The sequence below is a fragment of the Nostoc sp. ChiVER01 genome, from assembly GCF_034531155.1.
Taxonomy (GTDB): Bacteria; Cyanobacteriota; Cyanobacteriia; order Cyanobacteriales; family Nostocaceae; genus Nostoc.
In genome coordinates this window covers 30802-88472 of record NZ_JAVRBS010000011.1, presented here as the reverse complement: position 1 = coordinate 88472, position 57671 = coordinate 30802, and the positions used below count along the sequence as shown (strand labels likewise).

Below are 57671 nucleotides of genomic sequence, written 5' to 3'. Positions count from 1 at the left end.
AGCAGAGGGAGAAAGGGGTTTTGATTTTAACAAGGGTAATAAGTGTTGCCAATCGAAGCAAGTATCTCCTAAATCGGCGAGACGATTAATTAAAGCGTTGAGTTCGGGAAGTTCTGCTGTGGGGACTAAACCCAAATGGCGATCGGGAATCGTGATGTTATCTTGACGGCGCAGTACGCCGAGAATCGGTAATTGTAAGGGTTCTAGAGAATCTTTGAGTAAAGAGAGATGGCGATCGCTCCCCACGCGGTTTAATACCACCCCAGCTATTTTCATTCGGGGATCAAAAGACCGATAGCCGTGAGCGATCGCAGCTACAGAACCAGATAAACGACTACAATCAATCACCAACAGTACAGGTAAATCTAAAAGCCGCGCGATGTGTGCCGTACTCGCAAAATCAGTAATTTGTCCTTTGTCATTAGTCATTAGTCCTTTGTTTTTGACAAATGACAAATGACTAGTGACTAATGACGAAATTCCATCAAATAACCCCATTACCCCTTCCACTAGGGCATATTCACTCATCTGACTATGATGGGCAAAACATTGTTGAACGTAGGCTTCGGAAGTCAATACTGGGTCTAAATTGCGGCAAGGACGACCAGTTACGTGTTGATGAAACATCGGATCGATATAGTCTGGGCCTACCTTGAAAGATTGCACCAGGCGATCGCGACGGCACAAAGATGCTAAAAGGGTGAGCGTAACTGTTGTCTTGCCCACCCCACTACGTTCTCCAGCAATGATTAAAGCCATAAATGAAACAAATGAGGTTTTTATACCAATTAAGAGAGTTAGGCTGAAAAAGATAGTCTAATAATATAGCTAGAGATTAGCCGACATCGGATAGTAATGAGCCATCAAAAGAGGAACGTTTTATGATCGTTGTTCATCATCTTAACAACTCGCGATCGCAGCGTGTGCTGTGGTTACTTGAGGAATTAGGTATCGAATACGAGATCAAATTCTATGAACGCGATGCAAAGACGATGCTAGCACCGGAGTCACTGCGCCAAGTCCATCCGCTTGGCAAGTCACCAGTAATCACAGATGCAGACCTCACCATCGCTGAGTCAGGGGCTATCATCGAATACCTCGTTAATTGCTACGGCAATGGTCGGTTAGTCCCAGCATCCGATACATCAGAGCATCTACGCTATACATATTGGCTGCATTACGCCGAAGGCTCTGCAATGCCACCTCTGGTAATGCGAGTAGTATTGAATAATTTCGGGGAAGGAGACAGTAGTGTTGTTAGTGGATTCGTCGCGCCTCAGATCAAACTTCACTTTGACTACATAGAAAGTGAACTTGGTAAAAGTACATGGTTTGTAGGGGAGGAATTTACCGCCGCCGATATCCAAATGAGCTTTCCTCTCGAAGTAGTCGCTATGCTCCCCGAAGAGGTGGAGAGCCGACCAAAGATCAAAGAATTTGTCGATCGCATTCATGCGCGACCTGCTTATAAACGTGCGCTTGAGCGTGGAGGCAGATATGACTATATCACCAAAACGCCATAAATCGCCGTCTGTATAATAATTTCTTTGTAGAGGCGGCGATTTATGGCGTCTCTTGCTCTTGCCTTAACTTCTAACAAAAACAAGAGTGAGCAACTATTTGCTCACTCTTGTTTTTGTTATTGTGTAAATATGATGTGTTTAATATAAGTAAAATACCAAATTATTTCTAAATAATTTATACTGCAAAGTTTTAAAATAATTAATTTTAGCCAGAACAGCAAGCGATATCTGTAGTGGGCTGCGCCAGCACTATGACTCTTGTTACATCATTAAGGTGTTTAATTTTTACAAGTCGATGTATCTAATACTAATTTGAAAAAAGAATATGACAAATAGACCACTTGTAGAGACGTGATGAATCGCCTCTTGACCCAAGCATAGGTTGCAATCATTAATTGAAATGGTAAGAGGCGCAGGGCAATACATCAAAGATGCAGCCTGGGTAGGGGGCAATAACTCTAAGGCAAAAGACGCGATAAATCAGGTCTTTGGTATCTAGTCCAAAAAACCAAGTAAAAGAGAAAAACCCTCCAGATTATTGAAATATCCAAAAATCTGAAGAGTTTGCCTTTGATTTTCGCAATTTTGGTAACTATTGTTTCCAGGTGAAACTAACTATTTTTTGCGAACTTGAAAATATTCGCTGTCACTCCTAGACTTTCTTCAAAAAGTGACTCACGACCCCAGCGTTGCACCTGCTGACTCAGCAAAGCTTCCGCCTTTTGTTCTGAAAGTGAAGTCACCTGTTGAAACAGACCGGCAGATTGAGCGCCACCGTGGGTTTCCATCCGCATACAACCACCAGTTTCTGAGCAGATAACTGTACCACAGTCTGCCTGGGGATTTGTCGAACTGAGGCGCAAGGCAATCAAATCGCCGATAATATCACCTACATCAGCAACCGGAACTCCTGCTAACTCGGCTTCCACTTGTCGCTGTTCTTGAGCAATAAAACGGATGCGAGTGATGTCATAATCACCGCTTTCCTTTTCATAAGAAACTGGCTGCCATTGCAATCGGCTTGCTAGCCAACCCAAAAACAGCAAAGCTTGGGCGGGGTTGCCTTTTTCGTAATCAATCGTAACGCGGTCAATTTCTTTGAGAGCGGCGCGACGGTTAGGTGAGTCGTAAGCCTCAGCTGTCAATTCCTGCCATGATGCGAGGCGACGCCAGTTCAAGTCAGCTAAAGGTACACCCGTTTCTACCAACTCTTCTAAGCTGAGTAAATCACTTTCTGGATTGTTAAAGTTGCAAGAATCTACAATTACATTATTGCAGACTGCTGCTAGGCGCTTGAATAAACCATTGTTAGGGTCTGGTGTTGCCTTCCACCAGAGAAACTTTGGCAAGCCGCCAATCAACAAGGCTGGAATCATACCACCGATGCGTTCTAAAGCAGCAGCAGTTCCACTGAGAGTAATGTATTCGCAACAGATAAGTGTGCTTGAGGATTGCTTTTGGATGGGGCAATAGGCAGAAACTTGAGCCTTAACCCCTTCATCTTCGCCAGCAATGGGAAATAGCGCAATAATGCGGCAGGGGTTGCGGAGAGCGATTTCATCGGCAATTCTGGGGCTGCCGCTACTTAACCCAGTAGCAGAATGTTCACCTCCAGTCCCACCTCGCTGACCTTTAGCGAATTCTTCTCGTAATACAGTTAGAGTTTCTGGTGTTGCTGTTCCACTTTCTGGTAGATTATGTTTCTTTTGGACTTCCCGCAATGCTGCTGTCATTTGTGGCCCTAAAATTCCATCAATTGGGCCGTTGTAAAATCCCAAAGCAGCCAACAAATACTGAGTTTCTTCTGGTTCGTAGACCACTAAAGTAAATGTAGTTGCCCTAGTAGCACTGGGAAGTCCACCGTCCTCGCCAGTAATACCGTAACTTTGCCAAATTTGATTGAGTTCGGCATCTATTTCGTTAAGCGAAATATCTTTCGGTGCCTGGAGTGAGAAAATTGTAGAAGTTTGGGTAGGCATAGGAGATTTTGGATTTTGGATTTTGTCATTTGTCATTTGTCATTTGTCGTTTGTTTTTACTAGTGACTAATGACTAATGACTAATATTTACAGTCTGCGCCAGCGACGGCCATCCTGGTTAATTAAGAGTTCTGCTTGTTCTGGTTCCCAAGTACCGGCTTCGTACTGGGGAATATTATTAGGATCGGCGGGTGCATCCCAAACGGAAAGGGCTGGTGTTACTAATTGCCAAGCTGCTTCTACTTCATCCGCCCGTGTGAACAATGTTTGATCGCCCATCATACAATCAAGGAATAAGCGATCGTAGGCATCGGATGTTGCTTGGATGCCAAAGGAACCATAACTAAAGTCCATGTCAACGGAACGGGTGCGGAATTCTGCCCCAGGCATTTTGACATCAAAGCGCAGGGAAATACCTTCATTTGGCTGAATCCGCATCGTCAAAATGTTGGCATTTGTCTGTTGGGCAGCAGATTGGAACATCCGAGATGGAACTTCGCGGAAGTGAATGGAAATCTCACTGACTTTTTTCGGCATCCGCTTTCCAGTCCGCAAGTAGAAAGGAACACCTTTCCAGCGCCAGTTATCCACCACAAACTTCATTGCGACATAAGTGGGTGTGGTGGAGTTGGGGTTAACGCCTGGTTCTGTCCGATACCCTGGCACTGCTTGACCCTTCATCCAGCCAGCACTGTATTGCCCACGGACTGCTGACCGCGACAGATTGTGAACATCAGCTAAACGAGTAGCTTGGAGTACCTTCACTTTTTCTGTACGAATACTATCGGCATCCATTGCGTTAGGTGCTTCCATCGCGGTTAGGCAGTAAAGTTGCATGAGGTGATTTTGCAACATATCCCGCAGTGCGCCGACGGTTTCATAGTAGCCAGCCCGGTCTTCCACTCCCACGGTTTCTGCGACGGTAATTTGTACGTGGTCAACAAATTGGCGATTCCACAAGGGTTCAAAAATCGCATTGGCAAAGCGAAACACCAGCAAATTCTGGACTGTTTCTTTACCTAAGTAGTGGTCAATGCGGTATACTTGGTTTTCTTTGCAATACTTCTGTACCACTTGGTTAAGACTTTGGGCAGAAGCCAAGTCTCGACCAAAGGGTTTCTCGATTACTAGACGATGTTTGTAGGGATCTTCTAGCATCCCACCGCTTCCTAGCTGCTTAATGGCTTCGGGAAAGAATGAGGGGGCAACGGAGAGGTAGAACATGCGATTACCTCGTGTGCCCCGTTTTTCGTCTAACTCACTCAATAAGGTTTTTAATTTCTTGTAGCTTTCAGGGTTGTCTATATCCCCAGGACTGTAGAACAGACCTTGAGAGAAGTCTTGCCAAAGTTCCCCTAAATCGACATCAGGATGTGCCTCTTCCATGCCCTTCTGCATTTGTTCACGGAAGTATTCATGGCTCCACTCTCGACGCGCTACGCCGACAATAGTAGTTTCTGGCGGTATCCGCCGTTCTCGCCGCAATTTGTAAAGTGCTGGCACTAGTTTGCGCCAGGTGAGATCACCAGAAGCGCCAAAGATAACTATAATCTGGGGTTCGGGCATCCCTTGTTGTTGCAGACCAACGCGTAAGGGATTTTCTAGCAGACTAACCATAGAAGTTTTGGATTTTAGATTGGGTACTAGGATTGGGGAAAGGGAAAGGGGGAAAGGGGAAGGGGGAAAGGGGAAGAACTATACCTTTACCCTTTACCCTTTAACCTTTTCCCCTCTTCTGTTCCCTACACTGGTGACAATACCTTGATCTTGTCTTCTAAAGAGTTCATCAAGGACTGGAAGGGCTGAATGAACTTGTCAATACCGTCAACTAACAGTTCATCCATGACGGCATCAAGATCGATGTTGATGTCGGGATCTTTAAGGTTTTTGATCAGGGTGTAGGCATTATCTACATCTGTTTCTAAGCGATCGCCTACGTTACAATGATCGGCACAAGCTTTAATCGTTGCTGGTGGTACGGTGTTAACGGTATCTCGCCCAATCAACTCTTCGATATACATCACGTCGTTGTAGTGGGGGTCTTTGGTGCTAGTACTAGCCCAAAGTAGCCGTTGTACTGTGGCTCCTTTTGCTGCTAAGGCTTTCCAACGATCGCCCTCGATAATTTTCTTGTATTCTTGGTAAGCAATCTTAGCGTTAGCGATCGCTACTTTTCCTTTAACATCTCGTAGCTTCGCTTCCACAGAAATATCATCAACGCCTTTTTTCAACTTAGCATCAATCTTGGCGTCAATGTTGCTATCAATCCGGCTGAGGAAGAAGCTAGCAACTGAAGCAATTCTACTAATGTCCTTGCCCTCAGCCAACCGTTTTTCTAAGCCACGAATATAAGCCCAAGCTGTGTTTACGTAGCTTTCTACAGAAAACAGCAACGTGATATTAACATTCATTCCTTCGGCTATTACCTGCTCTACTGCTGGCAAACCAGGTTCTGTTCCGGGAATTTTAATCATCAGATTTTCCCGACCAATTTCTTGGAAATAGCGTCGGGCTTCGGTTATTGTTGCTTCAGTATCATGGGCGATGTTTGGCGGTACTTCAATACTTACATAACCATCTAGTCTATTCGAGGCTTCATAAACAGGGCGTAAAATATCACAAGCATTACGGATATCTGCAAAAACTAGGGATTCGTAAATTTTATCTATGGGTAAATTAGCACGAACTCCGGCTTCTATATCGACATCATAAATGACGTTACCTGCGATCGCTTTCTCAAAAATAGCTGGGTTAGAGGTAATCCCAGAGATACCTTGATTTTCAACCAGGTCTTTGAGTTCGCCTGATTGAATAATGTCACGGCTCAAATTATCCATCCAGATACTTTGACCGTATTGCTTAATTTCTAGTAAATGATTGGTAGACATAGCTCTAATTCGTTTCACTCCTGTATAGTGATCTTTCTAATTAAGTTGGCAAAACCCATCAAAATTTGATGTTTACTCTTGAATTGTGGCGTTGCCAATCACTTATTCGCATCGGCCAGCTGAGATAATCTTTAATACATCTTTAAAGAAGTGCTATTCTGCATCGCCAATCTTAAATCACCATGATTAACTTTTAATTAATGCCAGATGCTAGACGTATCCTTGATCCTTTTATTACCGTCTTCTAGTGCAGCATGGCAAAAATAACTATCCAGTTGAAAAGATTTAAAAAGCTTTCTTTACAAGCTTTATTTGCTCCTCAATTGTGCTTTTTTACACTGGTTAAGGTTGGCAGAAATAAACTTACCATTTGAGTACAACTAGAAAGCCCAAAATTAAACCCTTTTAACTTTTAACTTTTGATTTTTGACTTTTGACTTCCGCCTTGCGGCACTAGTGTCCGTTTTGAATAAAAGACTCCACCTTTGCTACATCCTCTTTGCTACCAATAATTAAAGGTGTGCGTTGATGCAATTTTTTCGGTACTACATCTAAGATATCCATCAGTCCAGTAGTGGCGCGACCACCTGCTTGTTCAATCAAAAAGGCTAGAGGAGCGGTTTCATAAAGCAAGCGTAATTTACCTTCTGGGTTTTGAATTGTGCCTGGGTACAGAAACACTCCACCTTGAACTAAAATTCTATGGATGTCGCTCACCATTGCGCCGCTATAACGAGCGCTGTAGCCTTCTGTGCGATGAACGTAGCGGATGTATTCTCGAATTGATTCTTCCCACTGCCAGAAATTACCCTCATTCACGCTGTAAACAGAACCGTGGTTAGGAATCCGAATGTTCTCTTCTGTGAGAATAAATTCTCCTAAACTGGGATCAAGGACAAAAGAATGAACGCCCTTACCTATAGTATAAACCAGCATTGTACTGGGGCCATATAGGATGTATCCGGCAGCGAGTTGCTTGCGTCCGTTGGTGAGGAGGTCAGTTGCCTTTTGATCGCTATCAGTTCCTTCTTGTTGGCGAATGGCAAAAATGGAACCTAAGCTGAGATTATTATCAGTATTGGATGAGCCATCAATTGGGTCATACAGCAAGGTATAGCGACCAATCGGGCAATTTTCTGGGATATAGTAGGGTTTTTCCATTTCCTCAGAAGCTAGGCGACAGACTAAGCCGCTTTGCTTAAAAACTGAGATAAATACATCATTGGCATAAACATCCATCTTTTTAACGGATTCTCCTTGGACATTAACTTCCCCAGTAAATCCCAGGACGCCTTCCATTAAACCAGCGCGACTCATACGGCGAGCAACCAGTTTGCCGGCCAAAGCGATGCGATTCATCAACGCACTTAAATCCTGTGCATCTGGCGAAAAACTCTGAAGTTGCTGTAAGACGTGACGCGATAAGGTTGTACAATCACGATCTAAGGATTTGTCTGTAATTTCATTGATAGACGATTCTATTGAATCTGGCGCTTTAGCCATTTTTATGTTCTCCGCAGCCCTAGCTGTTAATTGGGTTTTAATCGTGTATGGCAACTTATAGTTGCTGCTTCTATCTTAGAAAGGTAATTTGATAACTTAGATGCGACTTTAGATAAACTAAAGAAATGAATTTTCAGTGACTCTTGCACTTAGAGCCTATATACGTACTAAGTCGTCTAAGACATCACTAATATTGAATTAGGAATTTACTTAAATTAGTTAAGTAGAGAAAATAATAAAAGTAACAAACAGCTAAGTATTATATGCAGCCTGAACTACCATGAAGTTATGGGAGTATCACGGTTAATATTTCAAGCAAATAAATTCGCCGTAGGCACTTCCTCTACAGCAATCAAGCTAAGTGGTTTCCGTGTCTACGGCGCTCTTTTTGTGATTGGCATCAGTTTACTGCCAAGTCCGCAATATCCTCTGAAAACAAACAATAAGTGTATTAATGGTACTTCAAAGTTTATTGTGGCGATACTCCTAAGGAGTCGTTTTGCGATCGCCAAAACACATTTGAGTATTTTTATGTAAAACTATGGTTACAACGGATACTGCTAACAAGAAACCTTAAAAGTAACTTAAAGACGGCAAAATCAAGGCAGTACCTTGCCTATGTTATTAATTATATTTAGTAGGATGCTGTAACTAATTTAGCTGATACGCGCTGTACTAATTCAGGCGATCGCACCTGAAGCGATGATTGGACTAATTTGTTAAAAGCTGTTGGTTTAAAAGAATTCGCCTCTGCGCCAATTGTTGCGCGTTATAGCTCAGAAAAACTGTGGTTTAAAGAATCAAAGTGAACTGTAAATCTAGCTTGGAAAGCAAGGGAACATGAAGAGGGATAAGCAGAGGCTCTGCCGGAGAGGGCATTGCGAAAGACATAACATCTTCAGAGCCAAGCCGAGAGACTAGTTTAGACCCACTTACACTTAGCGTTGCTCCTAAACTTATTTCAGAGGATACTTGAGATGCACTTACACTTAGTGTTCCTCCGACAATTTTTTCAGCCTCCACATCTCTGATGTCCTGCTCAACAATTGATTCAATATGGTCTAAATCCAGGATTTTTATTTTCAAGGAATGATGCATTGTAATCACCTAATTGATTATTTTGCTTTAGAAGCAAAATATAGCGTTTCCCAAGCAACTGAGGTACACCTAATTTTTTCTAACCTTTATCCAAAATGCCAGCAGATTTAAAACTGTACCTCACTAGACCGGGAAACGCTATAATCTAATTCTTTAATTTTCACAATAATTTGTAACTGTAAATCTACCTTGTTTACCAAGGGAGGATGAGGAGGGATAGGCAGAGGTACTGGAGGATGAGGAGGGATATGCAGAGGTACTGCCCAAGACCCAACTTCAGAGCCAAGCCGAGAGACTAGTGACGCACTTACACTTAGTGTTCCTCCGACAATTTTTTCAGCCTCCACATCTCTGATGTCCTGCTCAACAATTGATTCAATATGGTCTAAATCCAGGATTTTTATTTTCAAGGAATGATGCATTGTAATCACCTAATTGATTATTTTTCTTTAGAGGTCAAATCACCTCTATTTAATAACCCAAGTTGCAGCATAAATTTTTCTGCCAATTGTGCCAATTCTTCACAAAAGTTTATAATCTCTGCTGTCCAAACAGCACAAAAATCCCTGATTATTTCTATTGTTAAGGGAAATTCATCAAATGACTGAAAATTTACGCGATTCGTGCTGGCTTTTAAGGCTAATGATTTCTTTAGCTATTAGTGGCGCATACGTCAATGCTGGGGATTGTACCTTGGCTCAAATTACGCCTGATAACACTTTACCGACTAATTCCACTGTCAAATTAGAGGGTAATACCACAATTATTGAAGGAGGAACTCGAGCTGGAAGTAATCTTTTCCACAGTTTTGAGCAGTTTTCTGTACTCACTGGCACTCAGGCTAACTTCAAGTTCGACAACGCAATAGAAATTCAAAATATCATCAGCCGCGTCACGGGTGGTTCTGTTTCCCTAATTGACGGTCTGATTAAAGCCAATGGCTCTGCTAACTTGTTTTTTATCAATCCCAATGGAATTATTTTTGGGCCTAATGCCCAATTGGACATTAAAGGTTCTTTCATCGCAACTACAGCAAACCGCCTCAAATTTGCAGATGGCGCTCTGTTTAGCGCGTTTCCTCTCCAAAACACACCTCTGCTAACAGTAAGTGTTCCCATTGGTTTGCAATTTGAGGGAACAGCAGGAGGTATTCGTGTAGAAGGATCTGATCTCAAGGTAGAACCTGGCAAAACTTTAGCACTCGTGGGTGGTGATGTGACGTTGCAGGGAGGTGAACGAGCAGCTTTAAAACAACCAAATTTAGCGGTTTTAGGAGGACGGATTGAGTTAGGTAGTGTGGCTGGTGTTGGAGAAGTCAGCTTGAACCAGAAAGATAACGATTGGGTATTAGGGTACGCCTCTGTAAATAATTTTGGCGATATTCGATTACAAGACGGAGCGTATGTTGATGTTAGCGGTGTGGGCGGTGGCGATGTTCAGATTCAAAGCAATAATTTGGCTTTAACTCAAGGCTCAGTGATTTTTGCCGATACACAGGGTACAGAGGCTGGTGGAGAGGTGCTTGTTCAGACAACAACGACGGTGACTCTAACTGAGGGTTCGCGGATTACAGCCGATGTTTTAAAAGACGCGACTGGTGCTGGAGGAAACGTGACGATTGAAACTAAACAGTTGAGTATTCAGGGCGATGGCTCAATAATAAGAGCTGGCACCGATCCGTTGAGCAAGGGAGGGGGGGGAATGCTTACGGTTCGCGCTTCGGAGTTTGTAGAACTAACAGGAACAATAACAAGCGGCTTGTTTACTGAAACTCAAGGTGCTGGAAATGCTGGAAAGTTGACAATCAACACTCGACGGTTAAGTTCTCAAAATGGAGCGCGAGTATCAACTTCTACTCTAGGTGAGGGACAGGGGGGAAATTTGACTGTAACCGCCACCGATTCCGTGGAAGTTATTAATGGTAGTAGCTTGTTTACTGAAACTCAAGGTGCTAAAGATGCTGGAAGCTTGACAATTGATACCGGACGCTTGATTATTCAAGATGGAGCGCAAGTATCAACTTCTACCCGTGGTGCCGGACAAGGGGGAAATTTATTTGTAGCTGCTAGCGATTTGGTGAAATTACAAGGAACAGAAATATCAATAGATGGGCAACAATTCCCTAGCTTTTTAGCTACTCAGGCTGAAAATATTGGAGATGCTGGTAATTTGACGATTAACACTAGGCAATTAATTGTGGAAAATGGCGCCCAAATATCTACTGCTTCTATTGATCAAGGAAAAGGTGGAGATATAAGGGTTAATGCTACTGATCGGATAATTATATCTGGCAGTTCTCCCTTCAAAAGGCGTGTTCCAAGTGGTGGAAGTGAGTTTGTTAAGAGTGGCTTGTTTGTTAGCTCTCAAGGCTTAGGGAGTGCAGGCAACGTTCAGTTAATATCTCCTTTTATTCGCTTAGATAACGGAGGGAAAATTACTGCTGAAACTGCATCCGGTAATGGCGGTGACATTAGACTTTACGATCTAAATTTATTGTTACTAAGCGGCAAGAGCCAGATATCTGCTACCGCAGGCATTAATCAACAAGGTGGAGATGGCGGTAATATCACCATCGATGCCCCTAATGGCTTCATCGTCGCCAAACCTAATGAAAACAGCGACATTACCGCCAATGCCTACAATGGTAATGGGGGAAGAGTCAAAATCAACGCTACTAAGATTTTTGGAATTGCGCCACTAACTACCGAAGACCTTAAAAAGTTGCGCCCTATAGATTTAGACCCGCGTCAACTTCAGACAAATGATATTACGGCAATTTCCCAAACAAGACCTGATTTAAGCGGCATTGTAGAAATCAACACGCTTAATGTTGATCCTTATCGAGGATTAATTAACTTACCAGCCGTACCAATTAATACTCAAGTGTCTCAAGTTTGTCAAGTGCGTCCTGGTGAAAATCAAAGTAGTTTTACGATCACCGGACGCGGTGGCTTACCACTCAACCCCATAACAGAACGCCTCACTCCTGATTCAGTTCAAGTAAATTGGGTAACTCTTAACCCAAAGAGTGAAAACCACTCTAGTGCAGATGTTTCAACTCAGACAATTAGTTCTATTCCAGTGCCGGTTGTGGAAGCGCAAGGGTGGATGATAAATGCTAAAGGTGAAGTTGTACTCACGGCTAATGCACCGACAAACACGCTTTATAGTTCGTGGCAGAACCCAGCTAATTGCCGTAGCAATTTTTAAGATTTTAGATTGCCAACTGGGTAATTACTTGGAAATCATCAATTATAAATTATCAATTACCCTCAATACAGAAGCGATCGCGACTAACGTGGCTCACGCATACTTGGAGATTTCTATTGGGCTAATTTGTTAAAAACTATTGGTTTATCAGAATTTGCTTTTGCGCCAATTGTTAGACGTTATGGTTTGGAAAAATAATTGCGATGCAGCTAAAGCCGTGTACAAACAGAGGATAACTCAATATTGACGGTGTAATGCTGGAAAAAGCGCCTTATTTTAGTTGTTAACAGATATACAACACATATCAAGCAAGTAGGCATATTAAACTAACTACGTAAACTTATATAAAGCGCCATAAACACCTTAATTATAAGCTTTTAAAAATTTTATCTTTCTTAATTTAGTTGTGTTTTTTAGTGCCTACCTACTTAGCTGCTAGTTAATATAAGCAGTGGAAACACTAAATTATCGGAGTCAATAACATGGCAAATATTCAGGGCAACTCTGGAAACAACTATCTAGTTGGGACTCAAGGAAGCGATCAAATATATGGCTATGAAGGCGATGACACTCTAATAGGTGGGTTGGGCAATGACTACTTAGTGGGAGGAGGTGGTAATGACATTCTCACTGGTGGTAGTGGTAGAGATACCTTTGTCCTGAATTACTCAGGTGGTGGTATTGATAGAATTAAAGACTTCTCCGTTAGTGATGACGTTCTTAAAGTTACTACATCAACAATTGGCGCTTCTAACTATCTTATAGGTACACGAGCATCTCTGAGCAATTATGAAGTGGGCGAAGATGCTGGTACGGTTTCTACTAAGTCTGCAAATCGTTCACTAACGCTTGGTTCGAGTAACACTAGCCAATCTTCTAGTCTTTTTATATATGACGCAAGCACCGGTGCTTTATTTTATTTGAATCAGCAGATAGCTTGGCTATCTCCTAACCTTGACTGGAATACAGCTGTTGTAGTGGCTTCAAAAACTACTAATAATTAACATTGACGAATAAAAAATCTGACTCCATAGCAGAGTCTCTTACTAAAGTTGGGAGAGTCAAACTCGCCTTATACAGTGTATAGACAGACAAGGAATTCGCGCTTTGATTACGGAATTGGTATTCTAAGTGCGATCGCGTTGTTTTGTTTTTTAACCAATGTCATCTGTAATGCTAATTGCCAGTTAAAATCAGCAATAGAAACACGAATTTCTCAGGGAGTAACGAACGTGGCAACTATTCACGGCACATCTGGAAGCAACTATCTAACTGGGACTTCACTAAACGATCAAATCTACGGTCATGAAGGTAATGACACTCTAATAGGTGGGGCAGGTAATGACTACTTAGAGGGAGGAAGTGGTAATGACAGACTCACTGGTGGTAGTGGTAAAGATACCTTTGTCTTATATTACTCAGGTGGCGGCATTGATACAATTACAGACTTCTCAGTTAACGACGATATTCTGAAAATTAATACTCCTACTGTTAGCGCCACTAACGCCATCTCTAAAGGTTCTACAACCAATGACACTCTAATAGGTAAATCCGGTAAAGACTCCTTAGCAGGAGAAATTGGCAATGACATTCTCACTGGTGGCAAGAATAGTGACACTTTGCTTTCTATTACATCTTCTGAAGATGCTATTCAATTAACTAACTCTATAACTGATGTTTTAGTATCAACAAAAATTCCGAGTAACGAGATGAAAGTTACTCCTCCTACAGAATCTCCACATCCACAATTAACAATAATTGGTGGAAGTGCGGGACTGCCTAGTTATTGTAGCTATAACGCAAATACTGGTGCTTTATTTTATCTTGATCAGCAGTTAGCTTGGCTACCTCGTAACCTTCACTTTGCTAACAATGCATGACTTAGGCAGTGACAGAAAAGCGAAAATAGCAGGTATAGTCTAGTTTTTAGGGCTTCTAATTAGATTTTCCAATTACCTTTTTGCGATGCCTGTCTTTAAAAGTGCCGTTCTTGCATCGCTAACGTTGCGCTAACAGTTCTCTACATCCTAATACCCTACCTCTAACCCCCAGCATTGATGAGGGTTACAGCACTTCTTATGAAAAATCAGCGTAGTTGACAGGCGAGAGGGACAGCCTTGAACTAAAGTTCAAAGAAAAAAGAGGTTTGTTGAATTCACCTTAAGTCTTAAAATTCATACAGTCACTACGTCACAACAGCAGATTAGTAATCAAAAACCTAACCTTCCAGCAGAGTTAACTGGAGAGGGGCACGGGCAAAGGTTTGCACAAGTATTACTAAAGTAGTGTCGATCTTGCAATAAAGTAATTTTCCACAGTTAGGAGATAAGTTCTGTGAGTTTAAGAAGTTGGTTTGGTCACGGTTGTCACTTAGGGTTGTCAGGCTTGGTGATTCTAACGGGTGCAATTGGAATCCAAGGAGGCTTACGCACATTTGCTCAGGTCACTGCTGATCCTTCTGTGGGAACTCAAGTGAAGCAAATCGACAACACTACCTTGGATATTACAGGGGGTACAACCGTTGGCAATACAAATTTATTCCATAGTTTTAGCAACTTTAGTATTACAAGTGATCAGGTAGTCAATTTCCAAAACGCCCCTACTATCAATAATATTTTGGTGCGAGTTACAGGGAGAAATCCTTCTGATATCGAGGGAACACTTCAAACTCAAGGTAATGCTAATTTCTTTTTAATGAATCCTAACGGCATCATATTTGGACAAAGTGCCTCATTAAATGTTAATGGTTCATTTATTGGCACAACAGCTAATGCAATCCGGTTTCCGGGTGGTGGAGAATTCTCCATGACTTCACCCGTCAATCCGCTTAACCCTTTGCTGAGTGTGAATCCTTCTGCATTTCTATTCAATCAAATTCCATCCCAGCCTGTGAAGCCGATTCAAGTCAATGAAGCATTTCTGTTTGTTCCAGAGAATCAGAATTTACTGCTATTGGGAGGCGATGTGAATTTAGAAGGAGCGATCGTGTATGCTCCAGATGGTCGAATCGAATTAGGAGGATTGGCAACAGAGGGGACAGTAGGGTTGAACATTGATAACAACAATTTCCGCTTAAGTTTTCCTGAGAATGTAGCGCGAGGAGATGTATCTGTTACTAATTTCAGTACAGTAAGTGCTAGTGGTGAAGGCGGTGGTGGTATCCAAATACAGGGCAGGCGTGTTACATTCGACGATAGTTCAGAAATTGCGGTAAATAACCTAGTCTCAAGACCAGGAGGAACATTAGGGGTTAACGCTTCGGAGTCAGTAGAACTCTTGGGAGGAAGCCGTCTATTAACTGAGACAACAAGGTTTGGAACAGCCGGAGACTTAAGGATTGAAACTGGGCGGTTAATTGTTCAAGATGGTTCGCAGATTTCAGCTTCCACTTCTCTACAATCTACAGGAGGAGGAGGAACTTTATTTGTCAACGCTAGGGACTCTATCCAACTCATTGGAACCTCCTTAATTATAGAAGGTGAAAAACCCAGGCCTAGTGGCTTGTTTACTGTAACACAAGGTGCTGGAAATGCCGGAGAATTAAGAATTGAAACTGGGCAATTAATTGTTCGAGATGGAGCGCAGGTTTCAGCCTCCACTTCTAAAGAATCTACAGGAGATGGAGGAACTGTGTCTATCAACGCTAGGGATTCTATCCAACTTATTGGAACAAATGGTGAGAGTAGAAGCGGCTTATTGGTTGGGACTCAAGCTACTGGAAATGCCGGAAACTTAAATATAAAAACTGGACAATTGATTGTTCAAGATGGAGCAAGAATTTCAGCTTCCACTTCTAAAGAATCTACAGGAGAAGGGGGAACTTTGTCTGTAACCGCAGACTCTATCCAACTCATTGGAACCTCACAAATGGGAGCTAGTGGCTTATTTGTTGGCACTGAAGCTACTGGAAATGCCGGAAACTTAAATATAGAAACTGGGCAATTGACTGTTCAAGCTGGAGCGCAGGTTTCAGCTAGTACTCGTAGTCAGGGAAGGGGAGGAACTTTGTCTGTAAACGCAGACTCTATCCAACTCATTGGAACTTCGCAAATGGGAGCTAGTGGCTTATTTGTTGGCACTGAAGCTACTGGAAATGCCGGAGACTTAAATATAGAAACTGGACAATTGACTGTTCAAGATGGAGCGCAGGTTTCAGCTTCCACTTCTAAAGAATCTACAGGAGAGGGGGGAGATATTATAGTTAAAACCGGAGAATTAAATCTCTTAAATAATGCTGATATAACTGTGAGCAGTCAAGGTACAAAAAAAGCAGGTGATTTGGAAATCACCGCTCGTTCCATCAAATTGGATAACCAAGGTAAGCTGATTGGGCAAGCTAACTCCGGTGATGGTGGTAATATTGCGCTGAACTTGCAAGATTTATTGTTACTGCGCCGCAATAGTGAAATTTCTACCTCAGCAGGCACTAGTGGGGCTGGTGGAAATGGCGGTAATATCACCATCAATATCCCTGACGGTTTTATCGTCGCCAACCCAAATGAAAACAGCGATATCACCGCTAATGCATTTAGTGGTAATGGTGGGAAAGTCACAATTAAAGCTACTAATATTTTTGGAATTGCGCCACTAACTAGCGAAGACCTTAAAAGGTTGCGTCCTACGGATTTAGACCCGCGTCAACTCCAGACAAATGATATTACGGCAGTTTCCCAAACAAGACCTGATTTAAGCGGCATTGTAGATATTAACACCCTCGATGTTGACCCCTATCGAGGATTAATTAACTTACCAGCCGTCCCAGTAGACACCAAAGTGTCGCAAGCCTGTCAAGTGCGTCCTGGTGAAAATCAAAACAGTTTTACGATTACCGGACGCGGCGGCTTACCACCCAACCCTAGAACCGAAGCACTCACTCCTGATGCAGTTGAACTAGATTGGGTAACTCTCAACCCAAAGGGTGAAAACCGTGTTAGTACAAATTCAAGTCAGGCAAATAATTCTAGTCCAGCGCCGATTGTGGAAGCACAAGGGTGGGTGAAAAATGCTAAAGGTGAAGTTGTACTCACGGCTGATGCGCCGAAAGCTTTGCCTCATAGTTCCTGGTTTACTCCTGCTTCTTGTTTCTAAAAAATCAGGTTATGTCACAATACGCTTGGGTTAAGCAAAGCTCAATTCAACAAAGTCTCGAAATGTTGGGTTTCGTTCCTCAACCCAACCTACACATTTCAAGGTTTTTGGTGCGAACCCAAGCGTATTAGGTTATATCACGATCGCTTAATCAAGCTGAATAAAAAATGTTCCTAGTGAGGACTTTAGTCCTGCCTTCTTCAAGGGTGATTTATGTCAAAGCCAATTGCCTACTAAAACATAGGGTGCCCAGAAATATGGAGTTTTTTCTCTAGCAAAAATAGCTAATTGGGCACGCTGGAGTGCCTCGGCTTTATTCATCCCAAGCTTTAGCTGTCGATAGAACTCACTCATTACATCGACAGTGGAGCGATCATCTATTGACCACAATGTTGCTAGTGTACTGCGTACTCCCGCCCGCATAGCTATCCCAGCCAGTCCCAAAGCTGCTCGTTTGTCTCCCTCAGCAGTTTGGCAAGCACTAAGGACGAGTAATTCAATGCCACTAAATCTGTTTTTGTCGCTAACTCGCAGTAGATTATCAAATTCCTTGACTTTAACCAGTTTATCCCAGGTGAGAATAAAGGTTTTTTCAGCATCAGAACTAAATTCACCGTGAGTTGCTAGGTGAACCACGGAGAAGGAAGCTGTTTGCAACTTATTTTGCAGGTTTGTTTGGGTAAACTGCTGATTTAACAGTTCTTCACTCTTAGGTACTTCAGATTTGATTTCTTTTAATTCCCGTGGTACATTTTCTAATTCGGGAAATTCTTTGCCTTCGACTGGACGTTTTTCGCTGACTCCGGCTGTTAAAGCATTTAGCTGTATCTGTCGCAAAGGTTTAGGATCGAGAAGTTGCAAACCTGGTGTCAAGGCGATCGCATATTTCTCTACTAGATATTGCTTCTGTTGTTTGTCGTAGAGAACCGCCATTGGGATATTTCGCAACTCACCATCAAGTACAAACACTAAGGTTTTTATCCCACTATTGACTAAATCTGTTTGTGCAGGTCGAATTAACCAATCATATATTTTTTGGGACTGCTGCTGAACCCGACCTGTTGCGGTAACATTTAGTAAGTTTTTCCTCAATTCTGCTATTGTGTTTTCCACATCATTTTGAGCTATTACAGTTTTGTAGTGGCGCAAGTCTTGATTAGGCAATTTGAAGATAACATCTACGCGATCTGGCAAAATAATTGGATAAATCACTGCTGCTCGTTGGTCTTTTTTGTCAACCACTGGGTCAAGTTCCTGCGTAGGGTTTAAACAGGCTGACCGAAAGAAGTTATCCAATTCTGCCAATTGCAGAGATTCAATTACATCACGAGCAAGCTTTAAATTGTCTTGATTGATACCCTCTTGTGGCGATCGCGGTGTATTATCTTTTAGTAGAGAAGCGTCTTGTTGGTCTAGCTTCTCGAAGGGAACAGAAGCGCTGTTGCCTTGGGGAGAACGCAACAGCAATTCAACTAACTCTCGATACACTGGTTCGATATTTTCCCGAAAGGAAAACTGCAAGTCTGGATTGAGGGCTACTAAATCACCACGCAGAGATTTAAGGGTCTTGTAGGCTACATTATAGGATGCGATCGCGCCTTTAGTATCTCCCTTTTTTTTCAGTATGCGTCCTAGCTGCCATTGCCACTGATAACCAATATCCGATGCATTAATACTTTGCGCTGTGAACAAAGCTTTCTCGGTAAGCTCTTGAGCATCAGAAAACTGCCCGGTTTTTTCATACAACTCACCAAGACTACCCATAGCATAAGATTCTGCTCGCCGATCTTGCAAGTTCTGTGCCTGTTTGATCGCAGTGGACAATTGCTGGGCAATGTTCAGCCATGAGGGAGTATCTATGCTAATTTTTTCTTTTAATTGTGTAAGATTTTGGGCAAATTTAATGCGAGTATATACTGAGGTTCGGCTGGGTGGCAAATTGCTAATTACCGTTTGGATTTGAGACGACAACGCCAATGCATCTTGATCTTGGTTTTTTTCTAAAAGTAAACTAAGTAAATTTAGGCGAGCCTGGATGCGGGTGATGGAGGAAACAGATACAGCAGCAGCCTCCTGATAGTATTGCAAAGCCGCTTCAGTGTCTTGCTGGGCGCGGGCTGTGTTGCCTAAACTGAGTTGAGCCTCTGCGATCGCTTTTGGAGATTGCAATCGTTTTGCCACTGCTAAACTTTTCCCCAATACCAAACGTGATACATTTAAATCACCGACAAGTCGGCGGATGTTGCCAAGACTACGTAGCCCTGTAGCTACAAGAAGTGAGTCTGGAAGGGTTGTAAGGGTTTGCTGTACTTCGTTTAAAGTTTTGTTAGCCTGAAGGTAAAGCCCTAAAGTTTGCAAAGCTTGTGCAGAGTTAATTTGGTTACGAGTTAATCTAGCCTTGTCGCCTATTTGCTGATAAATATTAGCGGCTTTTTGCCAGGTAGTTAAAGCCGCTTCTGCTTGTCCTTGTGCCAGTTGTAACTGTCCTTGCACATCTAGGGCTTGGGCAATAAGTTGGGAACGCTCACCGGAACCGCCCGTATTTTCCTCTGACTGTAATAATTTTAAACTTTGGGCGTTTGCTTCCTCAGCTTCTGCCCACAGGCCAAGTTGCTGATAAGCCAAGGAGAGATTACTCAGCGTCATCGCTTCTTGTAATTCATCCCTAGAAGTTTTAAACGCAGCAGCAGCCTGTTGCAAAACTTTTATCGCTTCAGTAAATTGTCCCCTGTCGTATAATATTTTGCCTTGTTCCACTAAGCTTGCCGTTTGGGATGAGCCGCTTTTCTGGGGGAGTAGGGAGTTGAAAGTAGGGGATTTGGCATTTATCAATTTCCTGTTTTCACTACTTCCTTGTTTTCCCCACTCCTTTTGCTCGGTCAAATTTTGCATAGCAGGGTAGACGGCAGGAGGTTTTGCTAAAACAGGGGATAAAGCTATGCATAGAAATGCAGTGAACAGCGCTAGGAAAAAATAATTTGGGCATTTCATAGTTCAGTTCTGTATATTCAAATATAATTAGACATTGCTTTTTATCAATTGCCACTTGTTTACAGAACCTTAAAGGCATTTAGTGGTCTATCTCATTAATTTTGCGGGGTAATACTAGCTCCTGATTAAATAGCAATGTGGGTACATCTGTCTTTACAAGCTTACAAGCGATCGCTAAAGAAAAAGGGTGTATGAGCAAGAAGTATAATATATACCTATTTGACTTTTGACTTTCGCTCTGCGGCACTAGTCTCCAGTTCCATGTCCTGAACTCTGAGTTTTAGCTTCTGATGGATCAAGCTGAGGTTTTTGATACTTACCTGGATACTTATGCTGAAAATAAGCTTCTAGCACTTGTAAAACCATCGGCCCGCAAATAGTACCGCCATGTTCGCCAGTATTTTCACCAAAGGCCACAACCACAATTTCCGGCTTATTACTAGGAGCATAAGCACCAAACCAAGTATGATTTGGGCGACCAACACCAGCTTCAGCAGTGCCACTCTTTCCAGACGCTGGGGCAATTGTCGGCACATCCAAGCGCTTACCAGTACCCTCACTCACTACCCGCCGCAGTCCATCGCGGAGAACTTTGATAGTTGTCGGCTTCATATTTAAGGATTCTCGCCAACTTTTTGCTTCTTCGTTGTCTTTGAGCAAATGCGGCTGAACTCGATACCCACCATTAGCAGGGACAGAAAACATAATCGCCGATTGCAGGGGTGTCACTTGCAAAGCACCTTGACCAATTGACATATTAATAGTGTCGCCTACAGTCCAAGGTGTTTTCAAAACTTTCTGCTTCCATGTGTCATCTGGAACCAAACCTTTTGATTCTTCGCCCTGAAATTCAATGCCAGTTCTTTGACCAAACCCATATTTGCGACTCCATTCAATTAAAGTTGGGCCACCGACTTTTCTACCAACTTGATAGAAGAAAGTATCACTACTCATAGCGATCGCTCTGGGAAATCCTAATGGCCCAAATCCAGCATGGTTCCACTCACCAAAAGTTACCCCACCAACGGTCAGAGAACCAAAGGTCTGTAATATTGTATCAGGAGAAAATTCACCTGATTCCAACCCGGCTGTGGTGGTGACAATTTTGAAAGTACTGGCGGGAGGAAAGGCACTCAAGGCACGATTAACCAGAGGATGATCTTTACCTTGCAAGGTTTCCCAATCTTTCTGGGAGAGTTTTTGTTTGGAGAAGATATTCGGGTCAAAGGTGGGGTAAGATACCAGTGCTAAAACAGCACCGTTATTTGGATCGAGTGCTGCGATCGCACCTCGGTGATTTCCCAAAGCTTTTTCTGCTGCCTTTTGCACATCTAAATCTATGGTCAGGTGCAAATCGTTACCAGCTTTTGCCTGTTTTTCCCCCAAAACCCGGATTGGTCTACCTGCACCATCCACTTCCACCTGCTGACCGCCCCATTCACCACGTAGCATTTTCTCATAAGCCTTTTCCACCCCCATTTGACCAATTACATCTCCGAGTCGGTAGCCTTGCTGCTTCTTGTCTTTTAACTGGTCGGGGGTCAACTCTCGCGTATAACCTAGTACATGAGCCAATTCTTTACCGTGGGGATAATAACGCACGGAATCTGTATTGATTTCTACTTCCGGGAGATCATTTTTATACTCCTTTAATGCCGTGATTTCTGCTTCATTTAGATCACGAGCAACCCGGATGAGTGAAGAAGAATTAGCACCAGCTTGTTCTAATTTCTTTTCCATTTCATCTTGGGGAATGTTGAGAATTTGCGCTAGACGCGGGCCCACTACAGACCAGGAAGGCTTAGTATGTGCCATCGGCCACAAATATACAGAACTAGGATAGCGAGTAGTGGCTAAAAGTTTACCATTGCGGTCAAAAATATTTCCCCGTTCGGGTTGTTTAAGAATCATCCGAACGCGGTTTGCTTCGGCTCGTTCCCGGAGTTTTGGCCCCTCAACAATTTGCAAATATGCCAAACGAGCCTCAATACCAGCGAGTATTAATCCGGTAAATACGATTAAAAATATTGATTGGAAACCACGTCCAACTGTACGTGTATCTTTTTTGCTGCCAATTGATGGAAATAAAGACATAAGACAAATAATGATTCCAATAGAGGTATTATCTGTATACAATTACCCTAAACTCATGCCCAGTACTGGGTATAAAAGAATTGGACAAGTATATTCTTGAACAATTGTTTTTGGCGGATACAATGAACCAAAGTGTCAAATCTAGTCTGCCCAATAGACTACTGACATCACGTAATATCACGGCATTCTACTGAGGATTATGGCTCAAATTGTCATGCAGAATCAAAGGGGGATAACAAATTTTCAGCCACTTGATGTTGAACTGCGTAATGTGTTCAAGTTTTTTAACCAAGAACCAGCAGTAAATGGAATCGATTTGGATATCAGACAAGGAGAATTTTTTAGTATTTTAGGCCCCTCCGGTTGTGGTAAAACAACAACACTGCGTTTAATCGCTGGGTTTGAAATCGCTGACGCTGGTAAGGTGTTGATTCAGGGTCAGTCTATGACTAATGTGCCGCCTTACCGCCGACCCGTCAATACTGTATTTCAAAGTTACGCTCTATTTAACCACCTGAATGTCTGGAATAACATCGCCTTCGGACTACGGTTAAAAAAAATAACCAAATCGAAAATTGAAGCTAGAGTCGAAGAAGCTTTAAAACTCGTGAAAATGGAAAGTTTGCGATCGCGCTTTCCCAATCAACTTTCTGGTGGTCAACAGCAGCGAGTCGCTTTAGCAAGAGCTTTAGTCAACCGTCCCACCGTGGTATTACTAGATGAACCTTTAGGGGCGTTAGATTTAAAACTACGTAAAGAAATGCAGGTGGAGTTATCAAATTTACACAAAGATTTGGGAGTGACCTTTGTGATGGTGACACACGACCAAGAAGAAGCATTATCTTTGAGCGATCGCATTGCTGTGATGAACCAAGGCAAAATTGAACAAGTTGGCACTCCTAGCCAAATTTACGAACGTCCTTGTACATCCTTTGTTGCTGATTTTATTGGCGATACTAATTTATTTAGTGGTGAAATTGTCGCGGTAGACTCTTCTAATATTAAAATTTCCACAAAAACGGGACTCTCAATTATCATTAGTCGCGCAGAAGATACACCGTCTGAATTATCACAAGCAGTGGTAGTTTGCGTGCGTCCAGAAAAAATACAACTTTCGCTTTATCCACCCAACTTGCCAACTAACTGTTTTGAAGGACGGCTTGTCAATATTATGTATTTAGGCACACATGTTAATTATGTTGTGGAATTAACAAATGGCATTAGTATAAATGTGTTGCAACCGAATACTTTTGGCGTTTTACCAGACCGCAACACACCCATCTACGCTTGGTGGGCAGAAAATGATTGTTTAGCTATTAGTCAATAGTTATAAAATTCAATAATGGAATAAGACCTTGACCCAAGAATCAGGAGAGCAGAGGGAAAGATACTGTAATTCACCTGCCACAATTTTAGTAGCCCTAAATTTATTTATACCCAAAAGTAAAGATATTTGTTTAGAGATATGTAACACCAAAAATAATACGTCCAAACTTTCAGAGTCAATACATTTATGTATGAAGATTTTCCCCCTGCTCCCCGCTCCCTGCCCCTTTTCCTCTTGTTTACCTTGTACTAGGAGTATTAACCCATGTCAATTTCGCAAAGAGTTCCTTGGGTATCCCTGGCATTAGTACTGCTTAGTTACAGTACTCTGGGCTGGGTAATATCTGAAACACGCGCTCCCCAGTCTGTGTGGGTGGCAACTGTCATTGCTATCTTGCTTTTAATAGTAACGTTGACCATTCCTTGGACGAAAATGACATATTACTTCAGTATTTTGATTAAATCAAATACGAGGTCTTTCGCCGTTGCTGTTTTAGCAGCTTTCTTGTTTTTTATTATGATTGCCTGGTTTCGAGTATTTCTTGATACTTTACTAATCGTTTCGGCAACTATCTTAGTTAAGATAGACTTTCAAACAGCAGGTCTTAGGGAAGGGCTAGCCTTTTGGACTACATCTGCCTTTTCATTGATCGGTTTGGCCTTGGGTGCGCTAATCTACAAGTTAATATATTCGTGAATTTTGGTAATTTCCTTAAGTCATCGGCTTTTTTACGTTTATTTATAAATTCTGTATTCAACCTCATCAAGAAGATAACCACTCTCGTTAATTTGTTGAAACTCTCGAAATATTTTACCCCCAAGACTTTCGGCAATTTTCCGACTGGGGATATTTCTTTTATCAACAGGGTAGGAAAGATAATTGTATTCCAAATTTTTATCCACCCAGCCTTTTAATGCATGAATTGCCTCTCTACCAAAACCATGACCATGAGCGGATTTCTTAAGCCAAATTCCTAACTCCGGTGTATGAGTATCAATAGCCCCAACCTCGCAAATTCCTAAAAACTCTAAATGCTCCTTCTTGAGAATTACCAACACTAAATCAGTGTGATTTTCTCGTTGTAGAATCATATCTTTGATTATATTTTCGGTTTCACTAAAACTCTGGACTGGTTTCGGATACATAAAGATAGTAATTTCGCTTGTAAATTCTCGAAATACATCTTCTGTATGTTCCAACGAAATCAGTTGCAAAATCAGTCTTTTAGATTCTAAATTTACTTTTTCTAAATTCTCCATAAATTACGATTAAATCCCCGTCTTGTGACTGTGATAACTGATAAATGTTGACTATTCACTGATTTAATACTTCAAAATGCAGGCTGTTCAAACAGCAGTACAGAAAGGAAAAAATCCATCACAAAAATTGATATCCAACTAGTAACCACTGCTTTTGTTGCCGATTCTCCTACTTCTTTTGCTCCCCCCTTAGTAGTTAATCCCCAACTACAGCCAATAATCGCAATTAGCACACCAAAAATAAACCCTTTTAGCAAAATAATAAACAAATCTGACGGTTCTAAAAAATCTCTAACTGATTCTAAAAATGTTTCGGGAATAATTTTATAAAAATATGATGCGGCTAAAGCTCCCCCAAAGATACCTGTAACTAAAGCCAAAATCGTTATTAAAGGTACCATTAAACTACAAGCAATTACTCTAGGAACTACTAGATAATCAATTGGATCAGTTTTGAGCATATAAAGTGCATCAATTTGCTCTGTGACTTGCATTGCACCGATTTCTGCTGCAAAAGCAGAACCTACTTGTGCCGCCATAATACTAGCAGTCAAAATTGGAGCTAATTCTTTACAAAAAGCTAAGGCAAAAGCACCCCCCACAGCATTGATAGCCCCAAATCGGATTAATTCTCTTGCCATCTGAAGAGTAAAAATCATTCCTGCAAAACCGCTAACCAAGAGAACTGGAGAGATAGAACTTGGCCCAGCAGTCACTAGATGTTGCATAATCTTGCGATAGTATGTTTTTCCTTGGAGGAAATGTAGCCACACTTGACCAAAAAGCAGTACTGCTAGAAAACAGCGTACAATCCAAGATTGCTCGAAATTTGTTTTTATTCGCAATTTTATCGTCCTTAAGACTGACTAATTGTTGCACATATCTTATATCAATTCTCCAAAATAAGACTAATAAGACTACAGATACAAATGGTGGAAACCTAGCCAGATGTAATCTAACTTTCTCAATTACGTACAGTATTAAGAATTGGTATTTTGGTGTGAAAATTGATTTTATCAAATAAATCCTTGGGTTAATATCGTTCCTTTGAGAGGAAATGATATTAACCCAAGGATATGAATAAAAATAAAATGTTTTAACTTTTGACTTTTGATTTTTGACTCTTGACTTCCCCGATCGCGGGGCTGACTATTCTCGCAGTACGTACCCTACTCCACGCACGGTATGAATCAAGCGTTTTTCATTATTTTCTTCTAGTTTTAGGCGCAAGTAGCGGATGTATACTTCAATAATATTGGAATTACCCATAAAATCGTAACCCCAAACTTTTTGTAAAATTTGGTCTTTAGTAAATACCTGACGGGGATGCGAGAGTATATATTCTAACAAGTCAAACTCTTTAGCCGTTAACTCAATTGCCCGTTTACCCCGGAAAACTTGGCGAGTCCGGTGATTTAAACTCAAGTCTTCAAACTGAAAAATATCCTGATCTGTTTCTTGAGTACGCCGTAGATGAGCGCGGATTCTAGCTAGAAGTTCTTCTATACTAAATGGTTTGACTACATAATCATCAGCTCCTGCATCCAAACCTGCGACGCGATCATTAACTTCATCTTTTGCTGTCAGTAAAATTACTGGTACGGAAATACCAGTTGCCCGCAACCGACGACAGATTTCCAAGCCTGACAGTCCTGGAAGCATCCAATCAAGAATAACTAAATCTGGCGATAACTCCCGTGCTAATGTTAAACCAGCGATGCCATCATGTGCCACGTTTATATTGTAACCTTCACTACTTAGTTCTAATTCAACAAATCGCGCCAGTTTAACTTCATCTTCAACTAAGAGGATATTTGCTGCCATATTTGTAATATTAAAGCGGATAGGGTGACAATGAAAGTGCTACTTTAACCTGACTTTGACTAGCTATGTAAGTAGAGTGATGGTAAACACACTCCCTTCTCCTAATTTTGATTGCACAGATACATTACCACCCATACCCTCTACAAGAGTCTTAACAATGGATAAACCCAAACCACAACCGCCAGTAGCATGAGAACGGGATTCATCTACGCGGTAAAATCGCTCAAAAATACGTGTTTGGTGTTGTAAAGGAATACCATAACCTTGGTCACAAACTTGAATAATTGCTTTGTTATGAACCTGATTTAATTTTAAATTTATAGGTGTATTAGCTTCAGAATAACTAATAGCATTATTAATTAAATTGAGCAATATTTGTTTAAAACGGCTGTAATCTACTCTCACGCCAATAGGATAAGTTGTTGACTCGATTGTAATTAAGCGATCGCTATATTTTTGCGCCATCACTACGACCTCTTCAACTAAGTCATTCAACACATAAGATTTCATCTGAAAATTCAAATAACCACTATCTGCTCTTGCTAAATCAAGTAAATCTTGTAGCAAGCGAATAGTTCGTTCGGCTTCTGAGGCAGCAGTTTCTAAAGCTTCTTGTTGAATTTCGGTTAAGTTATTCTGCCGCCGCAAGACGCTTTGTAAGTAACCATGTACAATCGTCAATGGTGTACGTAATTCGTGAGAAACATTACTCACAAATTCTCGTTCTTGCTCCCAAGATTGCGAGAGGCGCGATAACAACATGCTTAAAGTTTGAGCTAATTCTTTGACTTCAGTAGGTGCATTGTCAACATATAATTGTGCTTTTCCTAAATCTTCTATAGAAATGACAGAAGTCATCTGACTTAGCTGGCGCAGTGGTTGTAGAGAACGCTTAATATAAAATGCACTTATAGTTATTATTACAATAATTGCCAAAATACAGCTAATATTCAAACTTTGTAGCATTGCCATAAACATTGTCTGCTCACGAGTAATGTCATGTACTACAAATAGCTTACCCAGATACTTACCCTGCACTTGCAAAAGACTACTACTAATAACAAAGTACCTTTGATTAACTTTGTAAATTTGTGGTTTAATCTGCATATTACTAAGGGACATTAACTCAGTAACCGTAGATTTAGATAATAAATCCAAAGTAGCAGATTTTATCAAAATTTTATTATCAGGATTTTTTAACCATAAAAATAAGTTGGTATTCGCTAAGTTATTAATAGCTTTTTGCAATCCAGTTTCAGGTTGCATCATTTCACTGTAAAGTTGCACATCACGCGGCAAACGCTCAGTGATTTCTTCTATATTATGCTTACGACTATCAATCAAAATTTGCTGCATTTTCCAACTAGTCCATGCAGCAAAACTACCTAATATTAAAGTTGAAAATGTAGCAATACCAATGGTAAGGCGTAATTGCAATGAAAAAGGATCAAGATTTATCCAAATATTTGTGGGTTGCTTCACTTTTATTTTTGTCTAGAGTATTGATAATATTGTTGTTCATTATTAGTTTTTAGGTAAAGATTGTGGCTGGACTATACAAGGTTTTGTATCACATTTTTGCTCATAAAGCATATTTATATAGCGTTCTTGCCAAGTGAGAGGAACTTCTAACAATGCTCGCGTTCCTGTTATCCCCTGTCCGATAAATAGTAATAGAGCAAGGGAACTAATAGTAATGTGAACCTTACGCCAGCGATTGGTCTTATCTTTATAAATTTCTGGCAAAATGGAGAGTGAAATAATCATTAGTAGAGCAGAGGTTAGCCCATAATAATAGTGAGAAGTGTACCATTGGTCAGTTTTGCGGTAGATACCATCTTGACATCCAAGCACTACTAATCCTATTCCTGTGAGGGTTGCAAATATGGCACGCCAGTTTTTTTGCTTTGCCTGATAAAGTAAATATAGAGAAGCGATCGCAGCCACAAACAATAACCCGATAAATATTACCTGAAATGGTGCTTTAATCCAAAGTTGCTTATCTAAAATATTACCAAAAATATCGTAGGCAAACGCTATTAAAACAATACCTACAACTGCTCCAGTTAGCCAGCGACCCAACTGCGTATGCTCTTGTCCTACAGTGGGAGGAATTTTACTCTTACCTATGGCTAAAGTTTGCAATCGGCGTTGACGGACTTGCAAAGCGCGGTTGATAATGATCCCAATTAAAGGAAATACTACGAGTACAGCGATCGCTGGATGTAACAACAAGATAGCATCTCTAAATTCCATATCTGACCTTTGATCAAAAGTTACAAATTAGTTATCAAACAGAATTCAGGATTCAGGAGCAAAGCCAAAGACGCTCCTGAATTCTTCTTCAATTATTTATGTCTACTTAATTACAACTAATAATTACTTGACCTCATCAGCCTCAAATTTTGTTACTTTACCTTTTTTGACCGCAACTACTACATCAAAGGTAGAACAGTAAGAAAAGGTCACATTATTGGCTTTATTGTAAAGATTAACCACCATACCTGCGCCACCGGGTTGAATACCTAGTGGTTCAAGATCGCCAAAAAAGAAACGACGTAGTTCATCACCACCACCAAACTGACCCTTATGCTTGATGACTAAATCAATCTTTTGTTGAGTAGTTAAACCTGTAACATCTTTCTTTTCTGCGGCTGATGCTTGCACCAGTGAAGGACTGACAATTTTAAGTGGAACATCCCAGACTGTTAACATACCAACAAGAGCAACACCTGTAAGCAGAGAAGAAGCAATTTTCATTTGTTTTTCCTTGTGTTGAAGTTTCCCGATGAATAAAGCATCCCATCTGCTACTAAAGCTCAAATGAAACCAGTCTAGTAATTGTCTGAATTTATCCCTTAGAAAAATTTAGTTGAGACTCAGCATATTCTCAGGAAACTGTGAAATTTTCAATCTCAGCCTGCTTTAAGTGTTTTCTCAGATTTATCTCAACTTAATTTACCCAAGGTAGCGGAGTATAGTAAAAAAAAGTATTTTTTACAGCAGTATTATTATGAGCAGACCGAGAAAATGGTATTCTTTGATTTATAAAATTCCCGGTCAAACCTATCTCTGGCTAGCAATTTTAATTTTTGGAGCTTCGAGTGCAGTTACCCGCAAGCTGACACAAATTGGCGCTCAACATTTGATAGATGGTCGAAATCCGATTTCTCTATGTAATGTTTTATTCGTAGGAAATCTATGTGCCTTGATAGTTATGTTACCTATTTATAGGCGACAGTGGAACAAAAAGGCTTTGCAGCAATTGTCAAAGACAGATTGGTTGGCGCTGATAGCAGTAGCTATTTTATCAGGAGCGCTTGTCCCTGGCTTAATTTTTCAGGCATTAGCATTAACAGGGGTTAACAATATTATTTTGATTGGACGCTTGGAACCACCTCTGGGTATGGCTTTATCAGTCTGGTTACTGAGGGAACGGGTAAATCGTTGGGAAGTTGTAGGAGCGATCGCTGCATTTGTTGGTGTTACCCTAACTATTCTCCTGCAACCCTCACAGACGACTATGATCAACATGGGTGCTTTCAAATTAGGTATTGGGGAATTATTGGCAGCGATCGCAGCTGTTGCTTCAGTAGTTTCAACGATTATTGTTAAAGAATGGCTTTCTGATATCCCAGTGGGAATCTTTAGTATCTTTCGTACTGCTCTAGGAACTGTAATATTTTTCTTTGCTGCTTTAGTTCTCTATGGTAGCCACCACTTTATGGATGCATTTTCACCTTTTTTGTGGCAGTGGATGCTTGTTTATGCTGCTGTGATTGTGGTTTTAGGCCAGTCATTTTGGCTCAAGGGCTTGAGAGCTTCTACCGTGTCAACGGCTTCCTTAGCTGGCTCTTTTACTCCAATTGTGGGAATTTTGACAGCTTATTTGGTATTGGGTGAAGTTCCTACTTTCGCTCAATATATCGGTGGTAGCTTGATTTTAGTGGGGATATTCCTTAGTCAAGTTGCTGTTCGCTTTCAGATTTCTCGTAAAGTTGCAACTCAAATAGAGCAAGGTATGGGATTTAAAGGGATTTGAAAAGACGCGATTAATCGCGTCTGTGAAATTATATGTAGCTTTTTTAATTCTTCTGGGTAGAAAACACGCGCCAGATAATAAAGACCGTAAAACCTAGATAGGTGAATACTGTCAGCCATTCTTGCCAGCTACCAAATTCATTATTCATCAGCAAAAGCCGGAAAATCAATATTTTTAAATCCTACACGCTGAAGTTGCCAGTGGCTTACTGGATTTTGGGACAAAAAGGCTACTCAAAAATTTTTAGCGAATTTTCCGGAATCGAGAACAGGAAAGTAGTATCACTTATTAGAGCATCAATTTTATACTGAAACTTTATAATTAACCTTCGGGGAATATAGCCCCATTGTTTTAAAAGCCTGGTCATGAAGACTGGGCTTTTGAAATTTATACCAATATAAAACTTACGCACACTCTACGAATTCTTCTCTACGAGACGCTGCGCGTTGGCGGAAGCCTCTCGCAGAGAAGGCGTTCTTGGCGTCTTGGCGGTTCGATAAATTAAGCTTTTCGGCAATTTTTGCGTAAGTCCTGCAATAGTAATTACAGATGGATACCGGAAAAACGTAGACGCATTAGCAACGTTCGCGTAGCGTCTCGCAGAGAAGGAGCGTCAGCGGCTTGTTGCAGCCTACCACAGAGGCACAGAGAAGCCAGCGCGTTGCGGGGGTTCCCCCCGTTGTAGCGACTGGCGCGACACAGAGCAATAAGGATTTGAGAAAGTTTTTTGTAAGTCAGGTTAGAGCCAGTGCAGCATTTGTTTAAACTGTTTGCGTATCAAATAAAACTTTTTTCTTGAAACTTTTAAGAGATTTTATCGGTCTGGTTCTCCAAATTCTGCAAAAATCAACCAATGTCATCTTCTGCACAAGGTATTCCCGGATTACCTGATTTGACGCATCCAATTGAGCTTGTCCAATTTGGAACCCAGGCGCTCAAAGCTTCACTTTTATTAGTATTTTTGGTCGTAGCTTTAGGAGTTGCGATCGCACTGATCAGTTTTTCTCTCCGTCGAAGCCAGCCGGAACAACTTATATTCATCGGCGAATGGGCTGTTGGTTATTCTCAACTGCTGCGAGGATTACAGCATTTAACTCTAGTATTAGTTCTGTTAGTACCGGGATTTTTTCTCTGTTCGACTTTAAGCAATCGCTACCACTACTGGGAACAAGCAAAAGCGGCTCAAGTCGCTCAAACTGTTGCAGGTGAAAGGCTCGAACAATTTGCGCCGCAAGTGCGCTACTCTATTCAAGAGCCATACTCTTATAACACTCAAATCAATGGCAAGATTGTTAAGGTCAACCAGACACGAGAGATTACTCGCTTCTTGATGCTGAGTGGTTCGCAAATTCAAGTCAAGCTCGACCAAAGCGTAGATGTTCCAGGTCGTAGCTCGGTTTATCAGGCAAATTATACTGCCGATTATAAAGTAGTTAACCAACTCAAGGATATTAATAATTTTTTCTTTGAAGCACCACCACCTAACGGTTATACACTGCTTGCTAGCTATAAAGTTGAGCGTGATAGTACTAGGCTACAACCAACCAACGCAGGTAATTATAGTTTTCCCTTCCGCTTAGAACCAGGGGAAGAAACTACCTTTCGAGTCACCTATCAGGCTCAAGGAGGGCCGCGTTGGGTTTATAGTGCAACGGGACAGTTGCTTTCTAACTTCCGCCTCACAGCAATTGCTAACTTTGCTCCGGCTGATTTTGCCAGTGGTATTGTACCTAATGAAATTAAAGCTGACGGACGCAGTACGCAATTTACTTGGAAGTTTGATGATAATGTTTCAGTCAAAAATCCATTTGGAGTGTTTACCAACACCGAACCTATTCGTCACACTGGCGTAATTCCACGTCTTTTATTGCTAGCACCAGCAATATTTTTGTGGTGGATATTGTTGTTATATTTATCACTGCCAATGAGTTTTAAAAATATTGCGATCGCTGCTAGTATTTTCTTTGCTTGTCTATTGATGTTGACCTATCTAGCTCGCATCATAAATGCTCAGTTAGCGTGGACTTTAATTTCCATTATCTTACTGTTTCTGACATGGGGATTGGGGGCAAATCGCAGGGCTTCCCTTGCTGCTATTATCTGCACTATTGCCGGAGCAGTATTACCCATCTTTGGCTTATTAATACCGTTTAGTGGACTAACCCTCAGCCTTGCGGGTTTGCTTTGTGCCGTTTGGCTAGCAGTTCGTCATTGGTATGGCTGGTATAGTTTGCACCCAAAAGACCAAAGATTGTAGGGTTGTAGAAAAATGCTAAATATTAGATTAGCGAAGTTTTAGCAAATAGCACTTATGGATAACGATTTACTAACTTTTTTGGCGGCGGCTGGGTTACTCGTTCTCTATCTCATCTTTTCTGCATTGACTGAAATGGGAACTAAACTACCTTGGAAGAAATAAGCAGATAGAAGGATGAACCAAGAGATTAACAGTTATTAAAATCAAAAAATGTAAATTTAGCTTACTTAAAAAATTTACATTTTTAAACCTGATTAGGCTTGGAAAAGGAATAAACATCCTTTAGGCTAAGTTAATATACTTATTGTTCGAGGGAGTGCCAAATGCGCGATCCACAGAAGAACCAAATTAAAATTGAGCCAGCAACCCTCGTATTAATTGTGTCCCTACTAATACTCTTGCCTCTACTGCTTGTCGGTTTTTTATCGCAGTGAGTTTGCTTTAATTCTCAGAGGAATCTTAACGCGATGCCTACGGTGGGCTACGCCTTTTATATTAGGTGCGTTAAGCTACTGTTAACGCACCACCCTAACCGGCAAACTACTTAGGTAAAACTTGCCGTAGTGCTGCTAAAAGTTGGTCAACACTTTCCTTTCGACTATTAAAGCCCATCAATCCGACGCGCCAAACTTTACCAGCTAGTTCGCCAAGACCACCGCCAATTTCAATATTATGCTCATTGAGTAACTGCCGTGCGATCGCTTTCCCATCTACCCCTGTTGGAATGCAGACAGTAGTAAGCGTTGGTAATCTATACTGCTGCTCAACATGCATACTCAATCCTAAACTCTCCAATCCTTCCCAGAGATATTCTACGTTTTTCTGATGACGCTGCCAGGAGTTTGCTAATCCCTCTTCTGCAAGCAAACGTAATGCTTCCCGCAATGCATAATATAAATTAATCGGTGCTGTATGGTGATAGGTGCGTTCAGCGCCCCAATACTTACCCAGTAACAACATATCCAAATACCAGTTTGCAACCTTTGTTTGGCGCTGTTGCAATTTCTCAACGGCACGCGGACTCATTGTAAAAGGCGAAGCACCAGGCGGGCAACCCAATCCTTTTTGACTACAACTATAAGCTAAGTCAACTCCCCAATTATCCAAAAACAAGGGGACACCACCCAAGCTTGTGACTGAATCAACTAACAACAAAGTGCCAAATTCACGACACAAATCAGCGACACCTTCCAGTGGTTGACGTGCGCCGGTGGAGGTTTCGGCATGAACTAGAGCTAAAATAGTTGGACGATGAGTTTTTAAGGCAGTTTGGAGTTCATCGAGGTTGAAAACTTGTCCCCAAGGTTTGGTAATGGTTCGCACATCCGCGCCATAACGTCCAGCCATATCTACGAGGCGATTACCAAAATAACCAGCTACACCAATCAAAACCACATCACCAGGTTCTACAGCATTGGCGATGGTTGCTTCCATTGCGGCTGTTCCCGTACCACTGACTGCAATGGTGAGTGGGTTTTCTGTTTGCCATACGTAGCGTAGCAACGACTGAATTTCATCCATGAGTGCGAGAAAAGCCGGGTCAAGATGCCCAACTGGTGAAGTATTCATTGCTTGGAGAACTGCGGGATGGGCATTGGAGGGCCCAGGCCCCAACAGCAAACGGGATGGAATTTCTAACGGTGTGAGTTGCAAGCGCCGAGAGTCGTTAATTGAAATTGTTTGCGTCATAATCTGTTTTCGCTTAGATGATACTTACGGATCATAGAGCGAACGCATCACCTATGTTTTAGTGAATCTGTCATTTGTCAGAAGATGCAATTAGCCAAGGTATTACAGTGATTCAGCCAAATGTGCGAGAGTATACTTATTCACTTACCCGGAGACATAATTATGGTTTTTGCTGGCAAACGACCAAATAATTTAGGTATTAGCAACGGTAAATTAGCACCTTGCCCTAATTCTCCTAACTGTGTTTCTAGTCAGAGTACAGATGCAACCCACAAAATTGCACCACTGACTTTTACATCTAGTCCAGAAGAAGCGATTAGTAATCTTAAACAAATTATTAAGTCCTTACCAAGAACTAAAATCATTACCGAAAACCAAGATTATTTATATGCAGAATTTAAAAGCGCTTTACTGGGATTTGTCGATGATGTAGAATTCTATCTAGAGCGTAATGCTAATGTGATTCAAGTGCGTTCCGCTTCACGCTTAGGTCAGAGCAATTTGGGTGTTAATCGCCAATAAATAGAAACGATTAGAGCCAAGTTGAAATAATTCGTAATTCGTAATATATAACTGGATAACATCTGCGATCGCAATATTTGTGAAACTTTATTTATTTAAAAACTTTGACCCCCGTCCCAGACTGATCATTGCTATCGGACTCGCTGGATTAGTTTCAATAATTCTTCCGTCTTGGCTGCACTTACCTACTCGCATTCTCTGCGCTTGGAACTTTGGTGCTGACTTTTTCTTAGCTGTAACCTGGTGGAAGATGATCAAAGCTACCCCAGAAAAAATTCGCCGTTATGCTGAGAATGAATATGAAGGACATTTAGCTATATTCATGCTGGTGATAGCTGCGGCTTGTGCTAGTGTTTTAGCGATCGGGTTTTTATTAACTGAGAAAAAAGGATTGTCAACAACTCTGCTGACCCTACATGTCATACTTTCAATTATGACTATTGTCGGTTCCTGGTTACTAGTGCATACGATGTTTGCAGTGCAATATGCACATAGTTATTACAAATTTATTAGTCGTAATAATAGAGAAGAAATCACTAAAGGTTTAGATTTTCCTAATAACGACTATCCAGACTATTGGGAGTTTTTATATTATTCATTTGTAGTTGGCATGACTAGCCAAGTTTCAGATGTACAGACGACATCACGCGATATGAGACGCTTGACTCTGCTACATGGCATATTATCTTTCTTTTTCAATACCACAATTTTAGCGATGAGCATCAATATTATTGCATCGCTGATTTAAAAATCGCTTAACTCAGCCAAAAGTATGATTATTTACTCCTCTACTTTCAGAAACAGGAAATTCACTTGCAAGTTTTTTAACATGAACTTAACTTGATATAATCGGAGAAAGTTTATGGATGATCAAACAATAAATGAATTGCCCGGTGAAATTAGAGAACAGTTACCCGAACACGCACAGCAGATTTTCCTAACTGCATATAGTGAGTGCTACTCAAAGTAATGGTTCAAATGAAGAGAGTGCGCGTGAAATTGCTTGGAATAGTGTAAAGAATGAATACGAACCAGGCAGCGATGGTAAATGGCAGAGAAAGGCTGAAGACACTGCTATACATAATAAATCTGTTGTCTCTGGTGGCAATTAAGTGAATTTAAGCTTGGCATAGGGAGCTTTTGTTAGAGGTAAGGCAAAATTTAAAGGGAATTCCATGTTTACGAAGCGGGCATGGGATTCCCTTTTGCTTTTTTATAATTTTTGCAGCAAAATAATAGATATTTTAAACAAAGTATAATTATTTAAATATTATTGGCTAGAAAAATTTATCTATAGGACTAATGTTTGATTTCTGAAAAAGCTTGGTACAAATTAAAAAGCCTAATTCCCTATTCCCTACTCCCTACTCCCCACTCCCCGCCCACGGAGATAATTTCAAAAATCAAATACGATTCCTATATGCAGAAAATGTTAATTGAACAAGACGAAATTGCTATTCGTCTAATGGAAGATAAAATATATGATTATGAGTTGATGGCAAAATGGTTAACTGATGTACAAGTTTTAGAATTTTATGAAGGAAGAGATAATCCTTTTGATTTAGAAAGAACTATAGAAACGTACAAACCGATGATTAGAGGAGATGACCCGGTTGTTCCGTGTCTGTTCTACTATCGAAATATTCCCATTGGTTATTTGCAGTATTGTGCGCTCAACGACTTATCCCAAACCGATAGACAATTGTATCATCTCGATCAAACTGATTATGTCTACGGAATTGACTTGTTTATAGGGGAAACCGACTATTGGAACAAGGGAATTGGTACAAAAATCTTGTCAGCATTTATCAGTTATCTTTTTGAACAGCGACAAGCTCATAAAATTGTCATAGATCCTCATGTTAACAATCCTCGCGCTATCCGTTGCTATGAAAAATCTGGTTTTGTCAAAGTAAAGCTATTACCTGCCCATGAGCTACATGAAGGGAAATACTCAGATTGTTGGCTCATGGCAATAGATAGAAAGAATCCATTGCACTTCTAATTTACAACAGACATACCTTGAAAATAGGGAGTGGGGAGTAGGGATTAGGGACATAAATTTTCATTGCTCCTTGTGAGTGCAACTCATGGAGTCTCTTGCATAAATCAAAAATAAGGAACCCCACCCGCCTTTGAGTAAAGCAAATGCTCCCCTCCCGAAGAGGCTACGGTCTATACACAAGTGCTTTTGTTCAGAACACAAGTAGTTTCGTTCAGAACACAAGTGCTTTTGTTCAGAACACAAGTAGTTTCGTTCAGAACACAAGTAGTTTCGTTCAGAACACAAGTAGTTTCGTTCAGAACACGAGTGCTTTCGTTCAGAACACAAGTGCTTTCGTTCAGAACACAAGTAGTTTCGTTCAGAACACAAGTCTTTTCGTTCAGAACACAAGTGGCAGTAGTACTTTATATTGTGTTAGACATTTTAGAATATTTTTGATAATGTTCACCTCTGTTCTATTTCTACTTACACTCAGGGTTATTTCATTCTCATTTAGCCTGCCTCAGAATAAATTCTGAGGCTAATAGCAAATGTCTAAAGACGACTAAGAAAGGCTTTTAGTCCATTAAGCATGGACTTGGGCTATGCGCTGCGGAACTTTAGTTCTGGGCGGTTTATTTCTAGAACGAAATAGCTCTGTAATCACACCTATAGACTTTGTGACACAAAACGATCTGATTATTTCAACAAAAAACATAACGAAGACCTATGGTCAAAAGTCTGTTGTTGATAGATTAAATTTAGCCGTACCATCTGGCTCTATCTGCGGCTTTCTCGGCCCTAATGGGGCGGGCAAAAGTACTACAATTAAGCTGCTGCTTGAACTGGTCAAGCCTTCAAGCGGGGACGGCACTATTTTGGGTCAAAACATTGTTAAGGACAGTGTTGCTATTCGGGAGCATAATTGGGTTCCTTGCTCAAGATCCATCTTTCTATGGATACTTGAGTGCGCGTGAAACATTGCGTTTCGTCGCTTCGTTTTTTTTCAAAGGTAGCAAAGCTGCGATCGAAAACCGAATTAAGGAAATAATTTACCTTGTAGGCTTGGATGGCAAAGCCGATCGCCCTGTTAGGGGATTATCTGGAGGTGAACGTCAACGTCTTGGTATTGCTCAAGCTGTAATTAGCGATCCGAAATTGATTATTCTTGATGAACCAGCATCAGCCCTTGATCCATTGGGGCGACGTGATATGTTACAAATTCTCGAAAGCTTTCGGGGACGGTGTACAATTTTTTATTCGACGCATATTCTTGATGATGTGCAACGAGTCAGCGATACAGTGGTAATTCTTAAAAACGGCAGATTGGTCACTCAGGGGGCAATTCAGGAACTGCTAGCAGGCGATCGCACCCAGTTTTACTTGAGTGTGCGTGGTGAAGGATTCAAGGTTAGCGATCGCTTGAAAAATGTGCCTTGGATTGAAACCATTACCTTTGAGGAAGGATTGCCAGATGTAAAGATGTAGTACATCAACCTTCAATATTTAAATAGAAAGTATGTAACTAAATTAACTCGCGTGTTCCCAGTCACTAAGTAACTCATGCTGTTGTACAGTTTTCTTGCATTGGCGGAATGGTACTTTAGGAGTACCAATACTAATGCCAGGAAAAGACTGTTTTTTTGTCTTGCTGGGTCTATTTTCTTGTGTCGTTGTCAATTGTTGGGTTTTCATTGGTAAATCAATTTCTAATTAAAATCTCAGCACCAATTTATAACACCAATTTTCAAACGGCAACTTCCACTATAGGTAGCTTATTTCATACAAATATTCACAATGCGATCGCTACTCAATACTGCGTAGGTTTTGAAGATTTATAGGTTGGGTTGAACTTTAGTGAAACCCAACAAAGCCCTGGAAATGTTGGGTTTTGTTCCTCAACCCAACCTACACATTTTTATTTTTTAGTCAAACTACGCAGTATGGATCGCCACTAACTGTACATTCCAATTAATTTCTTAAGAGTTTTGCTCACGCTTGTTTGGCCATTACTCCTAAATTCATCACACATTCAGGAAATTGACGCTTTAATGCTGGAAAAACTGGACAAGGCGCTTGTTCTTGTAAATTGTCCGGCTTACTCCAAGTAAAGGGGGCTTTCTGGGCTGCTGACATCCACACCAGACGCTTGGCTCGTGTCATCGCAACATATAGTAAACGGTACTCCTCAGATATTTTCAAGTGCTTTGCTTGTTCCCATGCTTGTGTAACATCTGGTATAGTAGATTCTCCGTGGAGAGCAGCACGAATTTGGGCGCGGGCTACTTCTGATAAGGTAAAATCCCCTAAGAACTGGCTTTGGGGAGGAACCCAAAATCTACCAGGAATCAAGTTTTCGTGCAGGAAGGGAAGAAACACATAGTCCCAATCTAGCCCTTTGGCTTTGTGCATAGTAATAATGGTCAGTTGACCGCGACGGGTGTAACGTTCTTCCGAATCTTCGGTTTCTACTGGTTCAAACCGTTCGGAACTAACGATTTCACTTAAAGCTGACAGCATTCCCCCCATCGAACTATTGCCTGCTATCTGCTGGTTTACCCGTTCAGCAAGTTTGTCAGCAGTTGCCAATTCTGCCTGGTCGTAATTTAAGGTCAAGGCGAGAAAGGAAATTAGCTGGTACAGTGGCAATTCCAAGCGGGCGCGAAGTAAACTGCGACACAAACGAGCAGCTTTTTGGACTGTTTCTGGCTGTGGTGCTGCTAGAGGGCCAGGATACAAAAATTCTTCTGGGAGGCTAGCAAGGGCGTTGAGGTCTTGAGTAGGTATTAATTGACGCTGCACTAATGCTTCTAGTGCGGCTTTGAGGTAATCGGGGGAGTGGGGGCGATCGCAAAATTGCAGTAATGCTAAAATCTCTTGGGGAACATGGGAACGGCGATCGCGTTCTCCCACATCGTAAAGTGTAATATTATGCTCTTTGCACACAGATGCTAGAGCTTCTGCTAACCATCGTCCTTGGCGATTTTCTCGCACTAAAATCGCTGCACTATTTTGTGTTGGGTCTTCGCCAAATAACTCAATCACTCTTTGAGATAACAATTCAACGGTGTGATGAATATCACGCGGGGTATAAAGTTCTAGTCCTCGTCCTACTGGTGCTGGGTTGGCGTTCTTTTGTGGATCGTTTGTTTCAACAGGGCGAATTGTTTGCAAGCGAAATGGTACTTGTCGGTTGTCAGGAATCTTTTGTCCGTTATTCGTTGTTGCTAAGGACTGATTATTAATCCATTTAAGGGCAAAGTTAGCAGCTTCAATGATAATTCTAGTACTGCGACCAGCTTGATCCATCGTTGCCAATCGTTGAATGCGATCGCACTCTTCGCAAAATTGCCGAAAATAAATCGGATCGGCTGGGGTAAAAGTAGAGTTAATCGCTTGGTTGGGGTCGCCAACACGGACTAAGTTGAGTGCTGACTGATGACTGATGACTGATGATTGAGGAGTTATTATTCTCTCCCTGCCCCCTGCCTCATTTCCCCCATCACTTGCCAAAATTTCTAACAACTGCGTCTGTAATGGGCTAGAATCTTGGGCTTCGTCTTCAAAGACGGCAAATATTTGGTTTTGCTCAATCCTACGGGCGCTATCGTTTTCTAAAACGCGCAGTGCGGCTAAAATCATATCGTCGTAGTCAATGAAATCACGCGATCGCATTAAGTTTTGATATTGCTCATACAATCCCGCCGCTATGCTCAAAATTGCATATTCGTCTGTGGTTTGTTTACTCCACTCCCGTAACTTTTCTGGAGATATCCCAGAACTTTTTGCTTCATGAATTACCGTATTAGCCAATTCTGGCAATACTTCTGTTCGCAGCACCGATTGGCGACGCAATCTTTCTGTTTCTTCTCCGTCAAATTGATGACCTTCCAATAACCGCAAATATATTCCGGGATTATTTGCAATCCATTGCTCTACAGCTGTTCTGATAAAACGGTGACTTTGAGTCGGTGTAATTAATGTGACATTTTCTAACTGCAAACCCGATAAATCAGAATGGCGACTGGCAATGTTTAACGCTAGACCGTGTAGGGTGTAAACAAAAAATCCAGTCTGAGGGAGAGATAAATCATCTCGTAAGAATTGGCGAATCTTCGCTTTAATATTGGCAGCAGCAGAGCGAGTAAAGGTGACAACTACTAATTGACGACGAGAGGATGAACGTTCATATTGACGGGCGATCGCGATCGCTGCCGCCGCCGCCATCCCAGTAGATTTGCCTGCACCAGGAACGGCAGAAATAGCTAAAGGGCCAGATTGCCAGTCAGCCATTTGCTGTTGTCCAGGACGTAGACCGTTGCGGATGCGTGCTATAGCTTCTGCCCGTAGGAATGACACGGGCGATCGCTCAGACAATTCTGGGTGGAGTGATTCTGGAGGCAAAGCAGCAGTAAAATTAGTGTCTGACATTATAAAATTTTATATTTTAAATTTAATTCCAAAACCGCAGATATGAAAAATTATTACTGTTTATCTGTGGTGACAAATATTTAATTGCAAACCAATTAGCTAATAGCTATATGAAGATACTAACAGCAAAGAAAATTATTTTGGTTGGCGGTGGCATCGGTGGCACTGCAACTGCGCTTGCTCTTTACCGGGCTGGATTTGAACCCATTGTTTACGAGCGCACGGCAACATTACGCGAAGTTGGGGCAGGAGTAGCGCTTTGGGCGAATGCTACCCATGTCCTAAAGGAATTAGGCGTATTGGACGATGTGTTACGCCAGAGCGATGCAATTACTAATTATCAGTTCTTCTCCCAGATGGGCAAAGAATTAATGAACCTCTGCATCAATCATTTTGAAGTGCCAGCCGTAGCCATCCATCGTGCTGATTTGCTCTCACTGCTCTGGCGGAAACTGTCGAGTGAGCATTTTGTTTTGGGTCAGGCGTTTGAGCGTTTTGAGCCAGTTGAAAACAAAGTTCGTGCCTATTTTACTGGCGGTTTAGCAGAGGAAGGCGATGTATTGATTGGAGCCGATGGACTCAAATCAAAAGTGCGATCGCAACTATTTGGTGAAGCAAAACCGATTTATCGTGGGATGACATCGTACCGAGGGCTAACGAATTACATACCTGACACTTATAAACGTGGATACATCTGTGAATTTTTGGGTTCCGCCAAAGCTTTCGGATTTGTGACGATTGGTAAAGGGCGAATGTATTGGTATGTAGCATCCAAAGTCGCAGAAGGACAATCCGACGCACCTGTTGGTCGCAAGCAAGAACTTCAGGAAATTTTTCAAGATTGGCCTACCCCCATTCCTGAACTCATTGCTGCAACTGATGAAACCAGTATTCTGAAGACTGATCTTTATGACCGTGTACCGATTCCCAAATGGAGCTTTTCAAACATCACGTTACTTGGTGATGCCGCACACCCTACTCTACCAACGATGGGACAAGGGGCGTGTATGGCAATTGAAGATGCGCTGGTCGTTACCCAATGTTTACTAGAACATTCAGACCCCGCAGCAGCTTTGCGCCAATACGAATCGCTGCGGCTGGTTCGCACCAAAAAGATTGTTGAACAATCTTTACTAATAGGAAAAGTTGCTCAATTAGAGAATCCTGTTGTTGTGGCAGTAAGAAATACATTAATGAAGTTGTTGTCACAACAGTTTGACAATGACTATAAAGCTATTCATGCTTACAGAGTTAGCTTGAAACTCGATAAATACTGATTTTATATTGGTTCTTATTGGTTGTGAGTAAGAGTAATTAGCTAGCGATCGCGCCGGACTAAGTTCAGTGCGAAAGCCACAAGAATACCCTGGCATTGATAAGCAATTTCTGAGCGAGCAATTAAACATTTTGCCAATCCCTTGATTGAAAAAATTAACCAAGCGTGATTTCTTCAGTCAAGGAATTGTTAAAAAGTCTAAAAATGAAATCTCAAGCGATGCCTATGGCAGGCTGTGCTTACGCAGCTTCACTTCAAGATTGATTATTGGAACAAGCACCAACTATTGCCGGTTTTGATCAGCTGCTGTAAAACCACAAATATTGCGCCAACTAGTACAGTTGAAAATGACTTTTAGACTAGCTCTTCGATGTTTTGCCGTTCGCTTACAGTTGATTCACTAAAGACGGCGACATACAACCATCCTGCTAAAATAGCTCCCAAAATCGGAGCTATCCAGAACAGCCAAACTTGAGAAAAAAGTTCTACACCTGCAAAAAGAGCAACTCCAGTACTACGGGCAGGATTAACCGAGGTATTGGTTACAGGAATACTAATCAGGTGAATTAAAGTGAGTCCAAAACCAATTGCCAGTGGTGCAAATCCTTTAGGAGCACGCCTATCAGTTACACCCAAAATAATCAATAGAAACATGAAAGTCATCACAACTTCAGTAATCAAGCAAGCAAACAGTGTGTAACTACCTGGAGAATGAGTCCCGTAGCCATTAGTGGCCAATGGGTTAGAGCCAGTTAAGGTAAATCCAGCTTTGCCACTCGCAATCAGGTAGATAATGCCCGCACCAACAACTGCACCGATTACTTGAGAGACGATGTAAGGTAGTAAGTCAGACCCAGGAAAGCGTTTACCTGCCCACAGTCCAAAGGAAACAGCTGGATTGAAATGGCCACCAGAAATATGACCAAAAGCATAAACCCCTGTAAGGACGGTAAGCCCGAATGCCAAAGATACACCGACTAATCCAATACCTAGTGGAAAAGAAGTATTTTCGCTAATTTTTGCCGCATCTGCTGTGTAGGCTGCGGCTAGAACAGCACTACCACAACCACCTAAGACAAGCCACAATGTACCAATAAATTCAGCCAAACAACGTTTAGTTAGAGACATTTTTGGAAAACTCCTTATTCAGCTACAAACGACTGATAGCGATGTTGGACAATCCTTGCGTTATTTATATCAACAGAAATCTATTGGGTTTGTTTTCTTCCCATTAAATTTCCAATTAGTGAAAGTTCTGAATCCCTCACTAATAAATTCTGTTTTTTACTAAATAATTGTGGTAATAAAAGAAGATATCGTAAAAAATAAAATAACCAAGAAAATACTTAATTTCTTAAGCATTTTGCTCAGAATGATACATTTGTTGAAATTCTTGCTCCAGTAACTTTTATTTGAAATTATTTGAAAATTTATTTAAATTTTCTAAGTTTTATAGAGAAAAATAAAGAGTTTAGACAAAGTATTAAGGAGCCAGTGCCTTGCTCTGCTTAAAGAGTTAAAGCAACTGGCAGCATTGGTCAAATCGAAAAATGAACTAATACCCCGACTGCTATATGCTATTTAGACGGTATTATATAGATCACATCACGCAGTTAGTCCTGTCTAAAATTGAATTTATTCGTCAATCTGCCAGGAATCCTTAGTTAATTCTTCATCCAGAATTTTCTTAGGACGCACAATGATAATAATTTGTCCTAATAAGGGAATTTCTGGCTCAGTTTCAAACCACTGAAAATCTAATTCACCACCATTTTCAACAACAAAGTAGCTGGAGGCATCCCATTCTCGTTTGGCACGATCTACCACAACTACCACCGGCCCGATTTGGCTTTGGGTTTGGATGGGGAAGCGATCGCTATTCGCTAAAATCACTACTGGATCTTCTGCCCCCAACAACACTTGCCAACCTGGTAACGGCACCCAAGCTTGCTCTCCAGCAAATTTGACCATCCGAAATGGTTCAATTTCTGTCATTATGGGCACAGCTTGCAAGTCTTGCCGTGATAATGGCAACTCACCTACCACAGGCAAGATTCGGGGTAATTGTTCTTCAACTTCCAGGCGGTAAAAGGGTAAAATTGGCGCTGGACGTTGAGGAACGGTAGTAAAATCAGTCAGTAGTTGTTCGATTTTTTGCCTTGCTGCTGGCGTGTGAGCAAAGCGTAAACCTTTGGCGATTAGGCGCGATCGCTGTTGTAAATCTGCATTTTGGCGTGCCAGTTTCCAAACTTGATGAGCAACAGCATCCCCAGGATGGGCAGAAAACCCTTCTGGCAAAGTGCGGTAATAAGAGAACTCTTTAAGTGCTTTTGCTATTTCTCGTGCCTCATCGGCATCAACATTGTGGACGAAAATTAGTTCGGCGGCGGCGGCACGTTCTTCTTGGGTGAGCAAACGCAGTTCATATAAAACATCACTACCGCGTGTGGCATAGTGCGATCGCGTTTCTTCCGATACTCCAAACTTTTCCAAAGAATTGTAAACTTGAGAACCAACAACCACCTGATTTTGTTGAATCGGCTCAAATCCAGTCGCCTCAAAAATGTCTTGGGGGTTGTAACCGGTTTTTAGCAACGAGGCGATCGCGGCTCCCCATTCCACCCAGTTACCTTGTTTTTGCCTCAGCCTTCGCAGTAATTCTTGTGCTACATCGTTGGTAGCATTTTCTTCGGGATTCTGAGCGTTGGGTGGTAGATCAGTCATAATCGGAGTGCGAGCTTCAACTTGAGAGGTTAATTAATACCTCATGAGCAAGTCTTATTTTAATCTATGAACTACCCATAGTTATATCTTGTACCTGCCCACTTGCTTGCCAAGAAATTTATTTCACAGGCTTTTAGCGTAAGTCTACTAAGCGTGGACTCTAATCCTTTTTGAGCCATCTTTAGAAGAATGCAATAATAGCCTCAGAATGAATTCTGAGGCAGTTGTTGGGATTGGTGCAAGTTTTGCGTATAACTACTGCTTTGAGTTTATCTGTAGAAACTTATCTAGTTAATTCTTCTTGTGCAATTTTTTCTTGCTAGAGATATTTGGGCAGGCAAATCTCCTCTGTGACATCACAGCTATCGTATTTAAACATGCAAAATAACTCCGTAAAAACCCTTGATAAATTTTAGCTATTCTCAACTAAGCTTGGTATGGAATATAACAAGATAGTGAATATTTAAAGGAAATATCTTATGGATAAGCCCACTCTCGAAATTGATAAACTCCAATCTCAAGTGATGACTCTCCAACAATCAAAAAAGCTAAAAATCCTAGTAGTTGACGATGAGCCAGATAATCTCGATCTGCTTTATCGTACCTTTCGACGCGACTTTAATGTTTTAAAAGCTGATAGTGGGGTGAACGCCCTAGAAGTTTTGGCAGCAGAAGGGGAGGTAGCGGTGATTATCTCCGATCAACGGATGCCAGAAATGAAAGGAACAGAGTTTCTCAGCAAGACTGTGCCTCAGTTTCCCGATACGGTTAGGATAATTCTCACCGGATTTACTGATATTGAAGACTTGGTAGAAGCGATTAATGCAGGGCAAGTCTACAAATATATCACCAAGCCTTGGGACCCAGGCGAACTGAAGGCAGTGGTGCAAAGAGCAGCAGAAACCTACGACTTGCTCAAGCAACGTACTGAAGAATTACGCCGTTCTCATGCTCAAATAGCCTTGCTGAGTGTTTTGGTACAGGTAACTCAAGCAGTTTCTAGCTTAGAAGAAACTCTCGCTCCAATTGCTAGGGCCGTGAATGATACTTTTGGAACAGATGGGTGTATTCTCCAACTGACAGATGGAAATACTCTGATTGCGACTCAAGGAACTTACAGCGATACAGGTACAATAGAAAATTGGCTATCTGTTGACCCACTAACAAAGGAAGCGATCGCCACCGGGGAAATGCAAGTTTCCTTAAATATACCTAAAGACACTAAATTAGTTGATGCTATTCACTACAAAAATACGGGTGTGCAAGCACATTTAGTTATCCCAATTAGCTACCGTAATCAACTTTTGGGCGTATTATCCCTACAGTGGAAACAACCCTGCACTTTACGCGAAGATGAATTAATGCTAATTAATTTATCAGCCCAACTGATAGCGATCGCTCTTACTAGTTGTCATTAGTCATTTGTCATTAGTCATTTGTCATTAGTGAAAAACCAATGCCTAATGCCTAATGCCCTATGCCCTATGCCCAATACCTAATACCCAATGACTAACGAAATTCAGTCCATTTTTAACCGTATTGCTCCAGTTTATGACCAGTTGAACGATTGGTTGAGTCTAGGACAGCATCGAATATGGAAGGAAATGGCGGTGAAATGGAGTGCAGCTAAATCGGGTGATACTGTATTAGATTTGTGTTGCGGTAGTGGTGATTTAGCCTTACGTCTGGCACGGCGTGTAGGGGCAACAGGGAAGGTTTACGGAGTGGATTTTTCACCCAACCTGTTAGAAAAAGCTAAAGAACGCTCATATTGGCAGTACCCCCAACCTGCGATCGCCTGGATAGAAGCCGACGTGCTAAATTTACCCTTTGAGGATAACCAATTTGATGCCGCAACAATGGGCTATGGTTTAAGAAATGTTAAAGATATTTCCCGCAGTCTCCAAGAGTTATATCGGGTTTTGAAGCCAGGTGCTAAAGCCGCAATATTAGACTTTCATCGACCGAGTAATCCTCAGCTACGTACCTTTCAGCAGTTGTATCTGGACAATTTTGTAGTGCCAGTTGCCAGTTATTTAGGTTTAAAAGAAGAATATGCTTACATCAGCCCTAGCTTAGACCGCTTTCCCATCGGCAGAGAGCAAATAGAGTTAGCGCGTCAAGTTGGTTTTGCTGTTGCCACACACTACCCCATTGCGAACGGTATGATGGGAATGCTAGTGCTTAGTAAATTAGGAGTTATTAGTTAAAAGTTATGAATTATGAGTAGTGATAAATTCTCATTTAAAATTTATCATTCCTAACTCCTAACTCTTGTACAGACACGATTAATCGCGTCTCTCCTAACTCTAAGCTCTAAACTCCTAACTTTTTTAATTCTTCCCTTGGACTGGTCTCATCTTTGGCTTTATGTGTCTCCCCCGGTACTGGGTGGAATTATCGGCTATTTCACAAATGACATAGCCATCAAAATGTTGTTCCGTCCTTACCGAGCAATTTACATTGCTGGACGAAGAGTACCCTTCACCCCTGGATTGATTCCCCGCAACCAGGAACGTCTGGCTCTGAACATTTCTAAGACAATCATGGGGTCACTTTTGACACCACAAGAATTGCAAAATCTGGCGCGGCGCTTGTTACAAACAGAACGCGTACAAGGAGCAATTCTCTGGTTGTTGCGGCTGGCTATTGAACAAATAAAAACAGATAAAAACGAGAAAAGTGCCAAAATTGTGGCGGGGATTTTGCGGGATTTAATAGGGGAATCTTTGCCACGCTTACTCAAGGTTTTAGCGCGGCGCGAAGACTTTTTGGAAGCGCAGATCAATCAAATTTTTGATCAGATATTGCTGGAATTTCAATTGAGTGAAGAACAAGCCACGCGGCTTGCTGATTGGTTGTTGCAAGCAGTTTTACCGCCAGATGTGCTGCGACAGACGATAGTTGATTTTTTGACCGATCGCACAATTCAAATTATTGATGAAGGCTTCCGCGAAAAAACCAGTGGGACTTATTGGGTAGTAGCAAATTTGTTTGGCTTACGTAATACTCTCACACGGCTAAGAACTTTTTGTTTGGATGAAAAAGAGGCTGCTAATGCTCGCTTGCAAGAATTGACTAAAGATTTGCAAATCCGCGATCGCATTCGGAAATTACTGCAAAATTTATCATTACAAAACTTGCCAATTGGGACGGTGCGCCAGCTCAGAAAGACTACCCGCGAAAGTGTCCGCCATTACTTACAAAATAGTGGCAGTGATTTTTTACAAGGATTAACTGATTCTGTTGATTGGGAAAATATTGCTGTAGTCCTGCTGAATCGTCTGAGTACTTCACCTGTTGTCAATACTTCTTTAGAAGTAATGAGTCAAGAATTGGCTTTAATATTAGATAAGTATTTGGAAAAAGATTTAGAAGTAATTGTGGCGCAAGTAATTCCAATTTTATCGATAGATCAAGTGATAGTTGACCGAGTTAAATCAACTTCACCGGCTGATTTAGAAGCCGCAATTGAGGGAATTGTAAAAAATGAATTACAAGCGATTGTAACTTTAGGTGGTGTTTTGGGTTTTGTTATCGGGTTATTGCAAACTGGGTTTTTAATATTTAGTCAATATTAATTTTGTATTTTTGACTGTAAATTTTTCTCAAATTAGAGTTGTAAATTGCCCAGATTGTGAAATGAGTGAAATTGAGCGTAGGCGTAGCCCGTCGGAGACATCGTTTAACTCAAAATCTGCGTCAAATCCAGCACAAACCCAGGCAATACATCCTCTCCTGATAAGCTAGTAGGCGATCGCAAAACCTCAACTTCCTGTCCTAGACGATAAATTTCCACCTGTTGGTTTTGCGGATCGATCAGCCATCCTAAACGCACACCGTTGTCAATGTACTCCTGCATTTTTTGTTGCACAGTTTTTAAGCTGTCTGAAGCAGAGCATAATTCTACCGCAAAATCTGGAGCGAGTGGTAGAAATCTTGCGGGATCTGGATTCAGGGCTTCTAATCTCTCTCGTCTCACCCAGGATGCATCAGGAGAGCGATTTGCACCATTGGGGAGTTTGAAACCAGTTGAAGAATCAAAAGCCAAACCTGTGCCATCAGCGTCAGCCCAATTACCTAAGCGCTGTGTCAGTTTACTATTCCGATTTCCAGTTCCCCATCCAGTTGGTGGCATGATAATCAATTCTCCCTCTGCCGTGCGCTCAAGTCGCAAATCTCGGTTATTTTGACACAGTTGGAAGAACTGCTCATCTGTTAGTTCAATGGTGGGGCTGAGGTTCAGAATCAGGGCAGTCATAATTGCCTCTCAAACTTGTTAACTGTAGCCTAGCACTTGATTGACATACTAGGTTAACCATCAATTTGCCAAAAACTTGAAAAGTGGCAGTCTGATTTTTTAAATACCTATGACTTCATGCTAGATGTGGAAAATCGATTTGTTTCATCCAAGATTTATTTCATCCAAGATTTATGTTTGACTCTTCAAGGGATGCTTTATCAGCAAAGGCTCAATATATGCTTCTAGAGTATCTTTAACTTTGGAAGGCTGACGAATTGGAGCGATCGCAGAATAATCTGGTTTTACTGTCCAGTCGTAATGGCGAAGCAGTGTAGAAAGCACTATTTTCATTTCCATTTGGGCAAATTCCATACCTAAACATCGGTGCGAACCATAACCAAAACCCATTAGTGCTAAAGGATGTTTTTTATCTTCTTCACGAGGTGGTGCAAAGCGATCGGGGTCAAAGCGATCAGGATCGGTATACAGTTCTGGTAGACGGTGAGTTAGCATCGGCGAGATAGTCACAAACCAACCAGCAGGAATGCGATAACCTGCATACTCAATATCCTTGAGGACTCCACGATTATAGGCATACACTGGCGGATAAAGCCGTTCTACTTCTTTTAAAACGTTGGTTAAATCTGGAAATTGTTTGAGATGGGACAGGTTAAGGGGATTATTCCCCACAACTGCTAATTGTTCTTGGCGCAGTCGTTCTCGCCATTCCGGATGATTACCTAGTTCAAATATTACCCAACTGAGCAAAGAGGCTGTTGTCTCATGTCCAGCAAATAACAGTAGCAATGCCTCGTTGATTATTTGTGCTTCGCTCAATTTATTGCCGTCTTCATCAACAGCCGCTAGCAGCAATCCCAAAACATCTTTTGATTCTTCTAAATTACCTTGCTCGATACGCTGTGCAATTGCTTGACGCAAGAAAGCTACTAACTTACCCCTAGCATTTTGACCGCGACTATATAAAGTAAAAGGGACATTCAATTTTAATATTGTCATACTGCCATCTAGCAGTTGTGTAAACCACTGACTAGTTTGCTCAACTTCGCTCTTGTTTTGACTTCCCAAAAACAGGCGAGTAGCAACCATCAGGGTAAGCTGGCGGAAACTAGAATTTAAAGGAATCGTTCTCTGTCCCCAATATTTGAGGAAGCCTTGCACAATATTTTGGATGGTGTCGAAATATGTAGCGATCGCTTTTCCGTGAAATGCTGGATACATTAAGCGACGAGTTAGGCGATGTTCTTCCCCATCTTGTAATAAAATATTGTTGCCAAATGTTGATTCTAAGAAATACCACCCTATCCGCGATGACATGTGTTCCGCCTGTTCTACCAGCACCAGCCGATTAGCATCAGGGCCAATTAAATAAGCACGTTTACGCCCCATGACGCTCGTCTTAAAAACTGAACCATACTGCTGGAATCGTCGCCACAAATACAACTCTGAATCCCGAAATACTTCCAAAGTCTCCCCCAAGATGGGCAAGCCATAGCTACCAGGCATTTCTTCAGCAGATTTTAGCTGTCGCATATTTGAGTACCTCCAGCAGTAATCAGCTACAGTATCTACTTAATTGTAAAGCGCAGTTAGGTTTTGCAAATCTAAATTACCACTCGCGGTAGAGCCTTTCTGCATAGAACATAATCTCTTCATTTGGCAATCTAATTTTTGGTTTTTGCCGAGGATATAAACTTTCAACCGCACCTGTATCCTGTTCAATAACTGTAGCTGCTGCTTGTAAAACTGAATTTTTAAACAGATATTTCATCAAAGGATTAACGACTTTGGCATACATCAAAATAAATGTCTTGGTGATTTTCTCTGTTTCCGGGTAGAGAATATGAATTTGAGCAATATCACCAATAGGTGTTTTCGCAAAAAAAGCTGTAGTTGAAGGAAATGCGTATTCAAGCCTGTTAGTAAGAGTTTTAGGGAAGATTCCCAAAATAGGATTTTTGAAAATTTCTCCTAGCGTGTTATTGGCTCTTGTCAGTTCTTGATTGACTGTGGCGTAGTATCCTTTTTCTGCAAAAGAATTTACATTACAAAATGTAATTTTAAATAGTTCTTTATGAGTCCCATTTTGGTGGTTATAGTCATAGTTAACCATTAGATTAGTCAAAAAGTCACCCTGAATACTTTTATCTCCAGTTACTCCAATAAACTCGTAATTATTAACAATTTTTTGATGCAAGTCTGGGATGGGCAATCTTGGCTCAAATCCGGCATACGTCCAGATACAATCATTGCTAATAATTAGCTCTAATGGTTTAGTAATTGGCTGAGTGTCTTTTTTATCTCCTTGCTGTAGTCTGCCTTGTCCATCAAATTCTAGTGCATGAAAAGGGCAAGTAATAGTATCTCTTTCTTGACAAACCCAGCCGTCTGATAATGGTGCTTGCATGTGTGGACAGATGTTATCAAGGGAAAACACTTCGCCTTTTTGGTTTTGCCAAATAACATAATCATGTCCGTTTAAAGCGATTTTTTTGGGTTTATTTACTCCTAATGTAGATTTGTGCGCGATTAACCAAGGTGCACCAGGTAAAATTGGTTCCATTTTGCCTCCAAGATATTAATAATTTGTTTATTTAAAGTTCAGCAGATGGGTTAGTAAAACGTCACACAATATTGAAAGTTAAAAGTTGTGTATCATTTGTCTGACATCTTACTTTTGAGTGCAAATTGGGATGAATAATTAAAGTCTTGTCTGCAATAGACGAACTAATACAACCGCGCATTGGCTCGGCTAATTTTGGCTAGTGCATTGTTGAATTAATTAACTAATTTTTTAGTTAATAGACATTAATTTAATAAATTTCATCTTCTATGTCAACTGCTAACCAATTTTTTAGTTAATATATTTTCGTTATGATGATGGAGCAACGTGGGTCGTTCAACGCAGTCAAAATTCTCAGCTAAAAAGCCGCGTCAGGTGCGCGATGCAGAAGCGACGAAAAAGCAGATTCTCGATGCGGCAGAAGCGGAGTTTGCCAGAAATGGACTTAGTGGGGCGCGAACAGAAGCGATCGCTACAGGTGCAGGTGTCACCAAAGCGATGATTTACTACTACTTCCAGAGCAAGGAAGGACTATATGAAGCTGTTCTGCAACGTCCGGCGGTGGAGATGCACGAAGGGTTTGAGCAGTTAAATTTAGATCAGTTCCCACCAGAGGAGGCGTTGAAGGTACTTGTCAAAGAAGCGATCGCTTATGAAGCTGCTCACCCGCACCGGGGAATGCTTTGGTTTCAAGAAGCCAACCAAAATCAGGGAAAGTATTTCAAACAGGGGAATTGGCAAGAGAATTTTAGCTATCTCATCAAGATTTTAGAGCGGGGGATGGCTGAAGGTTGTTTCCGTCAGATCGATCCATTTCTCACCACCCTACATATTATTGGGGTTTGTAATTTATACTTCAACGCTTACGAAAACATCAAGCATACTAGACCCGATTTGCAACTGCTGAGTTCAGAAATGATTGAGCAGCATACTCAAGCAGCAGTTAAATTTATTTTGGCTGGTGTGCGACGTACTGAAAATTAGAGATTAAATATTGAGAAACTGCGTAGGCGTAGCCCGCCGTAGGCATCGCGTGCCAAAGTGTACATCCACAAATATCTAGCAATTTGTGATATATCTTCTCGTGTTAATCCTGAATCTACCAGTTGATTATCTTGCTATTTGGCACGCAGAATATTATTTAACATTGCTAAAGCTTGTTTGGTCGAGACATCTTTGAGCGCTTTGCTTTCAAGAACCAAACTAAAATCAAGGACAATTTTTCAAAAAACGCAATTGACAAGAAAATTTTGGGTATTTGATCAAGATTTTAGAGCAAAGCATGGCAAAGGTTTGTTTCCGTCAACTTGATCCATTACTCACCACCCTTCATAATTATTGGGGTTTGTAATTTATACTTCAACGCTTACAAAAACATCAAGCATACTAGACTTGAATGGCACTTAGTTAAACCGTCTAGTAGGCAATGTAAAGGTTACAGAGGTCAGCGATGTTTGGGCTTTCTGCATAGATCGTCATCAAGGACGGAGCTTATACCCATGCTCCCTGCTCCTTTTCTCCATGCTCTTCTAATCACATTAACTCACTCCAGCTACTATGAAGCGATGCCTACGCATCAGCGTAATCCGCTTAGAACACCAAACTTCTAAAACAGAACATTAAATTTCAAGTTCCAAATACCAAACTTTTAGTTTTCAAAACAAAAGGACGAACTCATGGCAAATTCAGCTTTCAACTTATCTAACCTCAACGGCACAAATGGCTTTGCCATCAACGGCATCAATCCAGATGACCGTTTAGGCGACTCTATTAGCAGTGCCGGAGACATCAACGGCGACGGTATTGACGACCTGATTATCGGGGCAGATGCTGCCGACCCTAACGGCACCTCTTCAGGGCAAAGCTACGTGATGTTTGGCAGCAAGGGGGGTTTTGATACCCAATTTTACCTCTCCACCCTCAACGGCAGGTCAGGCTTTGCCGTTAACGGCATCAATCCAGATGACCATTCAGGCAACTCTGTTAGCAGTGCCGGAGACATCAACGGCGACGGCATTGACGACGTGATTATTGGGGCAGATGGTGCCTCACCCAACGGCATCACTTCAGGGCAAAGCTACGTAGTGTTTGGCAGCAAGGGGGGTTTTGATGCTCAATTCAACCTCTCCACCCTCAACGGCACAAATGGTTTTACCATCAACGGCATCAATCAATATGACTCCTTAGGCAACTCTGTTAGCAGTGCCGGAGACATCAACGGCGACGGCATTGACGACCTGATTATCGGGGCACCCTTTGCTTCCCCCAACGGTACCTCTTCAGGGCAAAGCTATGTGGTGTTTGGCAGTAAGAAAAGTTTTACTGCCCAATTAGACCTCTCCACCCTCAACGGCACTAATGGTTTCACCATCAATGGCATCAATGAAGATGACTCTTTAGGCACCTCTGTTAGTAGTGCCGGAGACATCAACGGCGACGGCATTGACGACCTGATTATCGGGGCACCCTTTGCCGACCCCAACGACATCAGCTTAGGGCAAAGCTACGTGGTGTTTGGCAGCAAGGGGGGTTTTGATGCCCAATTAGACCTCTCTACCCTCAATGGCACAAATGGCTTTGCCATCAACGGTATCAATCCAGATGACCATTTAGGCAACTCCGTTAGCAGTGCCGGAGATATCAACGGCGACGGTATTGACGACCTGATTATTCAGGCACCCTTTGCCGACGGCAACGGCGACAATTCAGGGCAAAGCTATGTGGTGTTTGGCAGTAAGGGGAGTTTTGCTGCCCAATTTAACCTCTCCACCCTCAACGGCACTAATGGTTTCACTATTAATGGCTTCAATAAAGGTGACGGCTTCTTCAGCAGTTTTGTCAGCAGTGCCGGAGATATCAACGGCGACGGCATTGATGACCTGATTATCGCGGCACCCTTTGCCGACCCCAACGGCACCAATTCAGGGCAAAGCTACGTGGTCTTTGGTAGCAGGGAGAGTTTTGGTGCCCAACTCAACCTCTTCAACCTTAACGGCACAAATGGCTTTGCTATCAATGGTATCAATTCAGATGACCGTTCAGGCTACTCTCTTGCCAGTGCCGGAGATGTCAACGGCGACGGTATTAACGACTTGATTATCGCAGCACCCTTTGCCGACCCCAACGACATCAGCTCAGGGCAAAGCTATGTGGTGTTTGGCAACCGCGCCCCTGTTCTCGACCTTAACGGCAACTTACAGGGTATTGATTTTAGCACTACCTTTAGCGGTACTCCTGTCTCCATCATCGATAGCAACTTCACCCTCGACGACAATGGCACTACCCTAGCTGGTGCCACCATCACCATTACCAATCTCTTGAATGGCGCAACCGAAAGTCTCAATGCCACTGCTATCGGCAACATCACTTCTACCTACAACCTCACCACAGGCACTCTCACTCTTAGTGGTACGGATACCATTGCCAATTATCGACAAGTCCTCAGTAGCGTTACCTACAACAGTACAGCTACCACTGTTAACACCACAATTGAGTTTGTCGTCGATGACGGTCAAGATGTGAGTAACACTAGTGCAGTAGCAACCACCACTTTGGGTGTTGTCCAGAAATTGATTACGGGCACCCCTGATGCAGATATCCTTATCGGCACATTCAACAACAACATCATCGAGGGCAAAACTGGTAACGACACGCTCACTGGTAACGGTGGTCGAGACACATTCATCTTCTCAAGAGGCGATGGCATCGATACCATAACCGACTTTGGCGGCGTAGGGAGCTTAGGTAGCGTAGATATTGATTCAAATCCATCAACGGCGGCAACTGCTGAAGTTGATACTTCAAATCCATCAACGGTGCCAATTGCTGAAGTTGATACTTCAAATCCATCAACGGCGGTAATTGCTGAAGTTGATACTTTGGATTTTACTAGATTAGGATTGACTGCTAAAAATCTGCTATTAACTCAAAATGGCAGCAATCTAGAACTCACTTTTGAAAATACAAGCAATACCAAAATCATTCTAGAAAACTTCCTGTTAGAAAAGCTGAATAATTTACCAGCATCTGATACCAGCCCAGCTATTGGCAATATCCTGTTTGATAACCAGAGGGGCATTGTTGACAGTTTTGATGTCTTCGATGCTAACTCCACTCAAACTGACTTATTTAACCCAAACACCGTTACATTCCTCAATGACCTTAACAATAACATTACGGGTTTTAAAGACTCCGGCGATGTGATTAATGGTCAGGGAGGTGATGACATCATCAACGGCAATAGTGGCAATGATTTGCTACGGGGTGGAACTGGTAATGATACCCTCATCGGTGGTGCTGGCGATGATACTCTGGTTGGCGGTGCTGGCAATGACGTACTCATAGGTGGTGAGGGTGTTGACAGATTCGTTTACAATACCGATGCTCCTTTTAACAGTAATGATGTTGGTCTAGATAGTATTAGTGGGTTCTACAGTGGATTTTTTGCAGTCATTACACAAAGTGACAAGATTGTACTGAATAAGACTACCTTTAATACAATTACTTCTGTTGCGGGAATAGGTTTTAGTAACGAGAGTGATTTTGAAATTACTTCTTCTGCCGGGACTAGCACGGCGAAAATTGTCTACGATCCTGTGAGTGGGCAGTTGTTCTACAACGAAAATGGCAACACGGCTGGTTTCGGCAGTGGTGGTCTATTTGTGACTCTAACTGGTGCGCCAATTCTCAAGGCATCTGATTTTATTATCCAAGGGTAGTTCGCTTGGAATAAGAAACTTTGAGTTCCAAACACCAAACGACTCTGACTTTTCACGGGATCTGGAAAACCTCTCTCTTTGCAAAAAAGAGGCTTTGAATTCTCCCCCTTGCTTACTTTACGGTGTACACACAAATCAAAAAATGATTAATGCAACAAAGGTGCAGGTCAAGAGACTTGTGTGTACACTTTAGCTTCCTTACCTGAAAAGGGGGTTGAGGCGTTAGGTTTCGCGTTAGTTTTTCCAGATAACGTGAAAAGTCAGAAACTAGATTAAAGCTAAGTAGAGCATTTCATTAATTCGTAGCGAATTAAATCTGACAATGGCAACGCATCGGTTGACAATGGCAACGCATCGGCTGACAGTGGCAACGCATCGGTTGACAATGGCAACGCATCGGCTGACAGTGGCAACGCATCG

General features: G+C 41.7%; 43 protein-coding genes and 2 pseudogenes (1 of these 45 running past the window's edge). 22 read left to right on the top strand and 23 right to left on the bottom strand.

Annotated elements, in window-relative coordinates; all coding sequences use genetic code 11:
• Nucleotides 1-759 carry the 5' portion of a cobyrinate a,c-diamide synthase gene (locus RMY00_RS16255; RefSeq protein WP_322648527.1) on the bottom strand. Its footprint begins 675 nt before the window's first position, so only the first 759 of its 1434 coding nucleotides appear in the window; its start codon is at nucleotides 757-759; the stop codon falls past the left edge of the window.
• Nucleotides 760-881: 122 nt separating this feature from the next.
• Here RMY00_RS16255 and RMY00_RS16250 point away from each other — a divergent pair, with 122 nt between their 5' ends.
• Entirely contained in the window at nucleotides 882-1523 is a 642-nt protein-coding gene (locus RMY00_RS16250) for a glutathione S-transferase (protein ID WP_322648526.1), read from the top strand.
• 611 nt (nucleotides 1524-2134) lie between these two features.
• Here RMY00_RS16250 and opcA read toward each other — a convergent pair.
• From opcA to fbp, 4 genes are all read right to left on the bottom strand, one after another.
• Nucleotides 2135-3502: a glucose-6-phosphate dehydrogenase assembly protein OpcA gene (opcA, locus tag RMY00_RS16245; protein ID WP_322648629.1), complete on the bottom strand. Its 1368-nt coding sequence runs from the start codon at nucleotides 3500-3502 to the stop codon at nucleotides 2135-2137.
• Between the two features lie 87 nt (nucleotides 3503-3589).
• Entirely contained in the window at nucleotides 3590-5119 is a 1530-nt protein-coding gene (gene zwf, locus RMY00_RS16240; RefSeq protein WP_322648525.1) for a glucose-6-phosphate dehydrogenase, read from the bottom strand.
• Nucleotides 5120-5244: 125 nt separating this feature from the next.
• Complete coding sequence (gene tal / locus RMY00_RS16235; RefSeq protein ID WP_322648524.1) at nucleotides 5245-6390, bottom strand: transaldolase; 1146 nt, start codon at nucleotides 6388-6390, stop codon at nucleotides 5245-5247.
• A gap of 453 nt (nucleotides 6391-6843) precedes the next feature.
• Nucleotides 6844-7893: a class 1 fructose-bisphosphatase gene (gene fbp / locus RMY00_RS16230; protein WP_322648523.1), complete on the bottom strand. Its 1050-nt coding sequence runs from the start codon at nucleotides 7891-7893 to the stop codon at nucleotides 6844-6846.
• 288 nt (nucleotides 7894-8181) lie between these two features.
• On the opposite strand from fbp, the gene RMY00_RS16225 reads away from it, so the two are divergent.
• Nucleotides 8182-8430 (top strand): hypothetical protein, encoded by a 249-nt coding sequence (locus RMY00_RS16225; protein ID WP_322648522.1) that lies wholly within the window; start codon nucleotides 8182-8184, stop codon nucleotides 8428-8430.
• Nucleotides 8431-8685: 255 nt separating this feature from the next.
• Here the strand turns inward: RMY00_RS16225 and RMY00_RS16220 are convergent, their stop codons facing one another.
• On the bottom strand, nucleotides 8686-8991 hold the full coding sequence (locus tag RMY00_RS16220; RefSeq protein ID WP_322648521.1) for a hypothetical protein: 306 nt from the start codon (nucleotides 8989-8991) through the stop codon (nucleotides 8686-8688).
• Between the two features lie 107 nt (nucleotides 8992-9098).
• On the bottom strand, nucleotides 9099-9413 hold the full coding sequence (locus tag RMY00_RS16215; RefSeq protein ID WP_322648520.1) for a hypothetical protein: 315 nt from the start codon (nucleotides 9411-9413) through the stop codon (nucleotides 9099-9101).
• A 178-nt stretch (nucleotides 9414-9591) separates the two neighbouring features.
• Between RMY00_RS16215 and RMY00_RS16210 the strand changes: the two genes are divergently transcribed.
• From RMY00_RS16210 to RMY00_RS16195, 4 genes are all read left to right on the top strand, one after another.
• Complete coding sequence (locus RMY00_RS16210; protein ID WP_322648519.1) at nucleotides 9592-12201, top strand: filamentous hemagglutinin N-terminal domain-containing protein; 2610 nt, start codon at nucleotides 9592-9594, stop codon at nucleotides 12199-12201.
• Between the two features lie 482 nt (nucleotides 12202-12683).
• Nucleotides 12684-13205, top strand: a complete 522-nt coding sequence (locus tag RMY00_RS16205; protein ID WP_322648518.1) for a hypothetical protein — start codon at nucleotides 12684-12686, stop codon at nucleotides 13203-13205.
• 228 nt (nucleotides 13206-13433) lie between these two features.
• Nucleotides 13434-14081, top strand: coding sequence for a hypothetical protein (locus RMY00_RS16200; RefSeq protein WP_322648517.1), 648 nt, complete (start codon nucleotides 13434-13436; stop codon nucleotides 14079-14081).
• A 454-nt stretch (nucleotides 14082-14535) separates the two neighbouring features.
• Nucleotides 14536-17289 carry a filamentous hemagglutinin N-terminal domain-containing protein gene (locus tag RMY00_RS16195; protein WP_322648516.1) on the top strand — a complete coding sequence of 918 codons (2754 nt, stop codon included), beginning with the start codon at nucleotides 14536-14538 and terminating at the stop codon, nucleotides 17287-17289.
• 216 nt (nucleotides 17290-17505) lie between these two features.
• On the opposite strand, the gene RMY00_RS16190 is transcribed toward RMY00_RS16195, so the two are convergent.
• Both RMY00_RS16190 and mrdA read right to left on the bottom strand, forming a co-directional pair.
• A complete protein-coding gene (locus RMY00_RS16190) occupies nucleotides 17506-20280 on the bottom strand; it encodes a CHAT domain-containing protein (protein WP_322648515.1) in 2775 nt (924 codons plus the stop codon).
• Nucleotides 20281-20526: 246 nt separating this feature from the next.
• Nucleotides 20527-22374, bottom strand: a complete 1848-nt coding sequence (gene mrdA, locus RMY00_RS16185; RefSeq protein ID WP_322648514.1) for a penicillin-binding protein 2 — start codon at nucleotides 22372-22374, stop codon at nucleotides 20527-20529.
• 199 nt (nucleotides 22375-22573) lie between these two features.
• Here mrdA and RMY00_RS16180 point away from each other — a divergent pair, with 199 nt between their 5' ends.
• Together RMY00_RS16180 and RMY00_RS16175 are read left to right on the top strand one after the other, a co-directional pair.
• Nucleotides 22574-23701 (top strand): ABC transporter ATP-binding protein, encoded by a 1128-nt coding sequence (locus RMY00_RS16180; RefSeq protein ID WP_322648513.1) that lies wholly within the window; start codon nucleotides 22574-22576, stop codon nucleotides 23699-23701.
• A gap of 264 nt (nucleotides 23702-23965) precedes the next feature.
• A complete protein-coding gene (locus RMY00_RS16175; protein WP_322648512.1) occupies nucleotides 23966-24397 on the top strand; it encodes a hypothetical protein in 432 nt (143 codons plus the stop codon).
• A gap of 38 nt (nucleotides 24398-24435) precedes the next feature.
• Here the strand turns inward: RMY00_RS16175 and RMY00_RS16170 are convergent, their stop codons facing one another.
• The 6 genes from RMY00_RS16170 to RMY00_RS16145 all read right to left on the bottom strand — a co-directional run bounded on the left by RMY00_RS16170 (nucleotide 24436) and on the right by RMY00_RS16145 (nucleotide 29544).
• The gene (locus RMY00_RS16170; RefSeq protein ID WP_322648511.1) at nucleotides 24436-24960 is read right to left on the bottom strand and encodes a GNAT family N-acetyltransferase; all 525 of its coding nucleotides are present in this window, start codon (nucleotides 24958-24960) and stop codon (nucleotides 24436-24438) included.
• A 71-nt stretch (nucleotides 24961-25031) separates the two neighbouring features.
• Nucleotides 25032-25805: an MlaE family lipid ABC transporter permease subunit gene (locus tag RMY00_RS16165; protein WP_322648510.1), complete on the bottom strand. Its 774-nt coding sequence runs from the start codon at nucleotides 25803-25805 to the stop codon at nucleotides 25032-25034.
• Between the two features lie 304 nt (nucleotides 25806-26109).
• A complete protein-coding gene (locus tag RMY00_RS16160) occupies nucleotides 26110-26784 on the bottom strand; it encodes a response regulator transcription factor (RefSeq protein ID WP_322648509.1) in 675 nt (224 codons plus the stop codon).
• 63 nt (nucleotides 26785-26847) lie between these two features.
• Nucleotides 26848-28266, bottom strand: a complete 1419-nt coding sequence (locus RMY00_RS16155; RefSeq protein WP_322648508.1) for a sensor histidine kinase — start codon at nucleotides 28264-28266, stop codon at nucleotides 26848-26850.
• 42 nt (nucleotides 28267-28308) lie between these two features.
• Nucleotides 28309-29040 carry a DUF4079 domain-containing protein gene (locus tag RMY00_RS16150; protein WP_322648507.1) on the bottom strand — a complete coding sequence of 244 codons (732 nt, stop codon included), beginning with the start codon at nucleotides 29038-29040 and terminating at the stop codon, nucleotides 28309-28311.
• A gap of 123 nt (nucleotides 29041-29163) precedes the next feature.
• Complete coding sequence (locus RMY00_RS16145; protein WP_322648506.1) at nucleotides 29164-29544, bottom strand: hypothetical protein; 381 nt, start codon at nucleotides 29542-29544, stop codon at nucleotides 29164-29166.
• Between the two features lie 253 nt (nucleotides 29545-29797).
• On the opposite strand from RMY00_RS16145, the gene RMY00_RS16140 reads away from it, so the two are divergent.
• Nucleotides 29798-30826, top strand: coding sequence for a DMT family transporter (locus tag RMY00_RS16140; RefSeq protein WP_322648505.1), 1029 nt, complete (start codon nucleotides 29798-29800; stop codon nucleotides 30824-30826).
• Between the two features lie 853 nt (nucleotides 30827-31679).
• Nucleotides 31680-33083 carry a hypothetical protein gene (locus RMY00_RS16135; RefSeq protein ID WP_322648504.1) on the top strand — a complete coding sequence of 468 codons (1404 nt, stop codon included), beginning with the start codon at nucleotides 31680-31682 and terminating at the stop codon, nucleotides 33081-33083.
• A 540-nt stretch (nucleotides 33084-33623) separates the two neighbouring features.
• On the opposite strand, the gene RMY00_RS16130 is transcribed toward RMY00_RS16135, so the two are convergent.
• The gene (locus RMY00_RS16130) at nucleotides 33624-34772 is read right to left on the bottom strand and encodes an alanine--glyoxylate aminotransferase family protein (protein WP_322648503.1); all 1149 of its coding nucleotides are present in this window, start codon (nucleotides 34770-34772) and stop codon (nucleotides 33624-33626) included.
• A gap of 162 nt (nucleotides 34773-34934) precedes the next feature.
• On the opposite strand from RMY00_RS16130, the gene RMY00_RS16125 reads away from it, so the two are divergent.
• The 5 genes and pseudogenes from RMY00_RS16125 to RMY00_RS16105 all read left to right on the top strand — a co-directional run bounded on the left by RMY00_RS16125 (nucleotide 34935) and on the right by RMY00_RS16105 (nucleotide 38766).
• On the top strand, nucleotides 34935-35294 hold the full coding sequence (locus tag RMY00_RS16125) for a DUF1499 domain-containing protein (RefSeq protein ID WP_322648502.1): 360 nt from the start codon (nucleotides 34935-34937) through the stop codon (nucleotides 35292-35294).
• A gap of 79 nt (nucleotides 35295-35373) precedes the next feature.
• The gene (locus tag RMY00_RS16120) at nucleotides 35374-36042 is read left to right on the top strand and encodes a DUF1345 domain-containing protein (protein ID WP_322648501.1); all 669 of its coding nucleotides are present in this window, start codon (nucleotides 35374-35376) and stop codon (nucleotides 36040-36042) included.
• 114 nt (nucleotides 36043-36156) lie between these two features.
• Nucleotides 36157-36406: pseudogene (locus tag RMY00_RS16115) on the top strand (ChaB family protein).
• A gap of 317 nt (nucleotides 36407-36723) precedes the next feature.
• Nucleotides 36724-37299, top strand: a complete 576-nt coding sequence (locus RMY00_RS16110) for a GNAT family N-acetyltransferase (protein WP_322648500.1) — start codon at nucleotides 36724-36726, stop codon at nucleotides 37297-37299.
• 584 nt (nucleotides 37300-37883) lie between these two features.
• Nucleotides 37884-38766, top strand: a pseudogene (locus tag RMY00_RS16105) (ABC transporter ATP-binding protein).
• 42 nt (nucleotides 38767-38808) lie between these two features.
• On the opposite strand, the gene RMY00_RS16100 reads toward RMY00_RS16105, so the two are convergent.
• Nucleotides 38809-38973, bottom strand: coding sequence for a hypothetical protein (locus RMY00_RS16100; RefSeq protein WP_322648498.1), 165 nt, complete (start codon nucleotides 38971-38973; stop codon nucleotides 38809-38811).
• Between RMY00_RS16100 and RMY00_RS16095 the strand changes: the two genes are divergently transcribed.
• Nucleotides 38973-39119, top strand: coding sequence for a hypothetical protein (locus tag RMY00_RS16095; protein ID WP_322648497.1), 147 nt, complete (start codon nucleotides 38973-38975; stop codon nucleotides 39117-39119). The two genes, RMY00_RS16100 and RMY00_RS16095, sit on opposite strands and share 1 nt — an antisense overlap.
• Before the next feature lie 151 nt (nucleotides 39120-39270).
• Here RMY00_RS16095 and RMY00_RS16090 read toward each other — a convergent pair whose 3' ends face one another.
• On the bottom strand, nucleotides 39271-41709 hold the full coding sequence (locus RMY00_RS16090; RefSeq protein WP_322648496.1) for an ATP-dependent helicase: 2439 nt from the start codon (nucleotides 41707-41709) through the stop codon (nucleotides 39271-39273).
• 110 nt (nucleotides 41710-41819) lie between these two features.
• Here RMY00_RS16090 and RMY00_RS16085 point away from each other — a divergent pair, with 110 nt between their 5' ends.
• Nucleotides 41820-42986 (top strand): FAD-dependent monooxygenase, encoded by a 1167-nt coding sequence (locus RMY00_RS16085; RefSeq protein WP_322648495.1) that lies wholly within the window; start codon nucleotides 41820-41822, stop codon nucleotides 42984-42986.
• A gap of 353 nt (nucleotides 42987-43339) precedes the next feature.
• Here RMY00_RS16085 and aqpZ read toward each other — a convergent pair whose 3' ends face one another.
• Together aqpZ and RMY00_RS16075 are read right to left on the bottom strand one after the other, a co-directional pair.
• Nucleotides 43340-44113 carry an aquaporin Z gene (aqpZ, locus tag RMY00_RS16080; protein ID WP_322648494.1) on the bottom strand — a complete coding sequence of 258 codons (774 nt, stop codon included), beginning with the start codon at nucleotides 44111-44113 and terminating at the stop codon, nucleotides 43340-43342.
• Between the two features lie 507 nt (nucleotides 44114-44620).
• On the bottom strand, nucleotides 44621-45709 hold the full coding sequence (locus RMY00_RS16075) for a RuBisCO accumulation factor 1 (protein WP_322648493.1): 1089 nt from the start codon (nucleotides 45707-45709) through the stop codon (nucleotides 44621-44623).
• Nucleotides 45710-46188: 479 nt separating this feature from the next.
• On the opposite strand from RMY00_RS16075, the gene RMY00_RS16070 reads away from it, so the two are divergent.
• The 3 genes from RMY00_RS16070 to RMY00_RS16060 all read left to right on the top strand — a co-directional run bounded on the left by RMY00_RS16070 (nucleotide 46189) and on the right by RMY00_RS16060 (nucleotide 49290).
• Complete coding sequence (locus RMY00_RS16070; RefSeq protein ID WP_322648492.1) at nucleotides 46189-47127, top strand: response regulator; 939 nt, start codon at nucleotides 46189-46191, stop codon at nucleotides 47125-47127.
• Nucleotides 47128-47214: 87 nt separating this feature from the next.
• Nucleotides 47215-47919, top strand: coding sequence for a bifunctional demethylmenaquinone methyltransferase/2-methoxy-6-polyprenyl-1,4-benzoquinol methylase UbiE (ubiE, locus tag RMY00_RS16065; protein ID WP_322648491.1), 705 nt, complete (start codon nucleotides 47215-47217; stop codon nucleotides 47917-47919).
• Between the two features lie 135 nt (nucleotides 47920-48054).
• Complete coding sequence (locus tag RMY00_RS16060; RefSeq protein ID WP_322648490.1) at nucleotides 48055-49290, top strand: DUF445 domain-containing protein; 1236 nt, start codon at nucleotides 48055-48057, stop codon at nucleotides 49288-49290.
• Nucleotides 49291-49394: 104 nt separating this feature from the next.
• Here the strand turns inward: RMY00_RS16060 and RMY00_RS16055 are convergent, their stop codons facing one another.
• The 3 genes from RMY00_RS16055 to RMY00_RS16045 form a co-directional block, all read right to left on the bottom strand.
• Nucleotides 49395-49970: a Uma2 family endonuclease gene (locus RMY00_RS16055; protein WP_322648489.1), complete on the bottom strand. Its 576-nt coding sequence runs from the start codon at nucleotides 49968-49970 to the stop codon at nucleotides 49395-49397.
• Nucleotides 49971-50141: 171 nt separating this feature from the next.
• On the bottom strand, nucleotides 50142-51503 hold the full coding sequence (locus tag RMY00_RS16050) for a cytochrome P450 (protein ID WP_322648488.1): 1362 nt from the start codon (nucleotides 51501-51503) through the stop codon (nucleotides 50142-50144).
• Nucleotides 51504-51579: 76 nt separating this feature from the next.
• Entirely contained in the window at nucleotides 51580-52533 is a 954-nt protein-coding gene (locus RMY00_RS16045) for a Rieske 2Fe-2S domain-containing protein (protein ID WP_322648487.1), read from the bottom strand.
• Nucleotides 52534-52860: 327 nt separating this feature from the next.
• On the opposite strand from RMY00_RS16045, the gene RMY00_RS16040 reads away from it, so the two are divergent.
• Both RMY00_RS16040 and RMY00_RS16035 read left to right on the top strand, forming a co-directional pair.
• Nucleotides 52861-53517: a TetR/AcrR family transcriptional regulator gene (locus RMY00_RS16040; RefSeq protein ID WP_322648486.1), complete on the top strand. Its 657-nt coding sequence runs from the start codon at nucleotides 52861-52863 to the stop codon at nucleotides 53515-53517.
• 692 nt (nucleotides 53518-54209) lie between these two features.
• Nucleotides 54210-57251 carry a hypothetical protein gene (locus RMY00_RS16035; protein WP_322648485.1) on the top strand — a complete coding sequence of 1014 codons (3042 nt, stop codon included), beginning with the start codon at nucleotides 54210-54212 and terminating at the stop codon, nucleotides 57249-57251.
• Nucleotides 57252-57671: the final 420 nt, after the last annotated feature.

What these genes read in the sequence shown, in the direction of transcription:
- RMY00_RS16035 (WP_322648485.1), top strand. Translation starts at nt 54,210, where the DNA reads ATGGCAAATTCAGCTTTCAACTTATCTAACCTCAACGGCACAAATGGC.
- RMY00_RS16145 (WP_322648506.1), bottom strand. Translation starts at nt 29,544, where the DNA reads ATGAAAATTGCTTCTTCTCTGCTTACAGGTGTTGCTCTTGTTGGTATG.
- zwf (WP_322648525.1), bottom strand. Translation starts at nt 5,119, where the DNA reads ATGGTTAGTCTGCTAGAAAATCCCTTACGCGTTGGTCTGCAACAACAA.
- RMY00_RS16100 (WP_322648498.1), bottom strand. Translation starts at nt 38,973, where the DNA reads ATGAAAACCCAACAATTGACAACGACACAAGAAAATAGACCCAGCAAG.
- RMY00_RS16170 (WP_322648511.1), bottom strand. Translation starts at nt 24,960, where the DNA reads ATGGAGAATTTAGAAAAAGTAAATTTAGAATCTAAAAGACTGATTTTG.
- aqpZ (WP_322648494.1), bottom strand. Translation starts at nt 44,113, where the DNA reads ATGTCTCTAACTAAACGTTGTTTGGCTGAATTTATTGGTACATTGTGG.
- RMY00_RS16220 (WP_322648521.1), bottom strand. Translation starts at nt 8,991, where the DNA reads ATGCATCATTCCTTGAAAATAAAAATCCTGGATTTAGACCATATTGAA.
- RMY00_RS16135 (WP_322648504.1), top strand. Translation starts at nt 31,680, where the DNA reads ATGTCATCTTCTGCACAAGGTATTCCCGGATTACCTGATTTGACGCAT.
- RMY00_RS16055 (WP_322648489.1), bottom strand. Translation starts at nt 49,970, where the DNA reads ATGACTGCCCTGATTCTGAACCTCAGCCCCACCATTGAACTAACAGAT.
- RMY00_RS16075 (WP_322648493.1), bottom strand. Translation starts at nt 45,709, where the DNA reads ATGACTGATCTACCACCCAACGCTCAGAATCCCGAAGAAAATGCTACC.
- RMY00_RS16140 (WP_322648505.1), top strand. Translation starts at nt 29,798, where the DNA reads ATGAGCAGACCGAGAAAATGGTATTCTTTGATTTATAAAATTCCCGGT.
- mrdA (WP_322648514.1), bottom strand. Translation starts at nt 22,374, where the DNA reads ATGTCTTTATTTCCATCAATTGGCAGCAAAAAAGATACACGTACAGTT.
- ubiE (WP_322648491.1), top strand. Translation starts at nt 47,215, where the DNA reads ATGACTAACGAAATTCAGTCCATTTTTAACCGTATTGCTCCAGTTTAT.
- RMY00_RS16160 (WP_322648509.1), bottom strand. Translation starts at nt 26,784, where the DNA reads ATGGCAGCAAATATCCTCTTAGTTGAAGATGAAGTTAAACTGGCGCGA.
- RMY00_RS16090 (WP_322648496.1), bottom strand. Translation starts at nt 41,709, where the DNA reads ATGTCAGACACTAATTTTACTGCTGCTTTGCCTCCAGAATCACTCCAC.
- RMY00_RS16250 (WP_322648526.1), top strand. Translation starts at nt 882, where the DNA reads ATGATCGTTGTTCATCATCTTAACAACTCGCGATCGCAGCGTGTGCTG.
- RMY00_RS16070 (WP_322648492.1), top strand. Translation starts at nt 46,189, where the DNA reads ATGGATAAGCCCACTCTCGAAATTGATAAACTCCAATCTCAAGTGATG.
- RMY00_RS16190 (WP_322648515.1), bottom strand. Translation starts at nt 20,280, where the DNA reads ATGAAATGCCCAAATTATTTTTTCCTAGCGCTGTTCACTGCATTTCTA.
- RMY00_RS16180 (WP_322648513.1), top strand. Translation starts at nt 22,574, where the DNA reads ATGGCTCAAATTGTCATGCAGAATCAAAGGGGGATAACAAATTTTCAG.
- RMY00_RS16205 (WP_322648518.1), top strand. Translation starts at nt 12,684, where the DNA reads ATGGCAAATATTCAGGGCAACTCTGGAAACAACTATCTAGTTGGGACT.
- RMY00_RS16175 (WP_322648512.1), top strand. Translation starts at nt 23,966, where the DNA reads ATGTCAATTTCGCAAAGAGTTCCTTGGGTATCCCTGGCATTAGTACTG.
- RMY00_RS16050 (WP_322648488.1), bottom strand. Translation starts at nt 51,503, where the DNA reads ATGCGACAGCTAAAATCTGCTGAAGAAATGCCTGGTAGCTATGGCTTG.
- RMY00_RS16085 (WP_322648495.1), top strand. Translation starts at nt 41,820, where the DNA reads ATGAAGATACTAACAGCAAAGAAAATTATTTTGGTTGGCGGTGGCATC.
- tal (WP_322648524.1), bottom strand. Translation starts at nt 6,390, where the DNA reads ATGTCTACCAATCATTTACTAGAAATTAAGCAATACGGTCAAAGTATC.
- RMY00_RS16215 (WP_322648520.1), bottom strand. Translation starts at nt 9,413, where the DNA reads ATGCATCATTCCTTGAAAATAAAAATCCTGGATTTAGACCATATTGAA.
- opcA (WP_322648629.1), bottom strand. Translation starts at nt 3,502, where the DNA reads ATGCCTACCCAAACTTCTACAATTTTCTCACTCCAGGCACCGAAAGAT.
- fbp (WP_322648523.1), bottom strand. Translation starts at nt 7,893, where the DNA reads ATGGCTAAAGCGCCAGATTCAATAGAATCGTCTATCAATGAAATTACA.
- RMY00_RS16130 (WP_322648503.1), bottom strand. Translation starts at nt 34,772, where the DNA reads ATGACGCAAACAATTTCAATTAACGACTCTCGGCGCTTGCAACTCACA.
- RMY00_RS16110 (WP_322648500.1), top strand. Translation starts at nt 36,724, where the DNA reads ATGTTAATTGAACAAGACGAAATTGCTATTCGTCTAATGGAAGATAAA.
- RMY00_RS16210 (WP_322648519.1), top strand. Translation starts at nt 9,592, where the DNA reads ATGACTGAAAATTTACGCGATTCGTGCTGGCTTTTAAGGCTAATGATT.
- RMY00_RS16225 (WP_322648522.1), top strand. Translation starts at nt 8,182, where the DNA reads ATGGGAGTATCACGGTTAATATTTCAAGCAAATAAATTCGCCGTAGGC.
- RMY00_RS16045 (WP_322648487.1), bottom strand. Translation starts at nt 52,533, where the DNA reads ATGGAACCAATTTTACCTGGTGCACCTTGGTTAATCGCGCACAAATCT.
- RMY00_RS16150 (WP_322648507.1), bottom strand. Translation starts at nt 29,040, where the DNA reads ATGGAATTTAGAGATGCTATCTTGTTGTTACATCCAGCGATCGCTGTA.
- RMY00_RS16125 (WP_322648502.1), top strand. Translation starts at nt 34,935, where the DNA reads ATGGTTTTTGCTGGCAAACGACCAAATAATTTAGGTATTAGCAACGGT.